This is a genomic window from Haloarcula marismortui ATCC 43049 (genome assembly GCF_000011085.1).
Classification (GTDB): domain Archaea; phylum Halobacteriota; class Halobacteria; order Halobacteriales; family Haloarculaceae; genus Haloarcula; species Haloarcula marismortui.
Window position 1 is genome coordinate 1 of the sequence record NC_006393.1, and the last position, 57,671, is coordinate 57,671.

General features: G+C 53.7%; 45 protein-coding genes and 17 pseudogenes. 29 read left to right on the forward strand and 33 right to left on the reverse strand.

The genetic code is table 11. The annotated features are described in order from the left end of the window. Window positions 1–176 precede the first annotated feature (176 nt). The 4 genes and pseudogenes from RR_RS00825 to RR_RS21780 form a co-directional block, all read right to left on the reverse strand. Complete coding sequence (locus RR_RS00825; RefSeq protein WP_004966937.1) at window positions 177–1,310, reverse strand: ABC transporter permease; 1,134 nt, start codon at window positions 1,308–1,310, stop codon at window positions 177–179. After that, window positions 1,300–1,983 carry an ABC transporter ATP-binding protein gene (locus tag RR_RS00830; RefSeq protein WP_004966935.1) on the reverse strand — a complete coding sequence of 228 codons (684 nt, stop codon included), beginning with the start codon at window positions 1,981–1,983 and terminating at the stop codon, window positions 1,300–1,302. The genes RR_RS00825 and RR_RS00830 overlap by 11 nt, the downstream gene beginning before the upstream one ends. Continuing rightward, entirely contained in the window at window positions 1,980–3,047 is a 1,068-nt protein-coding gene (locus tag RR_RS00835; RefSeq protein ID WP_011222274.1) for a hypothetical protein, read from the reverse strand. The genes RR_RS00830 and RR_RS00835 overlap by 4 nt, the downstream gene beginning before the upstream one ends. A 665-nt stretch (window positions 3,048–3,712) precedes the next feature. Continuing rightward, a pseudogene (locus tag RR_RS21780) lies at window positions 3,713–3,889 on the reverse strand (IS4 family transposase); the annotation flags it as partial. 29 nt (window positions 3,890–3,918) lie between these two features. On the opposite strand from RR_RS21780, the pseudogene RR_RS00840 reads away from it, so the two are divergent. The 5 genes and pseudogenes from RR_RS00840 to RR_RS00860 all read left to right on the forward strand — a co-directional run. Further along, window positions 3,919–4,329, forward strand: a pseudogene (locus RR_RS00840) (helix-turn-helix domain-containing protein); the annotation flags it as partial. A gap of 210 nt (window positions 4,330–4,539) precedes the next feature. After that, the gene (locus RR_RS00845) at window positions 4,540–5,364 is read left to right on the forward strand and encodes an IS5-like element ISHma11 family transposase (RefSeq protein WP_011222276.1); all 825 of its coding nucleotides are present in this window, start codon (window positions 4,540–4,542) and stop codon (window positions 5,362–5,364) included. Between the two features lie 165 nt (window positions 5,365–5,529). Further along, window positions 5,530–6,127: pseudogene (locus tag RR_RS00850) on the forward strand (IS630 family transposase); the annotation flags it as partial. A gap of 273 nt (window positions 6,128–6,400) precedes the next feature. Beyond that, window positions 6,401–8,032, forward strand: coding sequence for a COG1361 S-layer family protein (locus RR_RS22730; protein ID WP_232508504.1), 1,632 nt, complete (start codon window positions 6,401–6,403; stop codon window positions 8,030–8,032). A gap of 3 nt (window positions 8,033–8,035) precedes the next feature. After that, the gene (locus RR_RS00860) at window positions 8,036–10,543 is read left to right on the forward strand and encodes an efflux RND transporter permease subunit (RefSeq protein ID WP_011222279.1); all 2,508 of its coding nucleotides are present in this window, start codon (window positions 8,036–8,038) and stop codon (window positions 10,541–10,543) included. An 88-nt stretch (window positions 10,544–10,631) separates the two neighbouring features. On the opposite strand, the gene RR_RS00865 is transcribed toward RR_RS00860, so the two are convergent. After that, window positions 10,632–11,624, reverse strand: coding sequence for an IS5-like element ISHma6 family transposase (locus tag RR_RS00865; RefSeq protein WP_011222280.1), 993 nt, complete (start codon window positions 11,622–11,624; stop codon window positions 10,632–10,634). 92 nt (window positions 11,625–11,716) lie between these two features. On the opposite strand from RR_RS00865, the gene RR_RS00870 reads away from it, so the two are divergent. Both RR_RS00870 and RR_RS21225 read left to right on the forward strand, forming a co-directional pair. Next, entirely contained in the window at window positions 11,717–12,496 is a 780-nt protein-coding gene (locus RR_RS00870; protein ID WP_011222281.1) for a TrmB family transcriptional regulator, read from the forward strand. Window positions 12,497–13,404: 908 nt separating this feature from the next. Beyond that, window positions 13,405–13,554: a hypothetical protein gene (locus RR_RS21225; RefSeq protein ID WP_232508505.1), complete on the forward strand. Its 150-nt coding sequence runs from the start codon at window positions 13,405–13,407 to the stop codon at window positions 13,552–13,554. A 333-nt stretch (window positions 13,555–13,887) separates the two neighbouring features. Here the strand turns inward: RR_RS21225 and RR_RS21230 are convergent. From RR_RS21230 to RR_RS00885, 4 genes and pseudogenes are all read right to left on the reverse strand, one after another. Beyond that, window positions 13,888–13,983, reverse strand: a pseudogene (locus RR_RS21230) (TRAM domain-containing protein); the annotation flags it as partial. A gap of 548 nt (window positions 13,984–14,531) precedes the next feature. Then, window positions 14,532–16,217: a hypothetical protein gene (locus RR_RS22010; protein WP_011222284.1), complete on the reverse strand. Its 1,686-nt coding sequence runs from the start codon at window positions 16,215–16,217 to the stop codon at window positions 14,532–14,534. Between the two features lie 50 nt (window positions 16,218–16,267). Then, a complete protein-coding gene (locus RR_RS00880) occupies window positions 16,268–17,566 on the reverse strand; it encodes a tyrosine-type recombinase/integrase (RefSeq protein ID WP_011222285.1) in 1,299 nt (432 codons plus the stop codon). A gap of 319 nt (window positions 17,567–17,885) precedes the next feature. After that, on the reverse strand, window positions 17,886–19,658 hold the full coding sequence (locus RR_RS00885) for a transposase (protein ID WP_232508506.1): 1,773 nt from the start codon (window positions 19,656–19,658) through the stop codon (window positions 17,886–17,888). A 247-nt stretch (window positions 19,659–19,905) separates the two neighbouring features. Here RR_RS00885 and RR_RS00890 point away from each other — a divergent pair, with 247 nt between their 5' ends. The 4 genes from RR_RS00890 (at window position 19,906) to RR_RS00905 (ending at window position 22,385) form a co-directional block, all read left to right on the forward strand. After that, a complete protein-coding gene (locus RR_RS00890) occupies window positions 19,906–20,685 on the forward strand; it encodes a ParA family protein (protein ID WP_011222287.1) in 780 nt (259 codons plus the stop codon). Further along, a complete protein-coding gene (locus tag RR_RS00895) occupies window positions 20,682–21,077 on the forward strand; it encodes a hypothetical protein (RefSeq protein WP_011222288.1) in 396 nt (131 codons plus the stop codon). Before RR_RS00890 ends, RR_RS00895 begins: the two co-directional genes overlap by 4 nt. A gap of 117 nt (window positions 21,078–21,194) precedes the next feature. Beyond that, window positions 21,195–21,560, forward strand: a complete 366-nt coding sequence (locus tag RR_RS00900) for a hypothetical protein (protein WP_011222289.1) — start codon at window positions 21,195–21,197, stop codon at window positions 21,558–21,560. A 144-nt stretch (window positions 21,561–21,704) separates the two neighbouring features. Beyond that, window positions 21,705–22,385, forward strand: a complete 681-nt coding sequence (locus RR_RS00905; protein ID WP_011222290.1) for an IS6-like element ISH17 family transposase — start codon at window positions 21,705–21,707, stop codon at window positions 22,383–22,385. 132 nt (window positions 22,386–22,517) lie between these two features. On the opposite strand, the gene RR_RS00910 is transcribed toward RR_RS00905, so the two are convergent. The 12 genes from RR_RS00910 to RR_RS00965 form a co-directional block, all read right to left on the reverse strand. Beyond that, a complete protein-coding gene (locus RR_RS00910; RefSeq protein ID WP_011222291.1) occupies window positions 22,518–23,048 on the reverse strand; it encodes a hypothetical protein in 531 nt (176 codons plus the stop codon). A 9-nt stretch (window positions 23,049–23,057) separates the two neighbouring features. After that, complete coding sequence (locus tag RR_RS00915) at window positions 23,058–23,642, reverse strand: DUF7437 domain-containing protein (protein ID WP_049938447.1); 585 nt, start codon at window positions 23,640–23,642, stop codon at window positions 23,058–23,060. 1,847 nt (window positions 23,643–25,489) lie between these two features. Beyond that, complete coding sequence (locus tag RR_RS00920) at window positions 25,490–25,825, reverse strand: hypothetical protein (protein WP_232508507.1); 336 nt, start codon at window positions 25,823–25,825, stop codon at window positions 25,490–25,492. Window positions 25,826–26,101: 276 nt separating this feature from the next. Further along, a complete protein-coding gene (locus RR_RS00925) occupies window positions 26,102–27,328 on the reverse strand; it encodes an orc1/cdc6 family replication initiation protein (RefSeq protein ID WP_011222295.1) in 1,227 nt (408 codons plus the stop codon). A 693-nt stretch (window positions 27,329–28,021) separates the two neighbouring features. Further along, window positions 28,022–28,987 carry a hypothetical protein gene (locus tag RR_RS00930; RefSeq protein ID WP_011222296.1) on the reverse strand — a complete coding sequence of 322 codons (966 nt, stop codon included), beginning with the start codon at window positions 28,985–28,987 and terminating at the stop codon, window positions 28,022–28,024. A 207-nt stretch (window positions 28,988–29,194) separates the two neighbouring features. Continuing rightward, window positions 29,195–29,473, reverse strand: a complete 279-nt coding sequence (locus RR_RS00935; RefSeq protein ID WP_049938448.1) for a hypothetical protein — start codon at window positions 29,471–29,473, stop codon at window positions 29,195–29,197. A gap of 4 nt (window positions 29,474–29,477) precedes the next feature. Further along, window positions 29,478–29,606, reverse strand: a complete 129-nt coding sequence (locus RR_RS22905; protein WP_269764276.1) for a hypothetical protein — start codon at window positions 29,604–29,606, stop codon at window positions 29,478–29,480. Further along, window positions 29,596–29,802, reverse strand: coding sequence for a hypothetical protein (locus RR_RS00940; protein ID WP_011222298.1), 207 nt, complete (start codon window positions 29,800–29,802; stop codon window positions 29,596–29,598). Before RR_RS00940 ends, RR_RS22905 begins: the two co-directional genes overlap by 11 nt. Further along, window positions 29,799–30,110, reverse strand: a complete 312-nt coding sequence (locus RR_RS00945) for a hypothetical protein (RefSeq protein ID WP_007189971.1) — start codon at window positions 30,108–30,110, stop codon at window positions 29,799–29,801. Before RR_RS00945 ends, RR_RS00940 begins: the two co-directional genes overlap by 4 nt. Next, entirely contained in the window at window positions 30,110–30,493 is a 384-nt protein-coding gene (locus tag RR_RS00950; RefSeq protein WP_049938449.1) for a DUF7344 domain-containing protein, read from the reverse strand. The genes RR_RS00945 and RR_RS00950 overlap by 1 nt, the downstream gene beginning before the upstream one ends. 550 nt (window positions 30,494–31,043) lie before the next feature. Beyond that, window positions 31,044–31,298: a type II toxin-antitoxin system RelE family toxin gene (locus RR_RS00960; protein ID WP_011222300.1), complete on the reverse strand. Its 255-nt coding sequence runs from the start codon at window positions 31,296–31,298 to the stop codon at window positions 31,044–31,046. A 6-nt stretch (window positions 31,299–31,304) separates the two neighbouring features. Continuing rightward, the gene (locus tag RR_RS00965) at window positions 31,305–31,649 is read right to left on the reverse strand and encodes a hypothetical protein (RefSeq protein WP_011222301.1); all 345 of its coding nucleotides are present in this window, start codon (window positions 31,647–31,649) and stop codon (window positions 31,305–31,307) included. 184 nt (window positions 31,650–31,833) lie between these two features. Here RR_RS00965 and RR_RS00970 point away from each other — a divergent pair, with 184 nt between their 5' ends. Both RR_RS00970 and RR_RS00975 read left to right on the forward strand, forming a co-directional pair. Further along, the gene (locus RR_RS00970) at window positions 31,834–32,163 is read left to right on the forward strand and encodes a hypothetical protein (RefSeq protein WP_007189966.1); all 330 of its coding nucleotides are present in this window, start codon (window positions 31,834–31,836) and stop codon (window positions 32,161–32,163) included. Next, window positions 32,160–32,423 carry a hypothetical protein gene (locus RR_RS00975; RefSeq protein WP_007189965.1) on the forward strand — a complete coding sequence of 88 codons (264 nt, stop codon included), beginning with the start codon at window positions 32,160–32,162 and terminating at the stop codon, window positions 32,421–32,423. Before RR_RS00970 ends, RR_RS00975 begins: the two co-directional genes overlap by 4 nt. Window positions 32,424–32,910: 487 nt before the next feature. On the opposite strand, the gene RR_RS21785 is transcribed toward RR_RS00975, so the two are convergent. Beyond that, complete coding sequence (locus RR_RS21785) at window positions 32,911–34,161, reverse strand: hypothetical protein (protein WP_049938451.1); 1,251 nt, start codon at window positions 34,159–34,161, stop codon at window positions 32,911–32,913. A gap of 392 nt (window positions 34,162–34,553) precedes the next feature. Here RR_RS21785 and RR_RS22735 point away from each other — a divergent pair, with 392 nt between their 5' ends. Both RR_RS22735 and RR_RS00985 read left to right on the forward strand, forming a co-directional pair. After that, window positions 34,554–34,736 carry a primase-associated protein gene (locus tag RR_RS22735; protein WP_232508508.1) on the forward strand — a complete coding sequence of 61 codons (183 nt, stop codon included), beginning with the start codon at window positions 34,554–34,556 and terminating at the stop codon, window positions 34,734–34,736. Window positions 34,737–35,008: 272 nt separating this feature from the next. Beyond that, the gene (locus RR_RS00985) at window positions 35,009–35,644 is read left to right on the forward strand and encodes an IS6-like element ISH15 family transposase (protein WP_011222305.1); all 636 of its coding nucleotides are present in this window, start codon (window positions 35,009–35,011) and stop codon (window positions 35,642–35,644) included. 62 nt (window positions 35,645–35,706) lie between these two features. Here RR_RS00985 and RR_RS00990 read toward each other — a convergent pair whose 3' ends face one another. The 3 genes and pseudogenes from RR_RS00990 to RR_RS01010 form a co-directional block, all read right to left on the reverse strand. Continuing rightward, the gene (locus tag RR_RS00990; protein WP_011222306.1) at window positions 35,707–36,981 is read right to left on the reverse strand and encodes an IS4-like element ISHma1 family transposase; all 1,275 of its coding nucleotides are present in this window, start codon (window positions 36,979–36,981) and stop codon (window positions 35,707–35,709) included. A gap of 670 nt (window positions 36,982–37,651) precedes the next feature. Beyond that, window positions 37,652–38,471: pseudogene (locus RR_RS01000) on the reverse strand (IS5-like element ISH19 family transposase). Between the two features lie 265 nt (window positions 38,472–38,736). Continuing rightward, window positions 38,737–39,153, reverse strand: coding sequence for a DoxX family protein (locus RR_RS01010; RefSeq protein ID WP_007189963.1), 417 nt, complete (start codon window positions 39,151–39,153; stop codon window positions 38,737–38,739). 188 nt (window positions 39,154–39,341) lie between these two features. Between RR_RS01010 and RR_RS01015 the strand changes: the two genes are divergently transcribed. The 5 genes and pseudogenes from RR_RS01015 to RR_RS01035 form a co-directional block, all read left to right on the forward strand. Next, the gene (locus RR_RS01015; protein ID WP_011222309.1) at window positions 39,342–39,548 is read left to right on the forward strand and encodes a hypothetical protein; all 207 of its coding nucleotides are present in this window, start codon (window positions 39,342–39,344) and stop codon (window positions 39,546–39,548) included. Next, entirely contained in the window at window positions 39,545–39,826 is a 282-nt protein-coding gene (locus tag RR_RS01020; RefSeq protein WP_011222310.1) for a hypothetical protein, read from the forward strand. The genes RR_RS01015 and RR_RS01020 overlap by 4 nt, the downstream gene beginning before the upstream one ends. Before the next feature lie 549 nt (window positions 39,827–40,375). Next, a pseudogene (locus RR_RS01025) lies at window positions 40,376–40,666 on the forward strand (transposase); the annotation flags it as partial. Between the two features lie 32 nt (window positions 40,667–40,698). Continuing rightward, window positions 40,699–41,415 (forward strand): homing endonuclease associated repeat-containing protein, encoded by a 717-nt coding sequence (locus RR_RS21260; RefSeq protein WP_011222312.1) that lies wholly within the window; start codon window positions 40,699–40,701, stop codon window positions 41,413–41,415. Window positions 41,416–41,602: 187 nt separating this feature from the next. Further along, a pseudogene (locus RR_RS01035) lies at window positions 41,603–42,023 on the forward strand (ISH3 family transposase); the annotation flags it as partial. Between the two features lie 149 nt (window positions 42,024–42,172). Here the strand turns inward: RR_RS01035 and RR_RS01040 are convergent. Continuing rightward, window positions 42,173–42,589, reverse strand: coding sequence for a universal stress protein (locus RR_RS01040; RefSeq protein ID WP_007188990.1), 417 nt, complete (start codon window positions 42,587–42,589; stop codon window positions 42,173–42,175). Further along, window positions 42,582–42,872, reverse strand: a pseudogene (locus RR_RS21265) (MMPL family transporter); the annotation flags it as partial. The pseudogene RR_RS21265 and the gene RR_RS01040, both read right to left, overlap by 8 nt. A 49-nt stretch (window positions 42,873–42,921) precedes the next feature. On the opposite strand from RR_RS21265, the pseudogene RR_RS21790 reads away from it, so the two are divergent. From RR_RS21790 to RR_RS21800, 7 genes and pseudogenes are all read left to right on the forward strand, one after another. After that, a pseudogene (locus RR_RS21790) lies at window positions 42,922–43,074 on the forward strand (ISH3 family transposase); the annotation flags it as partial. Window positions 43,075–43,385: 311 nt separating this feature from the next. Continuing rightward, window positions 43,386–44,960 carry a hypothetical protein gene (locus RR_RS21270; RefSeq protein WP_011222313.1) on the forward strand — a complete coding sequence of 525 codons (1,575 nt, stop codon included), beginning with the start codon at window positions 43,386–43,388 and terminating at the stop codon, window positions 44,958–44,960. Between the two features lie 62 nt (window positions 44,961–45,022). Then, a pseudogene (locus tag RR_RS01045) lies at window positions 45,023–45,388 on the forward strand (IS5/IS1182 family transposase); the annotation flags it as partial. Window positions 45,389–45,435: 47 nt separating this feature from the next. Then, a pseudogene (locus RR_RS01050) lies at window positions 45,436–46,537 on the forward strand (IS630 family transposase). Window positions 46,538–46,546: 9 nt separating this feature from the next. Continuing rightward, window positions 46,547–46,735 (forward strand): annotated as a pseudogene (locus tag RR_RS21795) (hypothetical protein); the annotation flags it as partial. A 114-nt stretch (window positions 46,736–46,849) separates the two neighbouring features. After that, window positions 46,850–47,395, forward strand: a pseudogene (locus RR_RS01060) (IS4 family transposase); the annotation flags it as partial. A 63-nt stretch (window positions 47,396–47,458) separates the two neighbouring features. Beyond that, window positions 47,459–47,599 (forward strand): annotated as a pseudogene (locus tag RR_RS21800) (ISH3 family transposase); the annotation flags it as partial. 174 nt (window positions 47,600–47,773) lie between these two features. On the opposite strand, the pseudogene RR_RS21280 reads toward RR_RS21800, so the two are convergent. Beyond that, window positions 47,774–48,030 (reverse strand): annotated as a pseudogene (locus RR_RS21280) (IS5/IS1182 family transposase); the annotation flags it as partial. Between the two features lie 158 nt (window positions 48,031–48,188). Between RR_RS21280 and RR_RS21285 the strand changes: the two are divergent. After that, a complete protein-coding gene (locus tag RR_RS21285; protein ID WP_011222320.1) occupies window positions 48,189–48,926 on the forward strand; it encodes a hypothetical protein in 738 nt (245 codons plus the stop codon). 139 nt (window positions 48,927–49,065) lie between these two features. Here RR_RS21285 and RR_RS01070 read toward each other — a convergent pair. Next, a pseudogene (locus RR_RS01070) lies at window positions 49,066–49,786 on the reverse strand (transposase); the annotation flags it as partial. A gap of 205 nt (window positions 49,787–49,991) precedes the next feature. On the opposite strand from RR_RS01070, the gene RR_RS01075 reads away from it, so the two are divergent. Then, complete coding sequence (locus RR_RS01075) at window positions 49,992–51,332, forward strand: ISH6-like element ISHma5 family transposase (RefSeq protein WP_011222322.1); 1,341 nt, start codon at window positions 49,992–49,994, stop codon at window positions 51,330–51,332. 155 nt (window positions 51,333–51,487) lie between these two features. Here the strand turns inward: RR_RS01075 and RR_RS01080 are convergent. The 4 genes and pseudogenes from RR_RS01080 to RR_RS22740 form a co-directional block, all read right to left on the reverse strand. Further along, window positions 51,488–51,784 (reverse strand): annotated as a pseudogene (locus tag RR_RS01080) (transposase); the annotation flags it as partial. Between the two features lie 6 nt (window positions 51,785–51,790). After that, on the reverse strand, window positions 51,791–52,957 hold the full coding sequence (locus RR_RS01085) for an AI-2E family transporter (RefSeq protein ID WP_011222323.1): 1,167 nt from the start codon (window positions 52,955–52,957) through the stop codon (window positions 51,791–51,793). Between the two features lie 329 nt (window positions 52,958–53,286). Then, window positions 53,287–55,758, reverse strand: coding sequence for an efflux RND transporter permease subunit (locus tag RR_RS01090; protein WP_011222324.1), 2,472 nt, complete (start codon window positions 55,756–55,758; stop codon window positions 53,287–53,289). A gap of 3 nt (window positions 55,759–55,761) precedes the next feature. Continuing rightward, complete coding sequence (locus tag RR_RS22740; RefSeq protein WP_011222325.1) at window positions 55,762–57,411, reverse strand: COG1361 S-layer family protein; 1,650 nt, start codon at window positions 57,409–57,411, stop codon at window positions 55,762–55,764. Window positions 57,412–57,671: the final 260 nt, after the last annotated feature.

A 57,671-nucleotide genomic window follows, 5' to 3' on the forward strand; every position in this document is an offset into this window, starting at 1 on the left:
TCTGCACCACCGCCGACTTGGACGAGATATCTATCGAACGCCAGAGGAGAACCATACCGCAAGCGCTGCTGTACCGAGTACACCGGCGCTCCGGATTGGTTCTTAGACTACGTATAGTTCGGACGAGATAGCCCACGGAGGCCGATGATGTTGCGGCATCGATGCCGCAGGTCTGTTTAACCACGTAGCGCGTCAACTGGTTCCTCGCTCGCTGCTTTCCAAGCTGGGTACAGCCCGCTGACGATGCTCGTTAGCACCCCAAAAGTGAATGCCGCGCCGACGTACCAGACGTTTGGCAGCCTGAAAACGGCCATCGCATCGCCGACAGCGTAATGATTAATTGCGAGTCCGGCACCGACACTCAGAGCCACGCCAACGATACCACCGAGGAATCCGAGCAGTGTCGCTTCCATCAACATCACTTTGAGGATATCTCGTTTCTGGTAGCCGACCGCTCTAAGGACGCCGATCTCTTCCCGACGTTCGACGGTGGACATCAACATGACGTTAAGAATCGAGATACCGGCCACGAGCAGCGAAATCGATGCGATACCGGCGAGGACGGTGTTGATGATCTGGAACTGCTGTTCAATAGTGTCAACGAGCGAGCCTAGTTCCTGAACGGAGACCCGCTGCTCACGATCGTTGAGTGAGTCGCGTATCCCCATGGCCGTCTCGTTGGCTCGCGTCCCAGTCGACTCAGTGATGTACACTTCCGAGTAGCTACGCTCACTGAACGAACCCACCGGCATAATGATTCGATTGTCGGGGTTCGCTGAGGAGAACGCGTCGCCTTCTTCCAGCACGGCTCGGATACGGACGCTGGTCCCGTTGACAGTGATCTGACTTCCTGGATGCAAATCGTGCTCTTCCGCGACATCTGACCCGATGAGCGCGCCGGTCCGGAACGGAGACACCCGCCCCTCCTGGGCCTCGTACAACGCTGCTGGATTCTCAACGCCGTATATTGTCTCACTGGCGGCGTCCTCGCGGTTGTACGAGACCGTCCCAACGCGCGTCTTTACCGGTGAGACAGTCGCTGTCGGGCTTGCTTCTCTACGAATAGTGCGGATGTCGCGCTCGGTGAGTTCAGTAACATTTTCGCCGGAATTTGGGTACACCGTGAGCTGGTTGCCGACATTGCCGAGGTTCTGGGTGAACGAGTACTGGAGCGCAACGCCGAACATCCCCAGCGAAGCGATGGCGACGACGCCGATGACGATGCCCAGCGACGCCAGCAATGACCGCATTTTCGTTCGTGTGAGGTTGCGCCGCGCCATCAACGCGGCCGGGAAGAACCTACCCGCCATTCTTTCGCTCTCTCCCGATGGTGCCGTCGACCAGATGGACGGTTCGGTCGACGTACTCATTGACCAGATCGTCATGGGTGACTGCGACGATTGCCACGTCGTCCTCGTCGGCGATGCGGCGGAACTCGTCGAGTATCTGTCGCCCGGTCTCGCTGTCGAGATTGCCCGTCGGCTCGTCGGCGAGTACGACCTTCGGGCTGTTGATGAGCGAGCGCGCGATGGCGACGCGCTGCTTCTGGCCACCGGAGAGTTCGTCGGGCTTGTGATCCAGTCGGTCGTCGAGACCGAGCCGCTCTAAGAGCGTTCTGGCCCGCTTTGTGACTTCCGGGTCGCTGTCCAACAGCAGAGGGACCTCGACGTTTTCGACGGCAGTCAGCGTCGGCAGGAGATAGAAGTGCTGGAACACGAAGCCGACCGTCCGCTTGCGGAGCGCGGTCCGCTTGCTGTCGCCGAGACCGGTCACATCCTGCCCCTCCAGCAGGACGGTCCCTTCCGTCGGCGTATCCAGCAGCCCAAGGGTATTCAGCAGGGTTGTCTTGCCACTGCCGCTGGGGCCCATAATCGAGACGAACTCGCCGGCCTCGAGGGCGAAATCAATACCCGCCAGCGCGTAGAGGGTCTGACCGCCGGTACGATAGCGCTTGACCAGTCCCTGTGCGTCGATGACCGTCATACCTCGATTTCATCGTCACCACTTCGGTAGCGGCGCACGAGGACACCAACGACGACCAGTAGCGCCAGTCCGCCAGCGATGAACACCGGCAGCATACTGTTCTGATCACCGCCCCCGTTGTCGCTGTCCTGCTCGGACTGCTGTGCCGAACCGCCCATCCGGTCGAGGTTGACGTCGAACGTTTGTCGCTTCCGCGTGTCGTCAACGAGATATGTCACCTCCAGTGGCACCGACGTGACATTCCCCTCCGTCCGTGCGTACACGTCGAAGGAGACGAAGTCACTGGCCGGAACCGTCCCGACGAAGTAGTCACGGTTTGGCGTCGCCGGGGTGACGTTCTCGGTATCGGCGACGCTGACGAGGACGCTGTCCGCATCTGTCGAGCCGACGTTGCTCGCACTCCCGGAAATCTGGAGGCGCCCGCCCTGACGGATCACGTCCAGCCCGGTGAGGTCTATCGTCCCTGGGACGGACCGGAGCGTCGTTTCGGCGGTCGTCCGCTCCGTTTCTGTCCCGAGTTCGTACTCGGCTGTGACGGTGACGTCCGCCCGAGGTTCGTCCGTCGTGGCGTTCAGTCGCACTTCTTGGGTCGTGCTAGTTGAGATATTCTCGAGCAGTACGCGCTGGAACGACGCGTTCGCAGACGTTGCATTGACAGTGACATCTGAGAGCGGCGCGTTGGCCCCGTTAGAGACGGCGACTCGCAGCGCGCGGTCGGTGCCGCTGCCGACTGCAGTCGTATCGAGTTCCACGCTGTTCCGGAGTGGGTCTGAGTCGATGACTTTCGTCTGGGTCGTAGTGCGCGTGATGTCGTCACCGACCGTGTAGCTGACCGTCGTGGTCAATTTGTGCTCTCCAGAGGACTCTGGCCGGAACCGGAATGGGGCGGTCATAGAACCATTCTGAGAGATACTTGACGCTACTGTTCTGCTCTGTGTCATTTCAATGTCGTCGCCCTCAACGACGATCTCGACATTTGTTATCTGGGAGTCAAGACCGTTTGCGACCGTGACTTCACCGGTCGATTCGACGCCGGCAACGGAATCGTTAGCTGTGAGGTCCATCTGCGGGTGACGCTCTTCAACGTTCAGTTGTACCGGATATTGGAATTTGACGCTCGTGCCTGTCCCGGGGTCGCGACCGTACACGATGACACGGAGATCTTTCGTCCCTGCCGAGTCAAACGTCGCCGTCAATGGCACTTCCAACGTGCTGCCCGGCGAAATCGAGCCTAGATTCGAGGCACGCTCGATAGCACTCAAGTCAGAGCGCCGGATCACGATGTCGTTAATTTTGAGCGGTGCATCACTACTTTCGAGATTTCGGACTGTCGCGTGAAATGTGACGGGTTCACCTGGTGCTGGTGATGAAACTGAGATGTCAACGTCTGCGATGGAGGCGTTGATGTTTGCACCCGCGACAGATACAGGAAATAATCCGACAACAATAAGACAAGCGAGTACGGCTGCAGTACCTCGCGTCACGTAGGTTCCCCCCTCAAAGGGAGTTTTATGTCGAACCAACTGCTCGGCAGGAGGGCCGCATCGGAGACCACTAGCATATAGGTCGCTCCGTTTCGGTCGGTATTAAATATACTGCACATACCTCCGCAGGGCATTGTCTAGTTGAACGCGCTTGAGAAGCGAGGAGGCCGTAACGAGAAGTGCCTATGCAACTCGCAGACCTCCTCAGAGATTACTCAAATTGCGCACGCACCATCGGTTCTAGTTTAATGGCGGTCAAAGCCGAACTCACCTTGTTCAACCTGCTCACGTAATCGATCTCTGTGTGGATTTGGATTTCGTGACGCCCACAGCGACAACTCATCCAAATCCGGTAGCTCATAACCCAACTCGATCATAGGGTACAACTGGATCAGATGAGCGTGGCGTTCAACGGCTATAGTAATCGTTAGAACTTTTTGCCCGTAGTACGTTGAACGATTTAAAGGATCATCTTGACGGGATCTCCGTCAAGGAACTTCAAGACGCTCTCGACAATGTGGACGGAAACAAGCCGACACAACGGTTGTTAGCGGCGATCGCATACAAAAATGGCGTCACTCAGACCGAACTTGCTGCGTGGCACGACACCGGTCGAAGAACGATCTATAGCTGGCTCAAGCGACTCGACACTGACGAGTCGCTTGAGCAGGCTGTAACTGATGATAAGAGAACTGGTAGAAAAAGAAAGTTATCAGGTTCAGAGCAGCAAAATTTCCAAGAGACTGTTCACGAACCGCCCGAAAAAGCTGGGGTCGACGCGCCGGCGCTCGCTCAAGACTATCTCGAAGAAACGCACGGTGTCACCTATTCAATCCCGAACTGCCGGCGGTTGCTGAAAGAAGTGCTCTGTTGAATAGCGGCCTCTGAGCCACACTGAAACTATCTTGGTCTTGAGACCACTAGCGTCAGCTACTAACGAGCAACTCAAACTCCGACTACCCCGACCAACACCGCTATTCAACAGAGCAGAAAGAAGTGCCGCGTTGAATAGAGATCTAATCGGCGGTTATCACGGGTTAGAAGGACGAAGCCGAGGAAATCAATTCTAGCTATGGAAGTCAATCTCCTCGACTTCGTTGAGCAGTGTCGGCAGCTAGTCAAACAAGCGTTGGGGAAGCACGCGGGCGAGCCCGCCAGCGACGGGTTCGCCCGCTGGAAGCACGTCGTTCTCCACTGTTTCCGAGTCGAAGACGGCCACAGCTACCGTGAAACACCGAATCGGCTACAGTATATGACCGATATTTGTGATGCACTTGGTCTAGATCCGGACGATCTACCTGACTTTACCACGGTCTACAAGTCATTCGACCGGCTGGAAATGTGGGTGTGGCGGGCGCTGCTGCGCGTTTCAGCGCAGCAGCACCCGCAGTCTGGCCACGCCGCACTCGATAGCACGTTCTTCGACCGCCGCTCAGCCTCATCATACTACCGCCAGCGGTCGGGAAGCAACGTTCAAACACTGAAAGTGACGACACTAACCGATAGAGAATCTCTTGCTGTCCTTGACGTGCACATATCTGCCCGGTGGAAACACGATACGAAGACCGGGACGCAGGTCGTCCGCCGGAACGCGGACGACCTGCTGTCCGTGGCTGCAGACAAAGCCTTCCACAGCTGGATCACGAAATACGAGTTCTACGCGCTTGGCGTCGAACCACTCATTTTACAGCGTGGATCAAGACCGTTGACGCTAGGACACAACGCACTCATCCGGACAAAAGGCTACTCTCAACGCTGGATGGCCGAAACATCGTATTCGACAACGAAGCGCTCGCTCGGCGACACCGTGCGAGCGCTCGGCTGGTATCGACAGTTCCGTGAGATTGTCCTGATGTTCGCCATCTCGAACATAGAACCGCTCTGTGAACCACTCTAACCGCGACTCAGCATCTATTCAACACGGCAGAAAGAAGTGCTCTGTTGAACAGCGGTGTTGGTCGGGATGGTCAGAATTTGAGTCGGGTTGTTAGGGGCTGATGCTCATGGTCTCAAAGCTGATGTCAACTTATTTTGGCTCAGAGGCCGCTATTCAACACGGCAGAAAGAAGCGGGATTGAGTTATCAGAAACCGCGCCGGAAAGCCGCCGAAGCCGACGAAGACGAGCAATAAAAGTTCTACGGCACTCTCAAAAAAAAAGCGGCGGGATATGGACGCCACCGTAGTCTGTATCGACCAGACCAAGAAATCCGTGCAAGTCGAGCCGCGTGCCGCGTGGTTTCCGCGCGGCACGCGGCCGAGCGTCGAACTGTCCGGTCAACTCGACTGGACGTGTCTGCTCGGCGCGATCACCGAAGACGGCGACTGCTTTTTCTCCCGATTTACCGAATACGTCACCGCCGATCACGCGAAACATTTCATTCTCGCGTTATGCGAAGAATTCGAAGAAGACTTGATCGTCGTGCTGGATGGTGCGCCGTACTTTCAGGCGTCGGACGTCACGGACCTGGCGGCCCGTGACGACCTCGCCTTCGTCACGTTGCCGGCGTATTCGCCGGAACTCAATCCTGTCGAAGAGTGTTGGCGACAACTCCAAAACGCTCTCAGCAACTGGTTCTTCGACTCGCTTGAGCAACTGACCACCGCGATCGATACCGCTCTCGACCAACTGTCGCTTCCAAAAGTGAGCAATTATTTCTAATGACTACTATAGAACGGATGGCTGAAGACGCACAGAAAATCCATCAAGAACGACCGATTCTCTAGGAGAGGCTCGCTACTGCAACGCAACAGGGGGGATACGTATTAAATAAATACGAATGGTGGGGCCACTAGCACTATCAAACAATGAGAAAACATTCTTAAGGTTCCTAACACAGTCTGTATGTAGGTATGTACAAACAAGCCGACTTGGCCCCAACCCAGGAGATGTTTTCAGCGCGAGTGTGTCCGAATGAAGTTACTCAGGTGAACCGTGATCTATAATCACGTACGTTCTATTGCGGTTGCAGCTATTCTTTCTGCCGTGCTTCTTGGTTCAACTATCGCTCCAGTAACTGCACAAACAGCGGGGAATTCTGGACAAGTAATTGGATCTCCAGATATTGATCTCAATGCCCCCACCCAAGAGTTTGAACCAGGGACTCAGGCAGAACTTAGGCTTGAAATAGTAAATAGAGGCTCAATTAGAAAAGGAGGCCCTGCAGAGTATGAAAATCGCATCACAACCGCTCGTGGTGTCACAGCCGATGTTAAATCTGGATCCGCACCAATTGAAATAAATACTGGCTCAGTCAGCATCGGAAATGTACCAACAGGGACAGCATCAGCTCCACCTGTGAACATCACGATCAAGGATAGTGCGGAACCAGGGACATACCGAGTTCCGGTCAAAATCAGCTATGCATCTACTCGGAGTGTCAATTACGATAGCTTTGGACCCGAATACAACGATTTCGACCGGAGTCGAACAGAATATGTGACGATTCGTGTGCGCAGTCAGTCGCGATTCGATATTGTCGACTCAACAACTACTTCACAAGTCGGTGACCGCGGAAATCTCACTGTAACGATAGAGAATGTTGGTGACCGAGCAGCACGGGACGCGAGCGTTGCTGCAGCGTCTTCCAGCGATGAACTTCTCTTTGGGACCGGATCGAAGAGTTCAACGGCAAATATCGGGTCGTGGGAGCCAGGCGAACAACGCGTCATCGAATATACCGTTGAAATGGTTGACGACGCTACACTTCGAGCATACTCTGTTGATCTCACGGTGAACTACCGCGACATCGACGGGATTGACAGGTCCTCTCGACCGCTAACTACCGGAGTGCGACCGACTGCTGAGCAGTCTTTTTCAGTTACAAACGTCTCAACAAATCTTCGCGTCGGTGAAGAAGGAACAGTTTCGGGAACAGTTGTTAACAACGGGCCCGATGCGGTTACAAATCCAGTCGTGATGTTCTCTCCATCCAACCCAAACATTGTAGTGGACTCCTCAGAATACGCGATTCCTGACATTGCTCCAGGTGAGCGTGCTAACTTTGAGTACACCGTAACGGTAAGTGACGCAGGAAGTGCCAGCGTTCAGCAATTCAATCTCACAACTCGTTATCGGAACACCCGCGGCGATGTGCAGAGAAGTGATGGATTAGAGACAAGAGCAAGAATTGAACCCAAGCGCGACAGATTCATTATTAAAACTGCTACAGATGAAATTGCGGCTGGGAGTGACCAAGCCGTAACGATACAAATTACGAATAACGGTGAGCAACCACTACAAAACGTCGAAGCAAAGGCGTTTGTTGAAAGCCCCCTATCCAGTGATAACGATGAGGCGATTGTCACATCGCTGGCGGCAAATGAAACAGCCGAAGTTACCATCGCACTCTCTGCAGCAAGTGGTGCGTTGCCGAAAACATACCCAGTCTCACTTGACTTCCAGTACGAAATGCCAGATGGCGACTCTGAAGTCTCGAAAACATATACCACCGCAATTGTCGTAACAGAACCTGAAGACAGCGGCTTCCCACTCCCTCTTATCTTGGGCGTGTTCGTCATTATTGGGGTCGCTGGAATCGGTGGCTGGCGGCGGTGGTCAAGCTAATCCATGGATTTCGAGCTCAACTACCAGCGGTATATCGACATTGCAGACCACTGGATTGCGGATCGGCCAAAACAGGTTATCCTCGTTTTTTTGATCCTGTCAGGCGTGTTTGCGACTGGCCTTGGGCAGTCTGGCACAGAGTCTGGGACCAGTCAATTTGTCGACGATGTTCCGGCAGCCGATGCGTTGGACGAAGTAAACAACAACTTTGAGCGAATCACATTTGAGGGTGACACAGGGACGACACAGCTAATCCACTCAGGCCAGAATGTCTTGTCGAAGCCAGAATTACTGCGGATGCTTCGAGCGCAGCATCGGCTGTCAAAGAACCCTGAGATACAGGTCGAATCCACCACAAGCGTCGCACAGGCAGTTGCCAGAACCCTTGATCCGTCTGCAGAAACATTCGAAGAGCAGATCCGTGTCGTTGAAACCGCGGCACCGAGTGAGATTGACCAAGCTGTGCAAACAGCCGCTGAGCGAAATCCACAATTTCGGGCCAGTCTCAGTAACGACTTCAATGCTCGTTCAGCCAGCGCTTCGGCAACAATCGGGATTGTTACACATCAACTGCAAACCGAAACCGACAGCGGTCCAGGTAGCAGCGGATCAAGTCCACTCACTAGTATACAGCAACAAGCAGTCTTTATTGTTGATTCCGTCGGCGGTGACATCACTGTTTTCGGCAGTGGCCTCACATCTGAAGAGCTGTCATCAGTGATAAGCGATTCACTAGCTCTAGTAGTACCCGCTGCAGTCGGACTGATCCTGTTTTTCCTTATCATCGCTTATCGCGACCCTGTCGACCTTCTATTAGGTCTGGTAGCGTTAGCGATGGCAATTCTCTGGACGTTCGGCTTTATGGGCCTGGCAGGCATCGCGTTCTCACAGCTGTTAATTGCAGTCCCTCCCCTGCTACTTGCGGTCGGGATTGATTTCGGCATTCATGCGATTAATCGCTACCGTGAAGAGCGGATCCAGGGATACGGGATTCAAGAGTCAATGCGGACCACTACGGATCAGTTGCTCGTCGCATTTGCTATTGTCACTGGGACTACTGTGGTCGGCTTTGCTGCAAATATGAGTAGCCCATTGGGATCGATTCAAGACTTTGGCATCGTCGCTGCCATCGGCATTGTATTTACATTCCTCATCTTTGGAGTGTTTCTTCCTGCAAGCAAGGTCTATGCTGATCAATTATGCCAGCGATATCCGATTCCGACGTTTGGGTCACAACCGATGGGTTCGGAGGACTCACTACTTGGACGGGTTCTTTTGGCTGGCGTACACATCGGTAGAGCAGCTCCAAAGACCTTCGTCATCGTGCTGGTACTCAGCACAGCGTGGGTTGGTGTCTATGGCTCTGGAGTTGAGTCGCGGTTCTCGCAGGATGATTTTCTGCCACCCGAAGAAAATCCAGAGTATCTGGAATACTTACCAGCAAGTGTACAGCCAAGTGAGTACACAGTGACAGAAACAACGAATTTCCTTGAGGATCGGTTCCAAACTGGCGAGGAAGATACAACAACAGTGTACGTTGAAGGGTCATTAACAGATGATGGAGCGCTTGAATCTATGTACCGCGCAGGAGACTCTCCACCGGATAGCTTCATCGTTGATGACGGTCATGCCCGTGAAACGTCTATTATTACCGTTATACGATCGTACGCTGATCGAAGTCCCGAGTTCGCTGCACTTGTCGCCCAAAATGACCGGAATGCAAACGGGATTCCAGATGATAACTTGGTAACAATCTATGATGCCTTACTTGATTCACCAGCGCGAGGACAGGCGCTGAATTATATTACCGACGACTATACGTCAGCGCGTATTGAGTACGCTGTTGAAGCCGACGCAACACAGGATGAAGTGACTTCTGACACTCGCACTGTTTCGGATCGCTTCCGGTTTAAAGCAACCGCAACTGGCGGCGTAATTGTTCTCAAAGCAGTTTCAGACGTGATTGGTGAGTCAGCGTTGATTAGTCTCGCTCTTGCTCTCGTGGGGTCTGGTATCTTTCTTATTATCGCGTATGCCGCGCTCGAAGGCCGGCCCCTTCTTGGGGTAGTTAACCTCCTACCTATTGCGATCACTGTTGCTGGCATCGCTGCAACGATGCGTTACCTTGGGATTCCATTTAATGTCCTAACGGGAACCATCCTCTCGATCGGGCTTGGGCTTGGAACAGACTATTCTGCGCACCTGATCCACCGGTTCTCAGAAGAATATGAACGAGGTACAGATGTCTTTATCGCACTCACTACTACAGTCCGCGGTACTGGTGGAGCGCTTACCGGTTCGATGTTAACAACAGTATCAGGAATCGGGGTGCTCGTAATTGCAATCACACCAGTGCTTGGACAGTTCGGCATATTGACCGGGCTGACAATTCTTTACTCGTATCTTGCATCGATAATTATTGTCCCCTCTGCACTTGTGATCTGGTCCCAATTCGTTGAATCTGATATCACTCGGTTCCTGTCTGGAAACAACTTTCGGGTGAATCAATGAGCGAACTCCATTCAAATATGATTGGATACACAATGTTCAAAGATCGGATAATAACAGTACACACGATGAGGGTGTCATAGAACTCTTCTCACACCGTGATGATCGTGCTTCCCGGATTGTCTCCGCGTTCGTAATTGGTGATTGCGACGACCAGGCGAAGACACAGTGCGAGGAAGACCTGCGCTCGTGCGTGGGCGCGGCCTCGGGCGTGCGTTCGCCCGAGGCCGCAGTCCTTCACTGATTCGTTGGTTCGTTCCACTCCAGTGCGGCGATTGTACGTCTGGTTTAGTATCGATTGTTTCAGCTGTACATCCTCGCTGTGTTTCTCAATGCGGTCCTCGACCCTGTATTCGATATCTTTCGGGTCGTCAGCGTTTCTAGCATTGTACGGGGCGACTGGCACGACCCCTGCGGCCAGCAGGTGGTCGTGCCAGTCGAGGGTGTCGTAGGCGCTGTCACCGACCATCCAAATCGGCTTGGCGACGGCGAGCGCGTCACAGGTGACGCGCATCGCCGTCTCTTCTGGCGCTTGTTTGCTCTCGGTGAACTCCGCTGCAATCGGTATTTTTTGTCCGGTCGAAACAATCGTACAGCCGTAGCCGTAGTAGTACTCTTCATCGGTTGGATCGTAGCATTTCGACGCATCTTGGTCAGCGGGCATCGCCCTCACGTCGGTTGAATCGATGCAGTAGGTCAAGTCGAGCAGGCCGCGCCGGGCGGCCTGCTCGACGAGGTGGTCAAAGACTTCGTCGACGACGTGTTCGAGGTCAGTAAGGAACCGATCGACCGCGTCTCTTGACGGCGGTCGATCGAAGCCACAGCTCAGCCAGACAACCGTGTTCTGAAGCTCCCGCTCAGCAGGACGAATTCCGTAGATATCACGGTAATAGCAGTGGAGGAACCCACGCAGCATCTCTGGTGGTTTATGCTCTCGTGTTCGCCCCGTCTCCGCCGGGGCGAACACGTCGAACTCGCCAAGAAACTCGAAGGAGAGATGCTCAAACAACGCTAACGTCTCGGTCTCCGCGACATTGAAGAACGACTCTACCGAAGGCTCATTCTGCAGGGTCGCTGAGTCCATACCACCTCAGCATTCACCCTGCTCTTTGGTGTGGTAACTGTTCTATGACACCCTCGTACACACGATAGTAAAGCATTCGGAGAATCAATAGAATGAGCGATAACGAAGCAACTGAGTCATTGAAAGAGCTAGGGTTATCAACGTATGAGGCACGCGTGTTCATTACACTCGTTGAGATTGGGAGCGGGACTGCCCGTGAGATAGCTTCTGTAACCGACGTTCCCCGGCCGCAAGTATACACGACAGCACACGATTTAGAGAGTCGCGGGTTCATTAGCATCCAGCAGTCGAATCCACAGGTATTCCAACCTGTTTCACTGGATGAAGCAAAAGCACAGCTTGAAAATCGGTTTGAAACTCAGCGTGATAGTGTGTTTGATTATCTTGAGTCGTTGGAACCTGCTACTGGAAACGAAGCCGAAGAGAACGAAGATGTCTGGTCAATTACTGGAAAAACAGCTATTACCGAGAGGATTGCTAAACTAGCTTCCGAAGCGAACCAAACAATTCTATATGGTAGCCCAGACCTTGTTGACCCAAGCCCAGATTTGGTAACAGCACTGGAAGCAGCGTGTGAGCGTGGTATCGGCGTCACACTACTTGCAAAGAGCGGTCAGACAATCGATAGTTCGTGGATCGATAATGACAATATCGACATATTTTATTCTTCCCAGGTCAATCAAAGTAACGAGTATGCTGAGCGGATTCTGATAGTCGACCTTGACGTGTTTTTACTTAGTATTCGCGGCGGCAAAGCAGATGATGAAACCGCCGTTTGGAGTGCGCGGACCACTTTCGCACAGATATTCTGCCAATTAACAATTGGGAACTTCGAGGAAATTACCACAGAGACTCAGATAAAGTCACCATAGAGCCTGTCGAAAAATGTTTTTTGCCGGTATATGGGGCCAATTAATGCTATAGCCGATGCTAAGACCGTAAGATTCGACTCAAAATTGTTTTTCGACAGGTTCCATAACTCCTATCGGTTTCGTTACGGAGCTCATCAGCTTCGTCACCCTCGGTCGCCTCAAGTTGGTCTTTCAGCCCTTGCAGGCGTGTCTCTTTCTCTTGATGAAGTAATAGAACCACTACGGTGTGAACGGGGTTATTACAGGCTACTTGATAAGAATTTTTCGCGTTGGGATATTGGCGCCGAATATGCCTTCCGAGCCCTCCAGCGGTCCAACAGCTGCACCGCGACAATCAGGAATAGCGGCCCCGCCCTCACGTACGGAGCGGATTCAAGCATGGATGTCGGCGAATACCCTGCCAGTTGAGATACTACTAACAGCACTATCGGTTGCAGTCTGGGTGATCGCACTGCCGGTCGTAATTTTTGGGTCATTTACCGCGTTAGGTGGCGATACGTCAATCCTCAGCGCCGGAATAATGATTGTCGCTGCTGGCTCCCTTGGCGTAATTGTACTGGCGGCATGGGTACTAATTCGCACCTTCATCGACATCCGAAATCATGGACTTCCACTCCGTGGCGCGGATAGTACCCGGGCTATCGCGTATGACGGAATTCAGAGTCTGAAAGCGGTCACAGCTGGGGTTTTTGTCTTGTCCCTGCTTGAGTATGGCGTACTCTCTCTGACTGTTCAGTCTGGGCCTACGTTAGTGCTCCAACTGATCGGAGTGTGCGGCATTCTCCTGCCTGATCTCGTTCTTATACATGGTCTCGGGGCATTCATTCGATACCTTTTTATTTGAAATAAGTATCAGTATAAAGTGGAACTAAGCACATTCCTGTCAATCATGGCCAGACGAAGAGTTAGTGCGTTCGACGAGCAGCCAACTACGGTCGAAGTTCACGGCGATACAACAGTCCGTTTCACTGGAGCCGCTCTCCGAGCGTAAGACAGATGCCTCGTCCGAGCAGTCTGAGTTAGCCCGGGGCGGCGAGTCCATCGAGCATCTCATCTGATGACCGGTATGTTGTTGGGACCGCTACTTGACATTCTTCAACGAATCAATTTGCATCTCAGGTACAGTAGACAAACTGGTATTGGTTGCGCACCGATAACAAGCCAATTAATTACGGGTGGTACATCAATATCTAGCAAATAACCAGCAGGTATATTAAGTTACAATAAAATACGGATATGTGCCTCGAGAAAGCGTCGAAACTGAAACCGATAACCCCGTTGAAAAGCACATCCGGCACGCTCATCAGCAGACCGATGATGACAAAGTGCTTTATTACCTTCGTGAAGTACTGCAACTCGTTTACGCCAACGAGGAATAGATCTAGGACAGTTTACTCAGAGGAACTGCCCCGTGTAACAACCTGAGCGAAGGCGACGTTTTCTCTAACATCGGTAATCTCTACAGTAACGCGCTCTCCAACCTCAGTTGATCACATCAGGTTAGAGTAAGCGTCTGCTTGGCGAGGATATGCAGTCTGGCGGCGCCCCGCACTAATTGATGACGGTTCTTCCGGTAGCTGTCCATCGGGCCGGACAGCGGTCGTCAGTGGTGACACTGTCGCGTCGGCGGTAGTGCGCCGCCGACAGCGACGATCCATCCCGAAAATCATGCTCACCAGCGGTTCGAAGATGCTCCACAGCTAGTTCAGTTTGGTTCACCGTCATCAGACGGGATTACGCGGCTGTCGATGTGATTGACTAAGTATGTGGCAGGACAGGGTGTCGCGAAAAGTGCTAACCAACAAGACCCCGAAAAAACGCGCAGTTGTTGGTTAGCTACCCGCCCGGATTTCTAACCGTCATTTGTTTCTCTCCTTAATCCCCTCAACGAACCATTCAGCAAGTGCGTAAGCGGTGGTAACAGGGATAGTGATAGCGAGCACTACGAATATGATTCATCGACAGTCGGGCCAGACTGAGTTAGCGAACTGGAGAACACGAGAGTGCCAGTAGCAAGGACGCCGCCGACACTACCTCAGAGATTATCCAACGTTACTGTTTTTTCACTCCCGTCTTCAAACCCGAGAGTCAACGTCACTTGCGAGCCAGGATCCTCATTACTACCGAATCCACCAAAGCGATTATCCCTGAACTCAGTAATCGTGTATTCTGTTTGCTCACCATCTGAGACCACCTCATTTGATTGGAGTTGCACCGTGGTTCTCAGTGGGACGGGACCATCAGTCGAGTCGTATAGACTTCCGGTACGACTACTCACAATCTCTGGGCCTGCATCATCCCAAGACCATCCTCTATTAAAAACAGCTGAACCGTTTCCAACTTGATCTACCTGGAAGTTCTCAGCATCGCGAATTGTAATATTTTGTATACTAACTGGAGAAGACCCGGTATTTTCTAGAGTGAACTTTACAGTGTCTTGCACACCACCACCGTCGTTATTACGGGTTTTTCTGGAACTGACTATCTGAGCGCGCTCTGCACTGGCTAGCGGTGCGATGTTTACGATTGTCGAATTTGTGGGGCCCTGTGTTAGGTTCCCATCCGTTCCACGGATGGATAATTCGTGGTGGCCAGTAGCCCAACCAGCGGTATCTATGGATCGGTTAACGTCTTCTTTCGGCTGATCGAATTCTCCGTCTGAAGCGGACATATTAGACCGCCGGTTGGGTGCTCTATTTGTAGACTTATTCGATGACCACTGAGCTTGGATAATATCATTCCCTCCTCTTCCTTGATCATTAACTACTGCTGTGAGATTGAACGAATCGCTTTTTTTTACAGATACTTTATCGGTTGAGATACGTGGTACCTCAGGTCCTAGTGTATTTCCACTCCGACCTTGATTACCATTTCCTGCGCTATATTCGGGGCTATTGTCCGGATCCTTTCCAACACCGACCGGGGAGCATTTAATATCATAGTCTGCAGTATCAAAAACTATCGTCACTGCTTGTCCACTTGCGGGTGTGACTTCATCAACGTGAGATGCCCTGTTCTCGCCGCTTCGCAGGATATCTTTCCACTCATTTGCGGACAGTTTCGTTGGGACTGTTAAACTAAAATCGCCATTATATGATTTTTCCCCAGTCTTGTTGCCTTGGAATATAATGGGCTCTCTACCTCCACTGCTTCGATCATATTCACCCACAAGAGGATATATATGAACTGTTGTACCACTAACGAGTAACTGATCCGTCTGAACAGATCGTCCTTCAAACTCTCCAGTAGTATATGTTACTGTACTTTCAGTAGTGACAGACCCGACGCTATCCAAGTAATTATAGTTCGGTTCATATGTCACAGTACTTGTATTAACAGTGCTAAGACCGCAAATTTCGGCTATCGTAGCACTTGGTGGCCCGTCTTGCAAAGAGAATGTATTGCTAGCTTCTCCAATGTTGCTTACCCGCAACGAGCCTGATGATTGCCGAGGTTGGGCAGCGACTAACCGCGCAGGATATGATGTGCCAAGCTGTACCGAAGCCGGCACTCTATTACCATTTTCCCCGGCAGAGATTATGCTATTCCGGATCTCTTGCAACTCTCCTTCAGTCTGAGTTGCATGATTAAATTCAATCCTCTCATTCTGACTTGGAATCACATATGCTTGGTGAATACTAAAAGCAACTATAAGAATCGCAAAAAGCAGAACCGCGCCGACTTGAACCGATTGTGCACGCTCATCTGTCCAGAAGTCCATCAACTCAATTTACCAACCTATAGATATATGTATTTGGTATTTATATCGGCTTATTCGCAGCTAAATGCATTGGATAATTTCTCCCGCATGAACCCCCGCCGGAGTTCACGCTTTCGCTCGTCGGTCAGGTAGTCCTCGAACACCACCTTCGCGCTCGCACTGCCCTGCTCGTCGGCGATATCCTGGACGTGGGCCAGCAGGTCCTCGGTCGTTCGCGAGTAGGCGTCGTACCAGAACCGCCGACCCATGTGTGGCTTCCGGGCGACGCCGTCGATCTCCTCGGGCACGCCGGCCCTGTCGGCGAGTTCGTGGAACCACCCCGCGATGGTCGTGCCGTCGACGTGGCCGGTTTTCGAGCGCTCCGAGGGGAACAGATAGCCATCGACGCGGGAGAGGTGCCAGCGAGCGATGTCTTCGCCGAAGACAATAGCGACGGTCCCCGGCCCGTTCTTTCGCTCGTCGAACTGGATATAGGGGTCGTCACCGTTGAGATGGAGCTGGTCCTGGTGCAGCGCCGCGACTTCGCCCGCCCGGAGGCCCCAGCCAGCGAGGGCAACAACGAGCATCCGGTCGCGGCTGGTGATGGCGGCGTCGAACATCGTCCGGACGTGCTCGGACTCGAGAGCGACTGGATCTGTGTCCGACGAGCGCGTCCACGAGAACCAGTCCTCCGCGCCGTTGGTGGGATTGACTGTCGCCACACGGCGCTCAACAAGCCAGCCGTACCACGTTCGGATTGCATCGTGGACGCGCGCGATGGTCGACTCAGCGAACTCTCCGGACATGTAGGCGAGGGTCTCCCGGCAGCGGTCGACGGCTTCGGTCCCGGTGATGTCGCTGTCGGCGTCGACGGGCGAGAGGAGATCATCGGTTCCGTGGCGTTCTCGGTAGGACCGAGCGTAGCGGGCGAGCCGATACCGGATGGTCTCGCGGGTGCTATCGGTCCAGTCATCTGCGGCCGCTTGCTTGGCGTCGAGATACTCTTGAAAGGACTCGCGGGTCTCGTCGTGCTCGATATCCCAGTCGTAGCCGCTGGTTTCGGTGTCGTACCCGAGTGTGTCCGACCAGAAGGTGGCGAACGTCGTGTCGTGGTACTCTTTCAGCGCGTACGTGAGCCCACGGAAGCCGTTGTTCGAGAGCCACTCGTAGGATGGCCTGTCGGTTTCGGGGTCGAAGTCGTCGCGCCGCAGCGCCGGCACGACCACAGCCTCGTAGGCGTCGGCGAGCTGGCCCTCGGTCAGCAGTGTCCAGGGAACGTCGTCGGCGGAGTGCCAAGGCTTCGTCCGCTCAATCCCGGGGGAACCCTCGTGCTTTCCCGGTTCTGAATCTGAATCAGCCGATTTCGGCATACACAGCTAAACACACTAAAACCTGATAGTTCTGTTGCCACAGCAGACCTGTAACGGACTTATGGCTCTACGGTGGCTTAGCAAATATTGCTTTAAAGTGTTTTTCGCTATACGAAATCCGCATGGTGGCGCTGCGAATGCCGCCGAATCCGTGCACGAGAACCACCTCTCTCGGTGGAAGTCGGGCCAGTGTACCAGCTGACCAAGAAGTTACGACCGCTACTCAGCGGTGGTGAGTAGCGGTCGGACAGGAGAGACCGGGCAAATCAGTCGACTTTGACAGTGATGCCTCTCACGAAGGGCTACCACGGACCGGGATTTACAGCAATGCGCTCACCTCCCGGCGAAGGAATGCACGAAACCGCGGGGCCGTCACCCGCGGTTTCGTGCGAAACTCCACGACATCGATCAATGTCTGGACCAGAAAGTCCACCAGCAACCACAGATCGTACAGCAGGACCGCGAAGCCGAAGTGAAACAGTCGAACCGAGAAGTCCGTCGACGTCGTCCACGGCGCGAATTCCTTGATTTTACTGTAAGCCGTTTCCATCCCACCTCGGCGTCTGTACCGAGTGATCTGTTTCTTAGTCCAGCGCCGATCGAGACGAATCTCGTCGTCGAGGACGAGATTCGTCGCAAACGTCTGGACTTCGTCGTGATCCTCGTCGGGAGGAAGGCCGACGAGCGTCGTCTCAGCCCGTGTATTACTGACGTCGTGTTTGACTGGACCGTGAACAGCATGGTCGTCTTTGACCGTCACTTGCTTGTTCCCATCTACGTCCTCGTCCATGCGCGCGATGAACCGCTTGACGCGGTCATCGCGCGGGGCCGGGATCACGTACCGGATGTCTCGCCATTCGAGAGAGGTGAAGACGTCGGTGGCGTAGAATTCTGCATCGCCGTAGAGTCGGCGAACATTGATCCGGCACTCCTCGGTGACGTGATCGACGAGTCGGCGAACGACGTCGCCGACTCGATAGGATTTGTCCTCTCCAGGGTAGGCGTCGGAATCGTGGTAGTCGGCGTTCCCAACCGGAAGCATCGCGGCCGCGAAGTGAACGTTGTCCCCGACAACGTTCGCGGTCGCGAACTTGTGACACCAGTCGTAGGATTTGTCGTCAGGGGCTCCTTGCACCCGGATCAGTTCCTCGCGATCCCCGTAGAAAGCGACGTAGGTCACGTCGATCGACAGCATAACTGGTGTCTCGAATTCCATCCGGGGCTTGGCCCGCGTCAAGACGCGGGCCGCGCCCTGGTTGACCATCTCGGTGATGTCCGTCGGAGAGAGGTCCTTGATCGCTTCCAGCAGCGTTTCACCGCTCGGGCCGTCCTCGTAGAATGGATCGTCCAAGTCGGGATCGGGATTGACGTAATCGCCGTAGGTCTCGGCACCGCCGTTGGCGGCGGTGCCTGTGACCCCGAGACAGGCTTCGAGGGTGAGGAACTCTTCGTCATCGTAGATGGGATCCTCGGGTCGATCGAACTCGAAGGCCGGCAACACGACCGTCTGAAGTTCGTCGAGGAGATCCCTGGTTTTCCGCCGAAGGAGGCGGTTGACAGTGCGCTTCGAGGAGCCTGTCGGCTCCCCGGAAGCGCGCTCTTCGTAGGGAGTGCCGATCGGACTGCCGCGTTCGGTAGCCAACTGCTGGATCTGGCGAGCAGTCGTCTCGATCGTCGACGTGAGTTCGGCGAATCGTCCAGTATCTGCTCTGGAGATCGTGCTTCTCGACGGGGGATCGCCGGACTCGAAACCGAGTTCGGTCGCGAGGTCGGGATCAGCGTCGAGCGTCCGATGGAGCCAGCCATCGGACGTGTCTTCGAGTTCCTGTAAGAGCAGAGCGGCGAACATCGCCTCGAACGGCTTCGAATCGTGCCAGTCAGGAACTGGATCGCGGCGTTCGTAGCGACTGAAATCGAGTTGCGTGACCAGGTCGGCCGCGACGGTCGTCTCGTCGACGACCGCCGCGGCCTGTTCTGTCAGCGGCAATGTCTCGATGGAGATCGGATCGATAGCTTGTAGACGCTCGTCAATCGATCGCCGGTCGCGACTGTCACCAGCAGCCGCAACCGGATCTGACCGGTTCTTTGTCACATCGGGGGACATCTCGTCCCCCTTCGGTCAGTCGATCGATGTCGAGATCCCGTGCACGGATTCTGTCATTCGTAGCTTCAGCGCATAGATTCTTTCTGACAGGAATAGGATCTAGAGATAGTCAGACAGTCGATATCGTCCGTTCCGTGATTTAGTCTTTCACTCGGTACCAAGGGTGTCAGCGTTGTCTGACGGTAGTACTAAGTCAGCATAACTTGTTAAACAAGATTAGAGGGTTTAGTTAACTATGTCGAATAAACCATATCGGTTGGCAGTGTCGAACCAGAAGGGCGGCGTCGGAAAGAGCACGGTCGCATTGAACATCGCCGGAGCGCTGGGCGAGCGCGGCCAGAACGTATTGCTCGTTGATCTGGACCCGCAGGGCTACCTGACCAGCGGCGTCGGTCTCGACGACGAGTACACTACTCCATCGCCGAATCTCAACGACGCACTGAAAGCGCCCGGCGAACACGCCGTCGACGATCTCGTTGTCGCCCACGAGGAGTTCGACGTCCTCCCGGCGAACATCGACATGTTCTCCCTGGAGCAGGAGCTCGTCAGTGGGATGCGCGGCCGGGAGCGATTGTCGATGCTGCTGGAGGATGTGACTGGCTACGACTTCCTTGTCGTGGACTGCCCGCCATCGCTGGGGCTGTTGACCGACAACGCGCTACTCGCCTGTGAGAACGTCCTGATTCCAGCCGAGGCCGAGGATACGAGCATCCGCGCCGTCGAGTTGCTGTTCAAGCAAATCGACTCACTCGAAGACAACTTCGGCGCGTCTATTCAGGAAGAGGCGCTGGTCGTCAGCAACGTCGACTACCCACTGGATGGCGAACAACAGGGGATGCTGGAGTGGTTCGACGATACATTCAGTGATCGAATACCGGTGTTCGAAATCCGAAGTCGTGCTGTCATCAAGCGGGCGTTCAACGCGGGCCACAGTATCTTCGGCCACGACGAGGAATGCGACCAGGCTGACGAACTGCTACGAATTGCGGACTACTTCATCGAGGAGCAATCATGAAAGACAGAGACCAGGCCAAAGACGAGATGTCCGAACGACTCGGCCAGCGATTCGGCGACGAAGAGGCGGATAAATCCGATGAGAGCGATAAGTCCGATAAACCAGATAATGGAGATAAGAATGTTAAACAAGATAAACAAACTATGAAGGCTAAATCAGATAAATCTGCTAAAGACTATAAGGACGTTTGGGGAAGTAAACTGATTCATCTGCCAGACGGGCTCATGGAGCCGGTCGACAACGAGTTCGACCGGATGAAATACGAATGCGACTGGGACGTGAAGAAAGAGCGCCACTACTACCCGGTGGTCGTGGCACGCGGGGTCGAGGCAGTGCAAGAGATGTCCAGTTCGGAGTTCACCGACGCTGTGGAATCGCTCGGATTACGATAGCTGAGACGTTCTTTTTGCGTGTTACACATGAAACAGTGGGGGTATGAACATTCGAAACACGGTGTGGACAAGCTAACCAACACAAACGCTATTCTGCCCGGTCGTGTTGGTTAGCGTATGAGCGACGAGGAGTACGCCCACCAAGCGCTGTCGGCGCTGGAACGCATTGACGTCGAGGGGCTCAGCCAGGACGGTCACGATGCGCACGAGGACGCGATCGCCACCGTCGACGAGCTGGCCGGGCTGCTAGAGAGCGATGACGGGGTCGAGGACCAGAACAGCGTGGACACACCCGAGGAATGGGCCAACGACGAGGACGACTGGGACGAGAAAGTAGCCGACGCCTACGAGCAGGCCGAAATACCACGCTCGAAGGGCACGGTGACAGTGAAGAGTATCGACGATCGCGAGTACTACTACTTGCAATGGCGCGAGGGTAACAAGGTCAGGAGTCAGTATGTCGCGCCGGTCAGGCCGGCGTAGGGCGTTTTGCTCCGGAAACAGTGGTGTGGAAGAGTCAAACAATCGTTGTGGGTCTAACTTGTTGTTGGGTGCGAGAGTTATCCCCGAGGGCACTGTCTAGTTGAGCGAGTTTGAGAAGCGAGGAGGTCGTAGCGAGAAGTGCCTATGCAACTCGCAGACCTCCTCAGAGAAACGTTAGATGAGGACAGCCAAGACGTTTGGGAGAATGAGCGCACTCCGACACCCGTCCGGCGATTTGGGGTGCGTCTCCATACTGCGGGGCTGTCGATCAGGGAGACGGTTGCGATCTTAGACTTGCTGGGTGTCGATCGTTCTCACGGCGCGGTCTGGAATTGGGTGCATACACTGTCTGAAGCACAGAGCGACCCGCCGACGGCGTCGCCGTCGCGGGTCGCGGTCGATGAGAAACAAATCGAGATTGACGGCGAAAAGAAGTGGTTGTACGCCGCTGTCGATACCGAATCAAAGCTGCTGTTTGAAGTTGACGTGTTCAGCCGCCGCGGGACTGACCCCGCGGCGGCGTTCCTGCATCGGCTCACTCAGAAACACGATGTCGCCGATTCAGTGTTTCTCGTTGATGCTGGCGGCTATCTGACTGCCCTCTCACGTCACGATTTGAGCGGTCGGCTCGACTACCGAATCCGGAACCACATTGAAAAGTGGTTCCAGACTGTGACCATGCGCATCGACCGCTTTCACTCCTTCTGGAGGGGCAGTCAATCAAGCGCGAAACAGTGGTTACGACGATTCAGACACCACTACAACCACGAACGGCCGAACCAAGCTCTTGACGGAAAAACGCCAGCTGAAGAGATTCAGAACTAGACAGTGCCTCCCCGAGAGAGGGTTCAACAAGGCGATAAATCCGACATCGGCACGTACATTCTACACTACTGCGTACCCCTAGCATAAGTGCAAACAGGAACGAAGACAGAGCCTGCCTCACCGACAACCCGATTACGTAATCTTGTTGATCAACTCGAATCCGTCTCTGAACTGGATTCGACCTTCGAAGCCGTTGGCTGCAAGTGCGGCGACAGTTCCTTCACCAGCATCAGTATCCGTGGTCACAACACAGACGTATCGAGCGTCGCCGCTCTCAAGAAGGGTCGCTGCAACAGCGCCAAGGGCCGTATCTGCCTTCTCAATCTGGTCCTCCGCTCGATTCGATGAGCGAGCAATGTATGACCGGATGTCATCCATCACCCGAGAGACTGTGCTGTTCGCGTAGTCGGGTTCGGCAGCAATTCGAACCCAGCCAGCATCGAGTGCACTGTTAATCGGCGTCTGTCCCGGTGTGCTGCGGTCTGGTGCTCCGCCGAGTTCCGCATAGACGCGCTGGGGAATCACGAACGTGAGGTCGTTCTGAGCGGCGAAGCGCTCGAGAGCAGCGTATTTATTATTCTGCTGCCGACCACAGGCGATGAAGAATCCCGTATCTGCGACCCACGCCACGGACTCCTGAAATGGGTCAAATGGCGTACTCATAGGTGTCCGTCAGTCCTCCGCTGACGGTGGGTGGTCGCGAGCGTTCCGGATATCCTCGAAGTGTGGATCAACGGTTTCCATGTCCTGAACCACATCTCGGAGCGCATGCAGGACCGCAATCGCGAAGGCCTGCTGCAGATCGAGCTCCCGAGCTGCGACTCGTTCAGACATCTCACCGTTAGCATAGGGGATGGCATACGTGAGCGCAGCCGCGAGTTTGCCGAGCCCGTATCGTTCCATGAGGAGGTCGAGGTCCTGATCGTGTGGTGAGCGACCGACCGCCTCGATGAGAGTGGGCGTGACGGTATACTCGTCACCGTCCAAGTCTGCAGTCAGCGTGATCGGGACAGCGGAATACGTGTGCGTCTTCTGCTCTTCATCTCGGGTCAGGACACCGAGGTCGACGAGTGTCCCCATATCCGAGTACGCTGTCGTTCGAGGAATCTCTACCGCAGCGACGATATCGTCGATGGTTACGTCGCCCTCGCGGAGGACAAACGTGTAGAGCCGGGCCAGGCGTGGCTCTTCCAGCAGTTGTGCAATCGATAGGAGCCCATTGATAGCTCGTTCTGGGTCCCCGGCAGCTTTCGACATACAATTCATAATTCATGTATTGGGTAATAGCTGTTGGGACGGCGTCTTCAGCGCTGGCGGTATGTGTTCCAACCAATGTTTAACGCACTTCACCACCCAAGTACAGCACCCTAGTCCAAGGCGCGATATCCGAGTGTGAGATACGTGGATAGCGACTGCCACTCAGCCGCCCTATCAGAGCTTCACGCCGCACTGACGCTAGTCGTCAAGGTACGCATCAAAGTCCCGAGCAGGTGAGTGAAATCCAGCCTCGTCGATCCAGCGTTTAAGATGCGTGTCTGCGGTCAGTGCTGTAATGCGACCCTATTTTATTGTTCTAGCTCGATTTACACAACTACGATGGCCTCGTTGTTAGCCGCTGAGGGTACAGAGTACTGCCATCTCTAAGAAGTACACACAGTCAACCTGCCCCGGCGTCAAAACAGGTGACAGTTCGTGCGGTTTCACCATGTTCTATAGAGTAGACCTGACACTCTCGGCGTATCAGTTCGTGATGAGTGGCCTTTACCCCACGAAACTTTGTTTGTATACGGTGGTTTTATTACCGCAGTACTCACAAATTGTGATGGTTAAGCTGGGCTCCAGATTTTCTGGTAGCCTACTTCAGTTTTCCAAGAGATATTGGTATCATCAAATATCACCGCCGGCAACCCCTGTCCACTTCATCTGGATGCTCTGTCTATGTCCGGTGGTTTTGGGATCTTGGTTCTACTTTCACCTCGGTCTGGACAGTATTAAGCAGAATCGACAGCATCTATTCCGTTGTATGCGGCTATCGTTTCACGCGTCACCAGCACAGTTCGTCAAGCACCGTAGCCAGGAGTCCAGAGATTGCTACGGCACCGCCGAATCGCAGACAAGAAGGATTAAACGCTATCGATGGATACGTATTCGGTGACGAAACGGCAGAAAAATAACCTTACACCGGCCATGGAGCCCAGCTTAACCATTGGATTCTCCACTGGACCGGTTGACCAGAGGATTCAATGATAAAAAAGCGATCCAGACAGAGAGGACGGGAAGTTGATGCAGGTGACAAAGAAGATAGTGCGCAAACCAAGAGCCGACGTACGTGGGGTGGGCAGAATGAGTAATGTGCAGCTCGCTATGTTCATTCTCGGCCTGCTTAGCATAGCTGCCACCACGTTCTTTGGAGGGATAGCGATCGGGAGAATCTTGGATTAGCGTCGTCGCGGAATAGAGTGGATGAGAACTGGGGCTTCGTCGGACGGTAGTCAAGCCCCAGTATGACTCTTTTAACAACAGGCTATGTTCGATTCGCCAATAAGACGATCACCAAGCAGCCTTCATTTTGCGTCGGCCTCCAAGCAACGCAACGTATCCTGACGAGCTATCTGACGGTGTTGTCAGAAGCCGACGGAAGAGGATGTCAGATAGAATCGTTCGTACCCAGATATCTGCTTCTACACCTCATGGAAGGAAAAAAAGAGAAGTTGTTTCACGTTACTCTAACGAAACGAGAACAAGCGGAAGTTACGAACCACGTTCGTGTGGATTTTATCGCAGGGAAAGTGGGGAATCGGTAACCGCTCTTATGGATCGCCTCTATCTGACACGCTACTCGCGAGCGCGCTGACAACACTGGCAGAATCCATTTCAGCCATCAGGGGCCACTACCGTTGCTGAGTCAGCTGATCGAACTCCGTAGTGCTTGACCAGTTGTCTTCTGCTCATTCTCGCTCTTACTGTTGTTTCTGACACTAGTGTCAACAGTGTCAGCGTTGTGGACGCTGGCCCCCAATGCACGTCGAACGGCATAGCTGGAGCTAACAGGCAGGCCGGTGGCATGCCCGCGGTCGTACTGGCAAGCGGTTCAGTGTGGGTAGTCAGTCCGCGACAGTCCCTCCATCAGTCAGTGCCGACGGCTGCTGGCCGCCACCGTAGGAGCCCAGCGTCGTCTCACCGCTGTCAGCAAGCTTCGAGTCGCCATCGGCGTTCGCGAAGTGTCGAATCGTTTGACCCATATCGGGGTGGTCGATTTCGAGTTCGGTCAGATTCAGGCGCAGCACCTGCTGTCTGTCTGGTTTGCCAGTCCCGATCCCGAAGTGCTCAGCGGCTTCTTGCATTATCTGATGCATCACTGGTCTCGATATCTCGTCGTCGAACACTGCCTCCCGAAGTTCTCGCTCGGGGAGCGTCACGTCCTTTGAGGACGTCGACATTGCGCGGCGGTGAAGACGACGAGTTCCTTGATTGTGCCAAGAGCCAATTCTGGAGCGGACACACCACCATGACATGTGAAACGCCTACCGCCGGACACACCACTCTTTCAAGTGAAGGGCTCACTGGTAACCACACCACTCTTTCAAGTGAAGGGCTCACTGGTAACCACACCACGCTTGCAAGTGAAGCAGCGTCCGTCAGACATACCACTCTTTCAAGTGAAGCGGGTTGCCCCGCCCGCTACAAACCTTCACATGAAAAGGTGGAGTCCCCCGTCATCCAACGTTGTTCATAGCGGCAATGTCACGGATGGTATCGATCTCCGTTGTGAGATGAAGGACATCAGACATCGCCTCAATGGCGCTCGTAAACGGAACATCAAGCTCGTAGTTGTAGTAGTTCCCCCGAGAACCGCTCCGATTTTCGTGGGCCGAGAGGATGCCTAACATCCGAAGGTCTGAGAGGTGGTTATGGAGCGACCGCTGACCGAGCGCATCAGTTTCAGAGGACTCACAGAGTGACCGATACTCCTCGTAGAGGTCACGGGTCCGACACGGCGTTTCCTCTTTAGCTGCTTTCGAAATCACTGCCAATAGTGCAAGGCGGCCATGCGTCGTCAACTCGCGCATTCCTTCTTCGACCCGCTCTTGTTCGAGTTGTGAGCGAGCATCCTCGATGTGCCCTTCTTTGATCATCTCAGCTTCCCGGTTTTCCGCGATTTCACCACCCAACCGAAGGAGATCAAGCGCCTGCCGGGCACTGCCACTGTCTCTGGCGGCGAGAGCAGCACACAACTGCAACACACCGGTATCGGTTGACCCATCCGTGACAGCCACTTCGACACGTGATTCGAGAATGTTTTTCAGTTCTGTGGCATCGTATGGCGGGAACTGGAGTTCCCGCTCACAGAGTGTGTCCTGGACACGAGGGTCGAGCTGGTCACGAAATTTGAAATCGTTGCTGATGCCAATAACGCCGACCTTTGCCGAGTCGAGATTCCCATTGGCTCTGGCTCGAGGAAGCTCATAGAGCAGCTCATCTCGGTCGCCGATTGAATCAACTTCATCAAGCACGATGAGAATGGTCCCACCGATGGCCTCAAGCTCCTGATAGAGCTTTTTAAATACGGTTTGCTGTGGATACCCGGTCGTACTGATTTCGCCGCCGGATGGGCGGAGTTCATTGACGAGCTCCACAGCGACCTGATACGAGGAGTTGAGCGTCTTGCAATTGAGCGAAATAATGGAGAGATCGATGTCATCGTACGCAGCGACGTCGTCCTGAAGCCGGTCAAGAAGGTAGTCGGTGACGGCTGTTTTCCCGACACCCGTATTTCCGTAGAGAAAGATGTTGTTTGGTTCCCACCCATCGATCACCGGCTGGAGAGCGTTCATATACTCCTCAATTTCTTCATCCCGCTCCTCAATCCGTTCCGGTTGGTAGGACTCCCCCAGGGCGTCTTTGTTCCGGAAGATGTTTTGCTTCCGCTCGAACCGACGCATAGGGAATCTTTCACAAGAGGGATATATAAAACCACCTCTGCATCTGTTTCAAGTGAAGCCACTCACACACACCACTGTTTCGAGTGAAGAACTAGACTAGAGTAGTTACTAGAACAACAGTCCACTGTTTCATCTAAAGCGCTGACACTAGTCTAATTGGCCAGAATCCCGATTCTGGTAGTAGCGGTATTGAAACTCTTGTTTTTAGCTGCTTTGTGGTCAGTGACTAATTGCTGGGGTTCCACAGGGCCTCCACCCTTTCCCGGCTTCACATGAAAGAGTGGTGTGTCTCTCCCCCCGGGGTTTCGCTGTCCCATCTCGAAGTTGATGCTCTCAAGCTAACCAACCTCTAGCGTCAGTTGGGGAAAGTGTTGGTTAGTTATGGCCGCGACTGTGGAATTTCAGGCGCCACTGTCTTGACGGACTATCTGACAGTGTTGTCAGAAGGAACAGAGGGAGGATGTCAGATAGAATCGTTCGCTCTCAGACTTCTTTTCCTACACCTCATAGAGGGAAGGAAAAGGGAAGTCGTTTCACGTCACTCTAACGAAACGAGAACAAGCGTAGTTTACGCACCACATTCGTGTGGATTTTATCGCAGGGGTCTAGTGGGGAATTCGTTACCGCTCTTGTCGACCACCTCCATCTGACACGCTACTCGCGAGTGTGCTGACAACACTGTCAGAACGCGTCTCAGTCATCCGCGTTCACCGCTGTTGCCTGGTTCAGCTGATCGAAGTCCGTCGTGTTTGACGGCTCTTCGGCTGTATTCTGTTTGTTCTCGTGTTCACTGCCGGTTCTGACATCGGCGTCAGCAGTGTCTGCGTTGTGGACGCTAGCTTTCATCTTCCGCTTTGGAACGGTCAGAGTATGTGGTTTCCCGGAGCGGAAGTTGATCAGTCCATGGTCGGAGCACGTATCGATGTCAACGCAGTCCCTGTGGGCGTCACCATCGACGATCGTGAACCGCTGGACATCGCGCATGACACGCCCGGCTGTCTTGGAATAGGACTGTGGCTTGACGCCATCCAGCAGGCCTTCGTCTTCAAGCACCTCCACAGCCTGTTCAGTGTTCATCGTGAACTTCTGGCCGTCTGGCGTGACGTTCTGGTTCGTCTCGCCGCTGGCCTTATTCACGAACCGCTCGTACAGCGCCGCGGCACGTTTCTGTGACTTGCTGAGCGATGCGTCGACGCCGGAGTTCAGATCAACCATCATCCGGTGCAGCGGGAGCATATTCTCCCGGCTCTTCTCCGAGGTGCCCTGATTCTCAGCAGCCGGCTGGGTGTTCGTGACCGACTCTTTCACCGTCCCGTGCTCCTCGACGAACGGCTCAATGTCGCTTTTTTCCACGTCGGGCTCTGGATTCCCGAACACCAAGCGGTTGAGAGTCTTCCGGCCTGTCTTGTTCGAGGCGATGCTGTTGCCGACCGGCACGCCGCCGACAATCAGGTTCTCTATCTCCTTTGCATCACCGCGATACTCGATGGACTCTTGCTCGGCAACCTCCGTTTCGAGTTCGTCAACGCGCTCGCGAAGCTGTTCGTTCTCCGTTCGTAGGTGTGAGACCTCTTCGATGAGGTCGGCAACAACATCCCGGAGGCCGTTCGGATTCTCGGGCAGTTCGTCGGCAGTTGGTGGAGAGTTGTCGATGCTCATTGGGCACCTCCCGTTCGTGGACCGCTGACTGTACCGTGGGCGATGCCCTCGGACGTTTCACTCAGCACGGCGCGATTGGTAGCAATCGCATTGTAGGTAGTCGGCTCGAGCTGGGAACGGTGGCCCCTTCTCAGGTGCGTTGTGGTCTCGTAGTGTCTTCTCTGTCCTGCGACTTGCACGTGCGATGAGTTAGAACCGCCAGCAGCGTCAGACATTGGTATCCTCCTCGACAAGACTGCGAACGACATCGGCGTTTGACCCGCGAGCGATACTGACACGGTCAGTAGCGACGTTGACCATCTTCTCGGACGACTCGACAAGCACCCGCGGCGGGGCGTCGTACTCCTCGTAGGTGTAGCGCTCGCGAACGATCCCAAGCAACGAGCCACTCTCCAGCCGGTCGACCTTCACGGGCGTGCCGACGTCGGCGGTGTCGTCAGCGCGCGCCTGACGTTTGGCCGGCGCGCCCTGGCTGGCTTTACTCATCGGCCTACCCCCGCTTGCGAACTTTCCCGAGCGCATCGAGCAGCACCGCCTCGGCGTCGGCGTCTTCTTCGTCGGCGACGAGATCGGCGACCTCGACGACGCGGTCGACAGCGGTATCGGACTCACTCTGCATCGTCGCCCTCCTGGTCATCGAAGACGATGCGTTCGAGGCGAGCCAGGCGCTGGTCGATATCGTCTTCGGTGATGCACCCGCCATCGGTCAGGGGTTCGCGGACCGGGCCGCCAACAGCCGCGACTGCGTCGGCGTTGGGCCAGCGCTCGTCGAGCGACCGGCCGTCGACGTCGTAGTAGTTGCCGTGGCCAGTCATGCAGACCCTCCCGTGGAGTCTTCGGAGTTCGTAAAGCCGTGTTCTTGAAGCACATCGGCCGGTGACCGACCGGACTGGCCGTGGTTTCCTCGCGGGTCAGGTTCGTCGTTCATCTTCGCCGCACAGACACGACAGAGCCCGTAGCGTTCGCGGTCGCTTTCGTCGGCGACCCGGAACGCTTCGGAACCACTCGTGGTATGGTTGCACAGCGGCTCCGGGTCATCACGGGTGGATTCCGGTGCTGGGTGATGGACTTTGGCGTCGTTCCACTGGGATTTCGGCATGATGTAAAACTCGTCTTGGTCCATCAGCAGTCACCTCCCGTCGTCCGGTCGGCGAGGTCGTTCAGGGCGCCAACGGCCGGCCCCGTCTCGGCGGTCGCACAGACCGTGCCGTTGGTTTGGGACCAGCGGACCAGTCCGGTGTTGTCCAGTTTCGCAATGTGCGTCTGATACAGAGACACGTACACACGCTTGCGCTGTTGGGACTGGAGCTGGTCGCGGTCAGTGCCGACTTCCGCAGCGGCGACGATCTCCGCCAGATCGGTGAGTTCCAGTCGGCCGTGTTCGTTCACCGTCCGGAGGCACTGGCGTCGGCGTTCAGACTGGGCGATATCCAGCAGGGCGTCGAACGGGACGCTCACTGCCGGTGGCTCCGGCTCGTCGTCGTTAGAGAGTAGGCGTTTCAGCATCCGGCCACCCCCGCAGCGACGGTGCTGCTTTCTGGGTCGATACAGTTTTCCGGGGCCTCGGCAAATACCGAGGCGCGGTCGTTGGGTTGCTTCATGGCGCTGGAACGACCGCATTGGGTCGGTGTGCCTGCACCGGCCCGCTTTCGTAGACGGACCTTACTGACCCTTGAGCAGTCGTTATGACTATCATTATAGCCGCTGGTATTAGTACTTATGCTACTACTAATTAACTTCTGAATACTAATCTCTATATGCGTAGAAACATCGAACAAATGATATATACGAGCATAGGCAGATTCGTACGTAAGATGGCTGGCCGAAAGCCGACTGTATCTGACTCCGAAATCCTTCAATTCTTTATCAACTCTGACGACCCATTCCTCACTACAGCAGAGGTGGCCGATTTGGCAGGATTTTCTACCAATTCGGGAGCGAATAAGCGGCTTACCGAGCTTGAAAAACAGGGATACGTACACTCCAAAACTGTTGGTCGGGGCCTCGCTTGGTGGATCACCGATGCCGGTCGCGAGTACTTGGAGACGGACGACAGCTAAGAATCGTAGAAGCCGTCGCGGTGGCCGATCCGGAGAACACGAAGGACGGGTTCGTTTTTGTCCCAGTCGATTTCGGCCCGGTATTCGCGGCCGATTTTCAATTTGAAGGTTTCTCGCCCTTGTAGCCGTTCGAGGTAGTGATCTGGGTTCTCGCCGGCCTGCTTCAGTTTGTCCCGGATACGTTGTTCGATATCTGGTTGGAACGACGCTAACTCGTCGGTGGCCGATTCGGCCAACAACACATCTGCCATCTGACCTCAGGCCTCGTCGAGACTGACGAATTCCTCTTCTTCGAGCCGGCGGTCGGCCTCGGCAGCCACGTCGTCGGCGAGCCGCGGCCCGACGAGTGCGGTCCAACCCACAGCAGACGCACCGAATTTCTTGCTTGCGACCTTGCCGTCCGACTCCATTTCGCCGAGCCAACGGCGAACTGTCTCGCTGCTGACCTCGATATCGAAGTGCTCGGCGAGTGCGTCGGTAATCTCTTTCGTGGTCAACATTGGCTCTTCCGGGCCGGTTTTGTAGTCGAACGCTTTCAGCACATCCTGCTCGGTCAATTTCGAGCCAAACGTTCCGTCGTCGTTGTGAACTCGTTCGCTCATACTCTATTATATCTGACCGTCCCGAGTAAGTGTTTTGCACGTACCATATGCTGCAAAGCAATAGGTTTATGACCTTGTTGTCCGTGACATATGGTACGGAAGACCGGTCACTCGGGGCACTTGGAGTGTAGAAGTGCCCGCGTGAGTCCACCACGCGGGCCGGGCTTCCGTGGTGCGAAAACCCATGAGCAAATCTGCGACACCGACTAGTAAATCTGTCGGCACGACTGACGCACATCCACAGGAACGTATTGCCCGCGAACTGCTCACACAGGGCCGCCCACTCTTCCTGGGCGTCGATGGCGAAGGCGCAGCCCACTACTGGGACTCGTATGAATTCGCTGTGGCCGTCGTCGCTCGCGACAACCGCGCCGAGAAAGTCCCACTCGCAGACACACCGTATGAAACACTCGCAGGATGGTGCGAGTACACGCAGGACGAACGCGGCTGGGCTGTCGGCCCACACGTCGGCGGCAACATCGTCGACGATCTCGCTCGGGGGCTGAACGCATGAGTAAGACCGTTCGCTGTACGGTCGAGAACCGCCAGCGCGTTCGGCGTGCCGCCCGTGCGCTACAAGAGACTGCCCCGACCGCCGTAGTCGAGACAATGCCGCCGGTCCGCTCGGAACACGACGCCTGGACGCTCGATGCCGTGCTTCGCGAGACCGATGGCGTTCCGCCGGAAGTGCTTCGGGAACTCGCGCTGACTGGGCTGACGCTCCAGCCGACGCCCACGCAGGCTGAGCATCAGTATCTCGTGGCGACGGCCTGAGCGAACTGAATAACCTGTTTTTATTATCAGGGCATCCGGACTGCCGTGCGGGCGATCGGTCGTTATGATCACTCCCCAACACCACGGCGACCGATTCCCGTTGTCTTACCCCCAATTCCGTCTGTGGTGGCCGGCCGTATCTCAGACATTACACTCTCACCGACGCCGGCCGCGAGCACTTGGAGTCGGCGGATTAACGAACTGCGGGATATTCAGAGTCTGATAGAATGAAATATGTAGAAAAAGCGATCTTGCGATTCGCGAATGAAAATAAAATCTGGTTGACTCCAAGCAATATCGCAAAGAGCACTGGCTACGGCACAAATTACATTCACCAAGAATGTCGCAACCTATTGAATAAAGGATATCTTGAATCTGGAGACCAACCAGGCAGTCCATCCTACCGGATTACCGACGCCGGTCGCGATTATTTGAACTCGGAGAGTTGAAGCCCGAAGCGTTTTCTTGTCCGGAGGACTATAACAATCTATTCTTGTTCATTGGATTGATCAATGATTTCTCTTTCAGTTGTTCCAGGGACACGCTGTACACTTCGATTGATGTCTTTCCAGTCTGAGCGAGCGTAGCCGAGGCTATCGTCTGGCGAGAGATAATTCATAACACTGGGATACTCGCTATAGCCGCGCTCACGGCTATCGACACCCGGATCATAGATATCTAAAAGATGCCCAAGTTCATGCATAAATATGTGCCCCGTTGCTTCATCTGAAGCTAACTCAACAAACGCGACTGAGTCGACTGCAAGACCACCGTTTGACATAGCGTTACCAGGTCTCTTGACAGTACTTACAATCTGGATATAATAATATCCAGCATTATCTGGGGAGGTGACCGTCTTCCCGCCACTCTTACAGCCATATCGAATTTGGTCTCTAATATAGCCTGAGGCATCTTCACAACGGAGATTATCGTCATGGTCGATGTGTAGGTCAATGCCGGATGAGCCATCTGGATTCTCAATTGGTGCTTGCTCGAACTCGTCGGTCATATCCCGGATAACACTGCGCGATAGTCTAGATTTATAATCTACTTCAACGAAAATATCCTTCTGCAGTGGATCAGCGCCAGGGAACCGATCGGTCATATCGACTTCCGCACCGTCTGGGAGCCCATCGTCGTCAGTATCACTATCTGATGCATCAGTCCTAAGATCAAGCTCTCGGTCATCATTCAATCCATCACTATCTGTGTCGTTTGCCCGCGGATTGGTACCGTGTTTATTGAGTTCTGCATCATCAGCGAGGCCGTCCCCATCCGTGTCAACTAGTGTTGGATCCGTTCCATGCGTGTTTAGTTCCGCCCCATCGGAAAGACCGTCTCCGTCAGTGTCGGCTATTGTAGGGTCCGTTCCATGCGTGTTTAGTTCCACCCCATCAGAAAGACCGTCTCCGTCAGTGTCGGCTATTGTAGGGTCCGTTCCATGCGTGTTTAGTTCCGCCCCATCAGAAAGACCGTCCTCATCGGTATCTGAGTTGTTTGGGTCTGTAGACAGTTTTTGTTCGCGTGCATTAGACAACCCATCATTGTCGCTATCGATATCAGCTGGGTCCGGTGTCGCCGTTGCCTGTGTTGCTGTCTGTTCAGTTTGAGTTGGTGGCACCTCGGTTCCACTCTCTTCGATACCGTCTGCCGGCGCCGTTGAATCCTCTTGCAGAATGCCACTGCAGCCTGCGAGAGCTACAGTCAGTAAAAGCAGAGCGATTCTGGTTTTTTGCACACTCGGTGAATATGTGTATAAAATATAATGGCTAACTTACTGACAACAATTGCCGGAGCTGACTCAGGTCGCGACGGCCTGAGCGCGACAGCGATACCTCTACCTTTTTGTTGAACTGCGTGCGTGTTTTGCATGGGTTGCGATGGTTTCCGAACTCACCCGCTGACGGACCGCGACCTCGCGCCGGGACCTGGTGAGGCAGGTCCCACGACGGCGCGGGTACGTACCTGTAGCTGATGGGTGACTGGTATGTAAACCCTGCTTGGACTTCCGGGAGAGAGTTGATAGAATCCCAGCGCGAAAACACAGTAGTTGATGACATCCACGACCTCTTCGAAAATAAGTGGGACTGGTACGACGAGTAGACTACTGATTATCAAGCTCGTTATGAATTGCGACACGGAGAAATCGACGGGGAAGCCCCGCTCCCGATGAACTGTGACAACCCCGATATGCAGCGACACTGCATCGGTAAATCGTTCTGTGCATACAACATTTATCAGAGCTTGCCCTTCCCCGAGTCGATGTACGACCAGCTCGATGACAGTGATGGCACAGGTCAGTATCAAGCATAGATCCGCATAGATAGAGCTCGGGTTTTCTCAATCAGTTGGTCACAGTCTCACAGTCACCACTCTATCGTGCCTGAGTAGGACGCTATCTCAGTGGAGCTGCTGGCCAAGACCTGTTAGAGTTTAGTTTATTTCTTACTGTGAAACTAATTCAGAGATCTCAGCGTGAAAACTGGCGAGTGCCATCGGCATACCCGAAATACCAGCGGTTACGGGGTGAGTCGTAGTGTTCAGATAAGGATTGAAGAGTGAGGCACGGCGATTTTGAAGTGTCTATGCCCAAAAACGCCGGCCTCGGCGGTAGTATCGACCAAATCGACTTAGATTTTGTGGAGCGAGAAGCGACACCGCGACTGCTGATGAAGCTGAGTATTCAGCTGCATTTGGCTGGACTATCACTTTCGAATACTGTCTCGGTTCTTGAAATATTCGGTGTCCAACGCGCTCGATCAACTGTCTATAATTGGGTTCACAAAGCAGATTTACAGCCCAAAGATGGACAGTCACCGGATCACGTTGCGGTTGACGAAACTGTGATCCAACTCAACGGTGAGAGATATTGGCTGTACGCCGCTGTCGATCCACAAACGAACAAATTGCTTCATACGAAGCTTAGACCAACTACAACAAAGGTTCTCGCCCATGCATTTCTCACCGAACTCTCTGAGAAACACGACGTCGACGACGCCGTGTTTCTCGTCGATGGCTCCAGATCGTTACAAGCTGTGTGTCAACGACATGGCTTCGATTTCAGATACGAAAAACATGGAAATCGGAATGCTGTTGAACGTGTCTTCAGAGAAATAAAACGACGAACTGTCTGTTTCTCAAACTGTTTCAGCAACGCCGAAGCGGAAACAGCCGATGATTGGATCAGATCGTTCAGCTTCGCATGGAATCAGCTTATCTGAACACGATGGGGGTAATCGTCCAAAGAGAAAGGGGGGTAAAAGGGTAAAGCATTCGTCTTTAGCTAAGACTCACACCTCGGTTGTGTAGCGGTAGCGAGCGTCTCTTGTAAGATCGGTCGTTGTTGGTGGATCTTCTGAGCATCCTCGATCAGCCGCTCCAGCAACGGCGGTGGCGAGTAGCCGAGGTACTCACCGAGTTCGTGGAGGATGAGCTGGGCGTGCGACCGGAAGGTCGCCGCCCAGCGTTCCGGCGGAAACACGATCTCATCGTCGGCCTGCTCGGTGACCAGATCCAACAACTCTCGGCTCACCAGCAGTGACAGCAACGCAGCGTATAGTAGAATTTTCACGACATCAGGGTTGTTCGTGTCGAATTCGTCCAGTTCGTACTGCGTTTTCAACTCACGGAACAACGTTTCTACCTCCCATCGACACCGATACAGCGTCGCTAGATCCGCCGGGAGAAACTCCTCTCTCGGCAGATTCGTGATGTACAGGTGGTAGTCGTCGGCGTCCTCGTTGCGGACGCCGACGACGCGAAACCGCTTCGTGTCCAGCGACCGAGTTCCCTCGTACTGGCCGCGCTTGAATTCTGCTTCCACCTCTACGTCGATGTACTTCCGCGAGAGATCATTGACCACGTCGTGGATCTGCTTGCCCTCCAAGGGAATGGCGCGGCCGCGCCATTCCCGTAATTCCGCCGTTATCACCGGATTTGCGTTCTGCTTCAGCCGACTCACAAAGTAGCCGTCGTTCTCGTCGATCAACGCAAAGCGGCGGTATTTGAAGTACGCCCGATCAAACAGAACCAGTCGTCCTTGCAGCCACGATCCCGTCTTGAACAGCGCGCTGTCGTGCGTTTTCTCATCAGTCACATCGATCCGTTCAATCGTCTGGTCGGTGGCGTTGTGGAGCAGGTGGAGCTTCGCTCCAGCCTGCTCCTCGTGGCGGGCTTGAAACTCATCAGAGAGGAACTCGTGCAACCGCAACACGGTTCCATCAGCGATCATCACGTCCCTGAATCGGTCGATATCAGCGTCAACAGCATCAGGGACAGCGACCTCGTCGAGCGCGGCCTCGACGAGGTCGCGGAGATACTCTGCAAGAGTAGGCGTCAACCGGTGATAGAAACCGCCAGAAGAGATCGGTTCGTCAGCTGTAGCGTTGTAGCAGCGTCTAAACCCAGCGAGTGTTCGGCTCTCGCCTGCGGCGAAGCCGAACACGAGCGCCCACATGAGGACAGGAATCTGAAGCTTGCCCTCTCGCTCGACCACGCCGAGTTCCTCGGCGTGCTCTTCGAGGAACTCGGAGGGAAACAGTGTAGTGAGCCGACGCATGATTCTCGACGAGGAGGTGTCAGTGTGCACAGCGGACTCCTCCTCATTCCTCTCGAAAAGTAGCCTCGATAAGCCGCTGCTGTCACGTGGTTCGTCTCTTAGCTAAAGACAGATGAAGGGTAAAGTGAGGTGAAGCCAGAGCCGACCGAAAGAGGGCTTCAGGTGAGCGCCAAGGGGGCGACCCCCAAGAGGGGCGAACTATCAGGATGACTAGACAGGTGCGACAGTGGGACCGACAGGCTGGTGACACAGCAGTGGGCCGCCGGCAGTGCAGACTGAGGTCGGACAGTGGACGTCGGCGGCGGTGGGACAGTGGGCCAGGCCAGAGCCAGAGTGGAAGGGAGATCGCGACGACTGGGTGGGCGGCCATCATGGCGACAATGGCGGAGGACTGACTCGAGGATCAGTGGGGAGAGTCATCTTGCACACGGGGTAGTGGGCCCTGAGCGAAGAGGAAGACACAGTGGGCGAGACAGTAGACACTCGATGGGGACGACCGCAATCCTATCAGGTTCACAACACAGGAAATTTCGCGCGTTGTCGGACTGGGTCATCGCCGCCGCGACGGCCCACAACAACACTCGAAACAGGGGGGTTCTTTCAGCGGAAACGGTGGGGTGTTTTCCATCGGTGGCCGTGGTGAATCGCCAGACATAGCTTGATTCCACGGCTACAGAGTCTCCTTGATGTTGTGAACGACACACATCAGAACGAGTTCACGAAACTCACCGTACCAAGTTCGCGCACGCACGGCGTCGCCGAGCGTGCGCTTGATTGTGGAGAAGACGGTCTCACACATCGCTCGTTGGCGGTATCGAGGCCCATCGATCCGCGCGTTGTGCGCGTGATCGATGGGCCGGAACTCACGGTGTTTGATCAGGGGTCTTACGCCCTCTTCGCGGAGTTTTTCGCGTAAATCCATCCAATCGTAGCCTTTGTCGGCAGCGAGGCTGGCGAGGTCGCCGCGTTGCGCGGGCGACCTGCCAGCCGAGTTGCGTGTCGTGGCGTTTCTCAGTCGTACAGTGCACGTCTAGAATGGCTTGGCTTTCTGTGTCGACGAGAGCTGTCGCTTTGAGCGTCTGAACCCGGTAATTCGTCCGGCGGCAGTAGTGTTTGCTAGCGTTTTCGCGGTCGAAAAATGTCGCATCGATAGCGGCGTGACCAGATGGCTCGTGCTCCTGCGCCGACAGGCGCAGCAGCACTCGCCAGAGTGCAGTCTTGATTCTGTCAAACCACTTGACTAGCGTGGAGTGGTCGGGGAGATCGGCCGCGTCGAGGCCGATCTCCCCGAGTATCTGTGGCATCTCACTCAGCAAATCAAGTGCTACTCGGTAGGATTTTTCCAGGTAAACCCGCAGACAGTGCAGCGACACCACCGCATACTCGGCGAAGCCGCCACCCCCTTCGGGGGCGGCGACTTCGCCTCGCTCACCAACAGCATTTTTAGCTAACTGGACTGCTTTCTTCGTGAAGCGGGAGATCTTCGACATAGAGCATCGGCGGTTTCCCGCTTCATACCACTAGTTCTAACGGTCGAAACCGACGCAGTCCCGCGATTCACCAGAGCCCATCGGTAGGACTACCGGCAACACGACCGCGACGACCGTGACCGAGATGGACCAGTCCTCGAAAGCCCGCGGGTGCTCGACCGACCGTTCCGGGGCCCGCTGATATATCAACTCGAAAATAATCAGATATCGGTACGGAGGAGACATCTACCCACCGCAAAAACGGGTACTTCAGATTCAAGCAGGTCTAGAGGACAGTGATACCGAGACTATATGCCCAAGACTGTGGCCCGATCGCAACGATAACGAGTGCACCGCCGGCTAGTGCAATATTCTTCAGGAACTGCGTCATCTCGGTCTGCTGTTCTTCCTCGGAGACTGCCCAGAAGTCGTGGAATATGAGCGCAGAAACGATAAGGAACCCAGCAATCACCACTGCGCTCACCGCAGGTAGCACACCGGCAATAATCCCGAGCCCGCCTAGAATGAGGAGGACCCCAGAGAGTAGCACACCAGCCTTGGGTGCCGGGAGGCCCTTGTACTCTGCATAGCCAGTCATTTCTTCTGTTTCGAAAAAATGGTTCAGACCAGTAAACGCGAGCACACCCCCAAACAGAATGCGGCCGATGAGAAGTGCTACTCCCTCGGCACCTGTAATAGCCATTATCGACGCACCTCCTGAGATACCTTCGCTCTATTCTTCCTTATTGTTTCAACTATTATGGCCAAGTATACCATATCTAATGCTAAACGGGACGCATTTGTAGGTGTTTGGCGACATCCATACCACTATGTAACACCGGTGTTACTGGCCCAGTTAAACTTCTCAACCCCCTACCCAGAAGTGTAGCTATGTCACACGATGATGACGACGAACGGTACGACGCTTCCCAGCAAGAGTTCGACGACGTGTCTGAACTTCTTCTGCCGGAATCAAGTAGTGTCGACAGTCAGCTCCGACTCCATGATGCGGAGGCAAACACGCTTCTCTACGTTACGGAGAGTAGTGAGGGCATCTCAGTGAACGTCCGCGACGACTCGGCGTTTACTGACGGATGAATCGACGAACATACCTCTCGGCTGTAGCGGCAGCGCTTGGTGTGACCGCCACCTCAGGTGCTGTCACTGCAGACGATGACAATGACCGGTATGAGTCAGTAACTCAAGAGTTTGCGGATGTGACGCAGTTTGCAGCGCCAGACGCTACTGGAACTGCTGACAACTACGTCCGTCTCTACGACGATACAACCGAGACGCTGATCTACGGGACTATACAGGGAACTGACCATGTGGCGATAGCGACTCGCGACGCATCAGAGATCGACTTCACGCCGTAGCTGGTGTGGGGAGCCGATCGTCGGTATCCATGCCAGTGAAGCAAAGTTTACACATCAAGACAAGCAGTACAGTGATTGAAGGCTAGTCGTCTGGTTCTTTCAGTTTTTGCCGGGACTACTACGATCACTCCAAGAATTAGCAGACCTGTTGCCGGAAACCCGGTCAACTAAAAGACTCGGTTAGCACTCAAAGAGTACCTCAGCGAATGTATTAGAGCACACATGGAACTCACGGGCCACCTGCGGGATATCTCGTCAACCACCCTGAAGCCGCTGAGTGACCCAAACATATATTTTCAGAGTGTTCATAATATCAGATATGAACTCTTCAATGGAGGGGCTTGTTTTCGGTCTGGTACTTGTCTTCCTCACATTTGCGTACTATCTCTATACGGTCTATCAGGACGGGTATGATCCACTGGCACTGATTAAGACTGGTGAATTAATCGAGCGCTAATCGTTGCCCAGCTCTTGCAGTTTCTTTGCCGGGATCGCTCTTCTGTAGTGGTGAGTACTTTTTCATAACTGGAGCTCGTGGTTCTATCCAATATGGTCAGCAGAGAGAGTGTTAACGAGGTCTTTCTGCCGGACAAAGAGGACTGCTTAGAGTATCTGCGTGAACAGCGATGGCCGGACGAGGTGACGTGCCCGCACTGCCGCAGTGCGGACACGATCAAGAAAGGAACAACGCGAAAGGACGCTCAACGCTATCGTTGTCAGGACTGTGAGAGCATTTTTAATGATCTCACAGGGACGGTGTTTGCCGAACATCAGCTCACCATTCCAGAGATGTTCCACATCATTCGAGGGATGGAAGAACATACGACGAACGGAATATCTTATTTGTGTAGTTGTATTATACTGTACCGAGAATGCAATACTCTGATGATGAGCTCTTAGATGAGATACGCAAGCTAGCAAGTGAACTCGGACATCCCCCGTCGCTTGCAGAGTTTCGCGAGCAGGGTAGACACTCCGCTTCAACATACTATTCTCGATTTGGATCTTGGAATGAGGCTATTGAACAAGCAGGATACGACCCAAATGAGTCGGACTCTAAAGTTTCTGAAGCGGATCTATTGGAAGAGTTGCAACGACTGGCTGACGATCTTAATAAAAAACCAACTGCTTTAGATATGAATAAACATGGTAGATATTGGCGTTCTACCTATAAAAACGAGTTTGGATCATGGAATAACGCCTTAGAAGCAGCTGGCTTTGAGTCCGAAAATGTTGGAGCTACTATTACTGATGACGAGCTTATTGAGGAAATAAATAGACTTGCGACGGAAATAGGTGGAACACCGAGATTCAAGCACATGGAAGATTTGGGGAACTATGATCCAACCACGTATAGCCAGCACTTTGGATCATGGAATGAAGCTCTAGATGAAGCTGGATTTGAGCCCGAAAATCGAGGCAGCAAAATCACCGAAAAGGAACTACTTGATGAAATAACTAGGCTCAAAAATAAACTGGGGGACCCACCATCTGCTCGTCAGATGGATGAGATTGGTAAATATGCATCAGCTACATACCAACGGCATTTCGAGTCATGGTCAAACGCCATAGAAATTGCTTTTGATTGATGGGTTCTCTGCTCTGAGTTCGTGGTATGAGGGACTTCAGAATATTCCTGAATACTCTCTAGAGCCGCTCTAAGTGGATAAAGCTAGCATTTCAGGACTGAAGACGCACTAGTTCTACTTCAGTTTCTGAAAGAGACATAACCAGTCGATCACATTGGGTTAGAGTAAGCGTCTGCTTGGAGAGGATGTGGAGCACCCCCAAGCAGACAACGAGTTAGAGGGAGAGCATCTTGTTAATTTTGTCGCTAACAGTCTTGAAAAGGAGCTTTCGGTAGATCTCGGAGAAGACATTGAGGTCTCTACGGAGACATTGTACGGGGTCCTCGCCAGCGCTAGCGCTGGCGGGACCTCGATCAATCACGTCTGCAAAACGACTGACGACTCACCGCACGCCAATACCGTCCGTGGACACCTCCTCGATCAGTTTGAGGTTGATTCGGTTGAGGCGGTTGGAGACACACTGTTGCAACGTGATGCGCTTGAGACACCCCCAGATCAACCGGTGGAGGTCTGAAGTTGGAGAGCGACTTGACCCTTACTGGCGACGTGGCCCCAGCAGGGATGTGACCCCTGCAACAACGGACTCAGACCGCTTTCATGGAACAACGAGAGATTTCACGAATTCGGGCTGTGCCAGCGGTTGAATCCTCAACGTAAACACGCACGTTGCAGATGATAGACGCATTGTCAAATACCCAGTGCACACAAACCGACAATCACAGACAGCAACACGGTCTAAGCTGTCACCGCGTGAAAATCAGCGAGTGATTGTCACCGGAGCAGGTGCTTTCCGCATAACTTGCTCTGCAACGCTACCGACAAGCAACCGCTGAATACCATCGCGACCGTGGCTTCCCATTATCACTTGATCTATATCTTCATTTTTGACTGTTGCAATAATTGTCTCAACTGGGTCACCGACCACGACGCTAGTTCGAATTTTCTCGGGACTCATGAATTCGGCCTGCGCATCTTTTAAGAGTGACTCTGCTTCTGCCTTAGCTTGTTTTTCCCAGCTTCCATCGTCATCACCACTGTAACCAGCGAATCCATCAGCAGGGTCGATAACAGTCAGAAGCGTAATGTTTGCATCAGGGAACACAGTTTGAGTGTATTTGACAGCTTCTTGTGCTGGTGCTGATCCGTCAACCGGAACGAGGATTGTTTCAATCATCGGCTTCTCTCATATTCCTTTTCATTGGGAGATATTTATTTTCACGGGCTCTCTCGAGTGCGTCTGACAGGCGGCCAAGAATAATTAGTGTCGGTGGAAGAGTCGCAAGGGCAGCAACAAGAGTGAGGAAAATGACACCGGCAGTTAATGACCCAAAGTCAGCTAAAATTGGGAGCGGTGACAGAGTAAGTGCAGAGAATCCGAACACTGTCGTCAGTCCGGAGACAGTAATTGCCTTCCCAACACGTGATCCAGCAGTTTCGACTGCATTAAGTCTCAGTACTTCACGAAGCCGGTTAGTTGAGAGGTCTGCTTGCTGAAGGTGTGCCTAATACCTGGCGACGACCCGCCGCGGCGGGCGTCGCCTCTGGAAGTGGTCGTTTGAGGAGTTCATCAACATGCTGTGTCGGGCAGCGTGGACGGCCCTCGCGGTGCGTCGGGACGTCCCCGCAAACCGGCCACCGGACGACCGTTTCCACCGGTAATCACCGACCGAGGACACTGCCTTGTGAGTGGCAACGCTGCCGCGTCGGCGGCTCATCGCCGCCGACAGCGGCAGCTCCCCCTTCGATTAGCGTTCTTTGACCACTATCGGCGACTCAGTTCAACAGAACAGGTGACTCAGGTCAGGTTAACTGGCGATACTTTGTGAGGTACTGATTCTTCGCTCTCCTTGAGAAAGGACAACTATAGACCCCACAAGAGATCGACGACCTTCTGTGGGAGAGCTACGGCGTCAACACAGCAGAAAATTCCGGCCCACAAAACATATACCAATCTCAAAAAAAGAGTACCTATGAACTGGATAAGCCAGATTCCATCAATCCTATTTACTTTCTTGATCGTCACTTCGCTAGCAGTTGGCGGTGCTACCGGACACGTCCAGTCTGGGGCACAGGGTACGGTGGCTGACTCTGAAATATTTGAAGAAGTAGGCGATATTGTAAAGATACCAGTTCGTGTCTCACCGCATGACACGGCAACAGTCAACATTTCTCGGAAGCAGTACTCAGCAGAGGTTACTGCAACTGATCAGGATGGTGACGGCCAGATCCAGATCCGAATCAATACATTTGAAACACAGACTTCAGGCAATCCGTCTGGGTATAGTGTCTCGTCTCCAGATCACTTGCGCGAAGTTTCTCAGCGGGGCGATAATGGGCTCACCGAGGGAGAGTATGATATAGCTGTCGACGGAAACGCACCCGACTCAACATTATCACTCAGTTCAGGTGTGTTCCAACCTGGCCAACTGCATACATTGCCTGCTAGTGAGAAAATAACCAAAACCAATGTTATCAGGAACGGGTCACCTACTCCAAGCCAGATTGCTCGTGGTGACATATTAATCGCAGAGTTCGAAGCGGAAGGAATCATGGGCGTCGGTCGATTTGACGATCCGCCAGGAAACAACGGAATCGTCGCAGTAGACAGTACTGTGGGGACGAAGACAGCTCATACAGTTCAGGTGCAAGGAGAGGGGGCTAATACATCATTTCGGGAGATGCGCATTAGCTACGATAACGCGGCAAACGAGTTACCATCAGATCTTGTCAAATTAAATATAACCCACGCTGGTGTAGATTCAGATCAAGATGGGCAAATTGATCGATCATTCATTTCATCAATCGTAAATGTAAATACGAACTCTGAGGGAATAATAAAAATCACAACTACCGACCAACAAACTGTGTCAGGGTCAGAAACTGTACTCCTACGATATGAAAACGTTACAAATCCATCCAGACCTGGTGCTTACCCTGCAACTATCTCGCTCGGACCAAACCGAATCGACACAACAGTAGAGTATGGTCCAGCCGCAACAGGTAATCTTGGAAACGGATTAAATGTTAAAGCTAGCACAACTAGTTCAAATAGATTTGTCGCACCGCTGCCGTTCAAGTATTTCACCTCACCAGATGATGACCGGTTGTATGTCGCAATGGATACCAGTGGGCTGAACAATGTAACTAGAGAGTCAATATCACTGAGGCTTTCCCAATCTCGAAAAGAAGGGCCCATAGCGGCAAAAAAGTCAGCAACGAATGCCACCCTTGTTGAACCGACTGCTAATATGGCGATAGCAAATGACCAGTGGCAGGCTGGATCAGAGCCACTGGAAATTACAGGTACCACGACCTTGGCTCCTAATACCGACATTTGGATCCGGGTTCGCTCAGGTACTGATGTTCCATCGCCTTGGATATATCATTATCCCACATCTATTCAATCAAACAGAACTTTTGAGGCAGACATCACAGAAGACAGGATTGAGGCCAATGAGCCCGTTTACGTTAGTACGGTAACAAGAACTGGCCCAGTCGGTCCGGAGGAGATAGTTAACGTGACAAACAGGACTGAGCAAAATTAGACATAGTAGCGGGTGTCATAGAGCGGTTACCACACCAAAGAGTAGGGTGATGCTGAGGTGGTATGGACTCAGCGACCCTGCAGAATGAGCCTCCGGTAGAGTCGTTCTTCAATGTCGCAGAGACCGAGACGTTAGCGTTGTTTGAGTATCTCTCCTTCGAGTTTCCTGGCGAGTTCGACGTGTTCGCCCCGGCGAAGACGGGGCGAACACGAGAGCATAAACCACCAGAGATGCTGCGTGGGTTCCTGCACTGCTATTACCGTGATATCTGCGGAATTCGTCCTGCTGAGCGGGAGCTTCAGAACACGGTTGTCTGGCTAAGCTGTGTCTTCGATCGACCGCCGTCAAGAGACGCGGTCGATTGATTCCTTACTGACCTCGAACACGTCGTCGACGAAGTCTTTGACCACCTCGTCGAGCAGGCCGCCCGTAGTACCCAAGTGAAGTTATGGGGATAGCCTGAGAAGGTGTTGCAATGAGCGGGGACCGACGCAAAGAGATCGTCCGCCATCTGAGTGAAGATGATCTCAATCGGTTGCTATCGGAGGCGGACGATCCGAAGGTCGTCCGCCGTCTCACGTTCGTGAAAAATCTCTACAAGGGCGACAGCCTTGAGGAGGCAGCTGACCGCGTTGGCAAATCTGAATCGACGGGTAGTCGGTGGGCACGTCGCTGGAACGAAGGTGGTCTTGGTCAATTAACGCCGAACTTCGGACGGACGTCCCCCGAAGCTCGGCGAAGACGAGCAGGAACAACTCTTGGAGATGCTCCGTGACGGCCAACCGTGGCAACCACAGGAAATCCAGCATCTCATCAACGACGAGTTCGGCGTTGAGTACCATCCAGTCTACCTGGGTGAGTTTCTCAAGGATCTCGGATTGTCATACGCAATTCCACGGACAAAACGTCCGTCACGGCCAGATAATGCCGAAGAAATTCTCGACGAGCGCGTCAGCGACGCGCTCGCCGAGGATATTGAGGAACCACACAATAAACGCGAAGACGACGACGAGGAAGGCTGGGTCGTCGATGAGGATGTCTGCACAGATGGAGGCACTGTTGTCGGCTTTTTCGATGCATCGCATCCACAGCCGTACGATAACTCGCGCCGGTTGTGGTATGTCGATGATCCGCATCATGAACGACCGCTGGTGAAGATTTTCGAACCAGCGGTCGGCTTCTACGCACTCAACGGTGAGAGTGTGGTCAGTTTCCCAGAAGACCAGACGAAAGAACGGATTTGTGAGTGTTTAGAGAGGATCCGCGAGCAGAATCCCGCAACGCGGATTCTGCTCGTTTTGGATAATCACTTCGCGCACACGTGCGAATTCACACGCAAGCGTGCCCATCAACTCGGAATTGATCTCGTTTTCTTACCGGTTGGATCCCCAGACCTCAACCCAATCGAGCAGGTCTGGAAGAGTCTGAAATGGGAAGCCTCTCCACTGATTGTCGAGAGCGCGAACAAGTTCCGCTCTCTCGTCTCAGAACTGTTCGAACAACTCACGTCTCGGCTGAGCTTCGCCAAATCATGGATCGACGAATTCCTCAGCTCTCGCTTGCGGTTCTTCTCCTAAGTACTACGGCGCGGCCTGCTCGACTTGACCTACTGCATCGATTCAACCAACGTGAGGCCGATGCCCGCTGACCAAGGTGCGTCGAAATGCTACGATCCAACCGATAAAGAGTACTACTACGGCTACGGCTGTACGATTGTTTCGACCGGACAAAAAATACCGATTGCAGCGGAGTTCATCGAGGGCAAACAAGCGCCCATCCGTCTTTAGCTAAGAGAGGAACCGCTGTATAGCAGTAGCTTATTGAGGCTTCTTTTTGAGAGGGATGAGGTGGCGATAGCTGTGTCCGACAGAGGCTCCTCATCGAGAATCATGCGTCGGCTCACTACACTGTTTCCTTCTGAGTTCCTCGAAGAGCACGCCGAGGAACTCGGCGTGGTCGAGCGTGACCGTAACCTCCAGATACCTGTCCTCGTATGGGCGCTCGTGTTCGGCTTCGCCGCCGGCGAGAGCCGAACACTCGCTGGGTTCAGACGCAGCTACAACTCTACAGCCGACGAGACGATCTCTCTCGGTGGATTCTATCAGCGGTTGACGCCGATGCTGGCGAAGTACCTCCGCGACCTCGTCGAGCACGGCCTCGACGAGGTCGCTGTTCCCGATACTGTTGACGCTGATATCGGCCGATTCAGGGACGTTATGATCGCTGATGGAACGGTGTTTCGGTTGCACGAATTCCTCTCTGATGAGTTCCAAGCCCGGCACGAGGAGCAGACTGGAGCGAAGCTCCACCTGCTCCACAACGCCACCGACCAGACAATTGAACGGATCGATGTGACTGATGAGAAAACGCACGACAGCACGCTGTTCAAGACAGGATCGTGGCTGCAAGGACGGCTCGTTCTGTTCGATCGAGCGTCAGTCGATCACATCGGGTTAGAGGAGGCGTCTGCTTGGATGCGGTGTAAAGCCTAGCGGCGCCCTGCCGTGGGGGGGCGCCGCCTCTTGCGGTGGTCGTTCACGGAGTTTTGCGAAATGACGCTTCGCGCAGTTTGGACAGCACTTGGTGTCCGCAGGTCTGTTCCAGCGAATCAACCACTTGACGACCGGTTCTTCCGGTAACTGTCCATCGGGCCGGACAGCGGTCGTCAGTGGTGACACTGTCGCGTCGGCGGCAGTCCGCCGCCGACAGCGACGGTCCATCCCGAAAATCATGCTCACCAACGGTTCGAAGATGCTTCACAGCTAGTTCGGTTTGGTTCACCGCCATCAAACGGGGTTACGCGGCTGTCAATGTGATCGACTGAGCTTGGAGTGCTGTGGGAGATCGGCCTTTTCGAGGCCAGCCTCTTCGAGAATATGTGGCATCTCGCTCAGCAGATCTAACGCCCCTCGGTATGGCTTCTCCAAGTAAACCCGGAGAGAATGGAGCGATACAACGGCGTAGTCGGCGAAGCCACCACCCCGTTGGGGGTGGCGACTTCGCTTCGGCCACCGACAGCATTTTTAGCTAACTGAACCGCCTTGCTCATGAAGCAGCAAATATTCGACATAGACTATCGGCTGTTTCTTTCTCCTTCCCACTAGCTCTGGCGGTCGAAGCCGGCGCTGTCTTTCAGTTAGGCGGTGCCATCATCTGAATCGTTCTATTGTAGTTATCATATAACAATACCAGTTGAGAATCTCTGAGAGGCTGATGAGGAAAAAAATCATGATTGGTGTTGTCATAGTTGCTGTAGTAGGTGCTGGTACTGCAACCAGCACTGGAATCCCAGCATTGCAAGTGCCGAATCCGACTTCAGAGCCAACCCCAACACCAACAACAAACTTAGAAACAACTCCGGACCCAACCCCAGAATCAACTCCGACAGCAACCCCAACCCCAGAATCAACTCCGACAGCAACCCCAACCCCAGAATCAACTCCGACAGCAACCCCAACCCCAGAATCAACTCCGACAGCAACCCCAACCCCAGAATCAACTCCGACAGCAACCCCAACCCCAGAATCAACTCCGACACCAGCAGCAAACACAGTGGTTGTCGAAATTGGGGACTGGGGTGAGGCAGTACATAATGGTTCAGAGGTCCGGTTTCGAGTAACTAAGTATAGGATCACCGAACTTATTGAAGAGAGTGATGGAGACGTAGAAACGCCATCGGAAGGTGATAAATTTGTAGTTGCCACTATTCAGATGGCGACGGATCCCGGAAATAACGTTACTGTCGGACAAGAGCAATGGTCATTTACTGGACTTGCCGATAAGGAGCATAGCTCACATGAGGTGACTTTCGGCATCCGGAATGGGTTCCCTAATAAAACAGAGTTGCATGGAGATAATGTCCAAGGTACTATAGTTTGGGAAGTAAAATACCCAAACGATGCAGAGTTCAACATGGTACCTTATAACAACCAAACTGGGCAGGCAGGCCGTGTCGTCACGGACTAAAATATTCGCCGAGCCTGTCATAAAATCCGACTCATAGCTTCTCACAGCCCGGACCGTTTCCTCGCTCGTAGCTGGTGATTGCTCGTGCATTTCGTGGCGTGTGGATAAAGGGTGAGAGTGTCCTGTCGTTTCCACCGAAGCCGAGCGAGCGCTTGATTGTCGAATACGAGGTTTCGGCCATCCGATGCTGAAAGTACCATTTTGACCGGATGGGGGCGTTATTCGCGGTGGCGTTCAGTGACGAGCCACGGTAATTCACGGGGTAGTCGATATCTAGTGCGGCAACCTCGCACTCAGTGTTCCAGTCTTGGAAACCGTTGTCAGCAGCGACGGAAAGCAGGTCGTCCGCGTTCTGGCGGACGACCTGCGGCCCGGTCTTGGTATCGTGTTGCCAGCGTGCCGAAATATGTACGTCAAGCACAGCAATCGATTCCACATCGGTCAATATCGTCACTTTCAGCGTCTGAACGCTGTTTCCGGAGCGTTGGCGGTAGTACGATGAAGAGATATGGCGGTCGAAGAACGTGCTATCAAGTGCTGCGTGACCGGACTGCGGGTGTTGCTGCAGCGCAGCAACGCCCGCCAGACCCACATTTCCACCCGGCCAAAGGACTTGTAGATAGTTGTGTAGTCCGGGAGTTTATTCTGATCAAGGTCAAGAAGCTCACGGAGTTCAGCCATGTATTCCAGCCGATTCGGCGTTTCACGGTAGCTGTGCTCTTCTTCGACCCGGAAACAGTGCAAGACGACGTGGACCCAGGGGCGAACCCGCCACTGGCGGGCTCGCCCGCGTGCTTCCCTAACGCTTGTTTGGCTAGACGCCGACACTACTTAACGAAGTCGAGGATATCGATTTCCATGACAAAGTCGATTTTTTCGCCTTCGTCCTTCTACTCCGCTATATGGGCCGATTAGACTGCTATTCACCTATGGAAACGCTGCTATCTGCACAAACCACCGTTTTCGACAAAATGTTGGTCGTGTCGCAAAGCCCTCTAGAGTTCAGTAGCAGCTGGCTCCCGTGAGGAACGGGTCGCCTCTGGTGTCCAACCTGAGAGGTGACCCATGCACGCCACAATCGACGTGCGGTTGACCGTTAGCATCGACGACGACAAAACGATACCGCTGGCCACGCTGGCTGAGTTCATCACTGACCAGAACGTCGAGTCAGTTCTTCTCGAAGGACTGGTCGAGAGCCTCGACGCGAGCCGCGTCGAGGCGCTCTGTGGCGAAAAACATGCCAACGGCAACGGTCAACAACGATTCCAACGAGCTGGAACCGATACCCGCACAGCTGTCACAGCCGCCGGTGAGCACGAGTTCTCTCTCCACTACGTCGAGGATACTGACGCTGACCACGACGAAACCAGCTACTTCCGGCCCGTCGAAGATGTTCTCAGCTTCGACGGGCAAAACCGCTACCAGCAGGACATAGCGGCCAAGAGTGTCGATCTCGCCACCTCGCTCAGCTATCGTGACACTGCTGACCACGGCGACGGCATCCTCTCGGAGATGCCGTCGCCGACCACCATCAACCGCCGCGCCAGAGAATACGGCAGCAAGCTCAAGCAGTTCCTTCCAGACTGTGTCGCTGATACAGAGGCTGACGCTGTTACTCCTGACGGCACGAAGTGCCACAGCCAAGACGACGACCGCTCGTACCACTCCGTCCAGGCCACGCTCGGCGAAGATACTGCCGAGGAGTCACGCTCCCTGCTGGATCTCTCGGCGAACGCTGAGTGGGACAAGACAGCAGCCGACCTCGATGACATCGGCGCAGTTACTGACGACGCGACGGTCGTCAGTGACGCTGATGACGGCATCGTTGCGGCTTTTACCGACGAACACAGCGATCACCAACTCGATCTCGTCCACGTCGGCCGAACGCTCGACTACAACCTCTGGGACGACGGCGTGTTCTCCTTGGATCAGCGGAACGAGATCGTTTCGGAGGTGATCGACGAGGTGCTCCATCTGAAGAACTCGGTCGCCAAACACCGTCCAGACGAGGAGTTCGCGGCGATCCGCGAGCGGATCGCGCGAACGACTGAGCGTATCGAGAAGACAGCGTGGCAGTTGGATCAGTACGGGTCAGAGAAGGCTGCGGGGTATCTTCGGCGGTGGCTGCCATCGATCGTGACGTTTGCCGAGCAGGCCGTCGAGGGGTTCGAGGTGCCGTGGACCTCGAACCCCGTCGAACGGTTGATGGGGGAGGTCAGCAAACGGTGCAAGAACCAGTGGATGCGCTGGACAACGGAGAGATTAGAGGCGATACTCCAGCTTCGGCTGGTGAAGTACGCTGATCCAGAGTACTACCAATCGTTCCTCGACGAACTGCTCCAGCGATCGACCAAAACAGCAATGAGCTGTGACCTCTCAGTTGAGAGCACCAGAGGCAAACTCTAGACCGCTTTGCGACGCGATCAAAATGTTTACGCTGTCCTGTGGTCTGGGGTTCTCATAGCCGACAGGCGGTCGATATCTTCAGGCGGTGTGGTCGCGGTAGGGCGATAGCTGTCACTCACGCTGGCCTCGACCGGCCACTGAGGGCCGTCTAGTACCTAGCGTAACTTCTGGAGATACCCGCCGAGATACTCCTCAATCCACGAGGCCGCGAAGCTCAACTGAGTCGTCAGTTGCTCAAAGAGTTGAGTGAGGAGAGCGCGGTATTCTGCCGCGCTCTCCACGATCAACGGTGATGCTTCCCATTTGAGGCTCTTCCAGACCTGCTTGATTGGGTTGAGATCTGGAGAGCCGACCGGGAGAAAGACGAGATCGATACCGAGTTGGTGGGCTCGTCTACGCGTGTACTCGCACACGTGCGAGGAGAAGTTGTCCAAGATGAGCAGAATCCGCTGGGTATGTTAATATTCATATAATTTCGATTGGTCTGGTGGTTCGCCGGTTGCCACATAGGGTGCAACAGTTCTAAAGAACTGTGCCACAAGGACAAGCAAAATTGGTCCAAGAAAGATCCCATAAGCGCCAAACACAATCGGTCCGAGGATGTACGCAAACATAAGTAACCCCACGTGTGTTCTGTTACCGCTTACATATGGCCGAATAAGGAAATCAGGAATTGTGTCGACAACAACAAATGCTAATATGAGGAATAGGAGTACGTACCCAATTGCAGTTGCTTGTCCACTAGCGACGGCCCCAACAGTAAGAATGGCTCCGACAGGGAAGTAGACAATCTTCATCCCGACTACCGGGATCAAACTCCCTGCACCGGTAAGTGCGCCAACCAACGGTGCAAATGGAACTTGGACAGCTGCCGGAGATATCGAATTGTATGCCGAAAACACAACTATCCCAATGATTCCAGTCACGAGTGCATTCAAAATATTACCAAACAGAATTGAAGATAATTCATCGTCAACAGCTATCGCATACGACTCGACAACTCCAGATTCATCGAAATGATCGAATAGCCATCGCGAAAGACGTGGCCCATCAGTGAGTAAATAGTATGTTCCACTTAAAAGAAGAAATGCCTGAATCCCCACATCAGCGAAAACCCCAATTGAGCTGATAAGTGTCCCTAATGTTTGCTCTATCCACGTCCGAACACTGGGGGCGTTGAGTATTGTGACAATCTCTTCCGGGCTCATATCCAATAGGTCACTTATTTGCAATCCCGCAATAGGCTCTGGGAGTCCGCCACTGTCTGCAGATTGTATCGCAGAGAGGTACCCTGATGCAAGATCGTTTTGACCGATAAATTGCTGCACAGCAGGAACCACTAGTGCAAGCGTGTACGTGAACAAGAGAAGGAACGGAAGCAAAAATACCGATATTGTGGTGACAGCGAGTATCTGACGTCGGTACGGCAAGCTGTATTCACTGAAATAAGATGGAGTAGAGACACTTTCGAGTTTGCGGTAAATCGGGCGACTTGCATAATACAGGAATACGGTAAATATGAGCGTTGCTCGGAACTGTACCAATACAAAAGCTACCCCTATGAGCAAACCTAGTCCCCCTATGGCAAAGAGAGAACGTTGCTGGAATCTTGTACTGCGTTTCATCCACTAAATAGCAGTTTTCAATATAAAAAATAGTATTGATGCGAAATGAGTATACATAATTTGGTTTTAAATTATAGCTAGATATGATAAAACGTTATGAGTAAGTGTTAATATTATATATTATTATGCGGCCAAAATTGGTTTGCCGGACGCCGCAGGGAGTCGTCTCGGGGTTCAGTCCTCAACCGTCGCTCACTACGCGGTGTATGTGGGATATCGTATTTGCGGAGACTTGCTTCGAGTTTTTTCATTCGTTCGATCTTCTCAACATTGTCCTCTAAGCTATTTCCCACGGGCGGGAAGCCGCGCCGTGAACGGCGCGGAGGATGTCACATTGGGGTAGGCAGGGTAACTTCGGACCACACACTCTGGTAGCGCTCCCATAACAGGACTGCGGGAGGCAGCGCGATGATAGTGAACGCAAATGAGTAGATAACACTTATTGCCATCAATAGACCGAAGTCACCTAAAACAGGTGTGATAGCGAGTGCAAGCGCACCCGTCCCGAGTGACGTTGTGAGCATACTTCCGAGCAGAGCTCCACCTGTTCCTGAGAACGTGATAATTATCGACTCATAAGCGTCTGCGCCAGCATTATACTCATCGACAAACCGGTGAGTGGCGTGGACTGAGTATGCTATCCCAAGCCCAATTGAGATCGAGAGTATTGTTCCTGTTAATGCGTTCAATGAGATGCCGAGATATCGCATCGTCCCAAGTAGGAACGCGATTGCAAGCAGGATCGGGAAGAGGTTTACAATCCCCAGTAGCGGCTTGTCTTCTAGTACGGCGTACGCAATAATAAGGAACAACCCGGTTAGTCCCATCGCGATAATCAGTCCCTGAATTGAAGAGTTGAAAATAATACCCGTCACCGCATCGAAGACGACTATCTGGCCAGTTGCGGTCGTCTCGTATCGGAATTCCTCTGCAAATGCTCTGGCGTCGGTGGCAGCTTCGGACTGTGAGGCCTCCGAGTCAATCGCGTATTCGACCTGTGCGCTCCGCCGATCTGGGGTGAGGTACTGTTCAGCACGGTCACCAGCCGGCGAAGCAAGCAGCACATCGTAGATACGATCAAGATTACGGTCGGGGATCCCATTTCCGTTCACGTCGTTACGAGCAACCAATCTGGCGAATTCTTGATCCTGCTCGGCATATGACTGAATCACTGTCACGATGCTTGTCGGCCGAGCAGATCCGCCGTCGCCGACTGCGAGCGAGCCTGTCGCGTCATCGTTCGGCGCTGCGAGTGCCTCAAGTGCATGGCTCTCCTCGAAGTTCCCCTCAACGTACAATCTCACTGACTGGTCCTGATTGGTTGAGAAGCGGTCCTCAAGCAGATTGAGTGTCTCTGAGACGGTATACTCGCTTGGGGCGAACGGCTCTGGAAGCCCAGTCACGTACGCAGGCTGTTCTTCCGGTGGAAGGAAGTCCTCGGTTTCGAAGGAAGTGTCGACGCCACTCCCGTACATCGCTGCCATCCCACCGGTTATGAGCAACACGACAACGAATGCGATCGGCGCATACCGGCTAGCTTGGGCCGGGAACGTCAGGAATTTTCCGAGCGTCGAGTCCTCGGAAGAGATCGGTGCTGAGTTGAACTCAGGGACGTTGTAAGCTTCTCGCAGCCTGTCGACTTCTAACTTCGCTGCCGGGAGAAACAGCCCGAATATCAGGAATGTGAAAATAATCCCAATCCCTGAGGCGATCCCCATATTCCGGATTGGTGTGAGATCAGATACTACGTTTGCACCAAACCCGAACACGGTTGTAACCGTTACAATGACGAAGGCGATTAGCAGTTGGTTATTCGCTTCCCGCATCGCCTCTGTAGCATTGTATCCTGCGACGGCCTCCTCACGGTAGCGGTTGATGATATGGATCCCGAAGTCAACTCCAACCGCGAGTAGCAGTACAGGGACGGTGATCATTTGCTGACTAAATGGAATCCCGGAGAAGCCAAGGAATCCGAACGTCCAAATGATGGTCAGCAGAAGCGACAGCAAACCCAAGGAGAGGTCAATTGGATCACGGTAAGCGATAACCAAGAACAACAGCAATAACAGCACGACAACGGGCATCACGATGGTAAGTGAATCCCCGATGACGGTGGCTGTTTCAGCGTTTGTTACGCCGCTACCGAAGGCGGTTATTTCGCCAGGCTGGTCAGATGCGATAGATCGAATCGTTATCTGTACTTCTTGAAGATTGCTGTCAGAGAATCCGGAGGGCACATCGTGTGATATAAGCGTGATTGACGCTGAGGCACTTGCGCTCGTCGGGTTAAAGTCAGTTGCAAGCGTCCTGGTAAATCGTGAGTTGTCGGACAATTCACGAACGATTTTTTCGATGCGACTTGCACTCGTCGACTCGATAGCGCGTCGTTGTTCGGCTGCCGTGTCCGCTGAGGGGTCAATCTGCTGAGCAATGACCGTTGCCGGGCCATTCGCTGAGGCGGCACGGAGATTGTCCCGCGACTCAACTTCCTCTAAAACCCGGAGATCCCTGAGAAGTGCTTCCCTCGTCAGGACGTTACTTCCCGAGTGGATGAGTTGAGTAGATTCACTCTCCGGTTTGAACGGATCTTCAAATTCTTCATTGACTGCATCAAGCGCCTCTTGTTCCTCAAGACCGTCGGTGAACGAGTCAGTCGCTTCAGTATCTGTGCTGACTAATCCTACCCCGCCAGCGAATACAAGCGTGAGCACGAGAAAGCCGACAATGACTTTACGTGGACTGTCGACGATGGTGTTATTAAGCCGCCGCGTCAACACCTCTATCTGCTTGTCAAGCGACATCAGCTATTGCTGCCTCCGATAGATGACGAGCGCCGCCGTTCCAATAACGAGGAGCGCAACGGCGATAACTGGCAACGGTAGCCCACCCTCTTGGCTTTCGATTACATCAATTGGAAGTCGGTAAGTCTTGGTGAGATGGCTGTCGCCTTCGGTGTCGTCATATCGGAAGTCCAAAGAGATAGGGTAGGTACTCCCCACTGTTGCAGACCCGGTGGTAGTCAACTCGAACGTCACCGTTTTTGTCTCACCCGGGTCAAGTGACTGAACGTACCCCGTGTCGGTATCTCCCGTGTCTAACGGATCGTCGGCGAACAGTCGGACCTCGACATCGCTTGCGACTTCGTTGAGGTTGTTCGTTACTGCAACATCGACAGCACGGGAACCACCTGCTTGGATAGTACGGTTTTCAATCGTGGCATCAAAGCGATCGCGCTCAGAAGCAACCTCGGCGTCTACAGCCAATTCATCGAAAGTCCTTGTCTCACCTTCGTCGTTGCGGTATTTGATGGCCATGTCAAGTGAACGGAGCCCAGACTCGGCGCTACCGCTGATTGCAATCGGCAACGAGAAAGACTCAGATTGACCGGGATCAAGCGTTCCTACGGCAGTTGAATCTTCCGTTGGAATCACACTCTGGTCCTCCCCAGTGTACTGTACCACGACGTTGCGTGCCGGCAGGGGCCCGTCGTTGTGTACGGTACCAATCAAGTCACCGTCCTCACCGACACGAAGTTGTGACTCCACGTTACTAAGTATGAAATCCTGCTCGCGGATCGATTGGACCGTGGTCGTAATCGGGTCTGATGTTCGGTCAATTCCATCGATATCATCGTAGTTTATTTTCAAGTTAACTGAATACCCTCGTACAGGAGCGTCGGACTCAAGTGCAGCGTTATAACTGACAGTCCGGATCTCCCCTGGTTCCCAGTCGCCGACAGATGCTGTCGAAGACGTATCTCCGGATTCGAACGTTAGCGAACTACTCTGTGACTCTGCATTGATATTTGCACCTCTCGCGATTTCTGAGCCGGTGTTCTTGAGTGTGAACGAGACATCATTGTTATCGCCAACCTGCGTTGTCGCATTTGCTTCAACAATCTCAAACCGAGCATCTTCCCGAACCTGAACTGTTATTGAGCCAGTTTTCGTTTTTGTGGAGTCGCTTCCCTCAGTAGGTCCACTGGGCCCATAGCGAATATGGCGGGTATATGAATACTCGTAATTGACTGGGAGTTTATATGTTCCCGGTTCAGCATTGTCTGGGACTATAACAGAGACAGTCTTTTCTATACTTCCAGTTGGAAAGTTACCAACAGATACCTGTCCAGTTTGGACATCAATTGGAGTATCCCCGTCATCTATCTCAAAGGATAGTCCTCTAGCAGTCATAACACTATCTTCGTACTGCGATGGACCATGCTGGATAATCTGACCGTAATTAACAATCGAAACTGTGAGCTCATCGGCGGTGTCGGCTGATAACGGCTCAGATGAAGTTGTAAAAGTGACATCTGGGTTTCCAACAACGTCCCCAGATTCTGATGCCTGAGCAGTTGCAATACTGGGGACCGCACTAACAACGAATCCCACGAGTAAAACGGCAGTCAGGACGGTGGTTAACGACGGCGGGTTAGGAAGTGTGTTCTGTGTCATTTTGCGTTTACTAAGTAATCAATCAAAAGGTGCGGGTGCATATTACCCTGTTGGTTTCGGTCACCGGACTGACCGACACATAAAACCGGATCAAGAGAGGCTCTATAAAAATCCACTGAACCCCCGGAGCCTGAAGTACGTCATGGAGTCGTGAAAGTCAGCCTACGACAGACACCTCCGAGTACGGGAGCGTCACAGGGTCAGATGAGAAGGAACAGTAAAATGCGAATCGCAACCCAACTGACCAACAACGGTGCCTC

Bases quoted from the DNA above. Each gene is read 5' to 3' on its own strand.
- RR_RS00920 (WP_232508507.1), bottom strand. From the start codon at position 25,825: ATGTCGACGTCCTCAAAGGACGTGACGCTCCCCGAGCGAGAACTTCGG.
- RR_RS00965 (WP_011222301.1), bottom strand. From the start codon at position 31,649: ATGAGCGAACGAGTTCACAACGACGACGGAACGTTTGGCTCGAAATTG.
- RR_RS01090 (WP_011222324.1), bottom strand. From the start codon at position 55,758: ATGTCGCTTGACAAGCAGATAGAGGTGTTGACGCGGCGGCTTAATAAC.
- RR_RS00940 (WP_011222298.1), bottom strand. From the start codon at position 29,802: ATGACTGGCCACGGCAACTACTACGACGTCGACGGCCGGTCGCTCGAC.
- RR_RS00905 (WP_011222290.1), top strand. From the start codon at position 21,705: ATGCAACTCGCAGACCTCCTCAGAGAAACGTTAGATGAGGACAGCCAA.
- RR_RS22010 (WP_011222284.1), bottom strand. From the start codon at position 16,217: ATGGACTTCTGGACAGATGAGCGTGCACAATCGGTTCAAGTCGGCGCG.
- RR_RS21285 (WP_011222320.1), top strand. From the start codon at position 48,189: ATGATTGGTGTTGTCATAGTTGCTGTAGTAGGTGCTGGTACTGCAACC.
- RR_RS00845 (WP_011222276.1), top strand. From the start codon at position 4,540: ATGGAAGTCAATCTCCTCGACTTCGTTGAGCAGTGTCGGCAGCTAGTC.
- RR_RS00935 (WP_049938448.1), bottom strand. From the start codon at position 29,473: ATGAGTAAAGCCAGCCAGGGCGCGCCGGCCAAACGTCAGGCGCGCGCT.
- RR_RS00960 (WP_011222300.1), bottom strand. From the start codon at position 31,298: ATGGCAGATGTGTTGTTGGCCGAATCGGCCACCGACGAGTTAGCGTCG.
- RR_RS00830 (WP_004966935.1), bottom strand. From the start codon at position 1,983: ATGACGGTCATCGACGCACAGGGACTGGTCAAGCGCTATCGTACCGGC.
- RR_RS00950 (WP_049938449.1), bottom strand. From the start codon at position 30,493: ATGCTGAAACGCCTACTCTCTAACGACGACGAGCCGGAGCCACCGGCA.
- RR_RS00970 (WP_007189966.1), top strand. From the start codon at position 31,834: ATGAGCAAATCTGCGACACCGACTAGTAAATCTGTCGGCACGACTGAC.
- RR_RS01020 (WP_011222310.1), top strand. From the start codon at position 39,545: ATGAATCGACGAACATACCTCTCGGCTGTAGCGGCAGCGCTTGGTGTG.
- RR_RS21260 (WP_011222312.1), top strand. From the start codon at position 40,699: ATGCAATACTCTGATGATGAGCTCTTAGATGAGATACGCAAGCTAGCA.
- RR_RS01015 (WP_011222309.1), top strand. From the start codon at position 39,342: ATGTCACACGATGATGACGACGAACGGTACGACGCTTCCCAGCAAGAG.
- RR_RS00870 (WP_011222281.1), top strand. From the start codon at position 11,717: ATGAGCGATAACGAAGCAACTGAGTCATTGAAAGAGCTAGGGTTATCA.
- RR_RS00890 (WP_011222287.1), top strand. From the start codon at position 19,906: ATGTCGAATAAACCATATCGGTTGGCAGTGTCGAACCAGAAGGGCGGC.
- RR_RS21270 (WP_011222313.1), top strand. From the start codon at position 43,386: ATGAACTGGATAAGCCAGATTCCATCAATCCTATTTACTTTCTTGATC.
- RR_RS22905 (WP_269764276.1), bottom strand. From the start codon at position 29,606: ATGCAGAGTGAGTCCGATACCGCTGTCGACCGCGTCGTCGAGGTCGCC.
- RR_RS01085 (WP_011222323.1), bottom strand. From the start codon at position 52,957: ATGAAACGCAGTACAAGATTCCAGCAACGTTCTCTCTTTGCCATAGGG.
- RR_RS01010 (WP_007189963.1), bottom strand. From the start codon at position 39,153: ATGGCTATTACAGGTGCCGAGGGAGTAGCACTTCTCATCGGCCGCATT.
- RR_RS00835 (WP_011222274.1), bottom strand. From the start codon at position 3,047: ATGGACCTCACAGCTAACGATTCCGTTGCCGGCGTCGAATCGACCGGT.
- RR_RS00910 (WP_011222291.1), bottom strand. From the start codon at position 23,048: ATGAGTACGCCATTTGACCCATTTCAGGAGTCCGTGGCGTGGGTCGCA.
- RR_RS00860 (WP_011222279.1), top strand. From the start codon at position 8,036: ATGGATTTCGAGCTCAACTACCAGCGGTATATCGACATTGCAGACCAC.
- RR_RS00930 (WP_011222296.1), bottom strand. From the start codon at position 28,987: ATGAGCATCGACAACTCTCCACCAACTGCCGACGAACTGCCCGAGAAT.
- RR_RS00880 (WP_011222285.1), bottom strand. From the start codon at position 17,566: ATGCCGAAATCGGCTGATTCAGATTCAGAACCGGGAAAGCACGAGGGT.
- RR_RS01040 (WP_007188990.1), bottom strand. From the start codon at position 42,589: ATGATTGAAACAATCCTCGTTCCGGTTGACGGATCAGCACCAGCACAA.
- RR_RS00975 (WP_007189965.1), top strand. From the start codon at position 32,160: ATGAGTAAGACCGTTCGCTGTACGGTCGAGAACCGCCAGCGCGTTCGG.
- RR_RS22740 (WP_011222325.1), bottom strand. From the start codon at position 57,411: ATGACACAGAACACACTTCCTAACCCGCCGTCGTTAACCACCGTCCTG.
- RR_RS01075 (WP_011222322.1), top strand. From the start codon at position 49,992: ATGCACGCCACAATCGACGTGCGGTTGACCGTTAGCATCGACGACGAC.
- RR_RS00915 (WP_049938447.1), bottom strand. From the start codon at position 23,642: ATGTCGAAAGCTGCCGGGGACCCAGAACGAGCTATCAATGGGCTCCTA.
- RR_RS00895 (WP_011222288.1), top strand. From the start codon at position 20,682: ATGAAAGACAGAGACCAGGCCAAAGACGAGATGTCCGAACGACTCGGC.
- RR_RS00900 (WP_011222289.1), top strand. From the start codon at position 21,195: ATGAGCGACGAGGAGTACGCCCACCAAGCGCTGTCGGCGCTGGAACGC.
- RR_RS00985 (WP_011222305.1), top strand. From the start codon at position 35,009: ATGCCCAAAAACGCCGGCCTCGGCGGTAGTATCGACCAAATCGACTTA.
- RR_RS00925 (WP_011222295.1), bottom strand. From the start codon at position 27,328: ATGCGTCGGTTCGAGCGGAAGCAAAACATCTTCCGGAACAAAGACGCC.
- RR_RS00945 (WP_007189971.1), bottom strand. From the start codon at position 30,110: ATGGACCAAGACGAGTTTTACATCATGCCGAAATCCCAGTGGAACGAC.
- RR_RS00865 (WP_011222280.1), bottom strand. From the start codon at position 11,624: ATGGACTCAGCGACCCTGCAGAATGAGCCTTCGGTAGAGTCGTTCTTC.
- RR_RS00825 (WP_004966937.1), bottom strand. From the start codon at position 1,310: ATGGCGGGTAGGTTCTTCCCGGCCGCGTTGATGGCGCGGCGCAACCTC.
- RR_RS00990 (WP_011222306.1), bottom strand. From the start codon at position 36,981: ATGCGTCGGCTCACTACACTGTTTCCCTCCGAGTTCCTCGAAGAGCAC.